61 protein-coding genes (2 of these 61 running past the window's edge) are annotated in these 54,947 nt (G+C 72.4%); 16 read left to right on the top strand and 45 right to left on the bottom strand.

The genetic code is table 11. From position 1 onward, the window contains the following. The 6 genes from D7I47_RS10430 to D7I47_RS10405 form a co-directional block, all read right to left on the bottom strand. Positions 1 to 119, bottom strand: partial view of a hypothetical protein gene (locus D7I47_RS10430; RefSeq protein WP_120762982.1) — the 5' end (the start) only. The gene continues 799 nt to the left of window position 1, outside the view; only the first 119 of its 918 coding nucleotides appear in the window; the start codon lies at positions 117 to 119; its stop codon lies off the left edge, out of view. A gap of 16 nt (positions 120 to 135) precedes the next feature. After that, complete coding sequence (locus D7I47_RS10425) at positions 136 to 762, bottom strand: signal peptidase I (RefSeq protein WP_157981701.1); 627 nt, start codon at positions 760 to 762, stop codon at positions 136 to 138. Continuing rightward, the gene (locus D7I47_RS14775) at positions 759 to 1,472 is read right to left on the bottom strand and encodes an LPXTG cell wall anchor domain-containing protein (protein WP_157981700.1); all 714 of its coding nucleotides are present in this window, start codon (positions 1,470 to 1,472) and stop codon (positions 759 to 761) included. Before D7I47_RS14775 ends, D7I47_RS10425 begins: the two co-directional genes overlap by 4 nt. Then, the gene (locus tag D7I47_RS10415; RefSeq protein WP_120762980.1) at positions 1,472 to 3,748 is read right to left on the bottom strand and encodes a DUF11 domain-containing protein; all 2,277 of its coding nucleotides are present in this window, start codon (positions 3,746 to 3,748) and stop codon (positions 1,472 to 1,474) included. Before D7I47_RS10415 ends, D7I47_RS14775 begins: the two co-directional genes overlap by 1 nt. Next, on the bottom strand, positions 3,745 to 4,323 hold the full coding sequence (locus D7I47_RS10410; RefSeq protein WP_120762979.1) for a TasA family protein: 579 nt from the start codon (positions 4,321 to 4,323) through the stop codon (positions 3,745 to 3,747). The genes D7I47_RS10415 and D7I47_RS10410 overlap by 4 nt, the downstream gene beginning before the upstream one ends. An 82-nt stretch (positions 4,324 to 4,405) precedes the next feature. Then, entirely contained in the window at positions 4,406 to 4,963 is a 558-nt protein-coding gene (locus tag D7I47_RS10405) for an alternate-type signal peptide domain-containing protein (RefSeq protein ID WP_157981699.1), read from the bottom strand. 463 nt (positions 4,964 to 5,426) lie between these two features. Between D7I47_RS10405 and D7I47_RS10400 the strand changes: the two genes are divergently transcribed. Both D7I47_RS10400 and glgB read left to right on the top strand, forming a co-directional pair. Then, positions 5,427 to 7,385: an alpha-1,4-glucan--maltose-1-phosphate maltosyltransferase gene (locus tag D7I47_RS10400; protein ID WP_405083452.1), complete on the top strand. Its 1,959-nt coding sequence runs from the start codon at positions 5,427 to 5,429 to the stop codon at positions 7,383 to 7,385. Between the two features lies 1 nt (position 7,386). Continuing rightward, positions 7,387 to 9,588, top strand: a complete 2,202-nt coding sequence (glgB, locus tag D7I47_RS10395; RefSeq protein ID WP_120762976.1) for a 1,4-alpha-glucan branching protein GlgB — start codon at positions 7,387 to 7,389, stop codon at positions 9,586 to 9,588. An 85-nt stretch (positions 9,589 to 9,673) separates the two neighbouring features. Here glgB and D7I47_RS10390 read toward each other — a convergent pair whose 3' ends face one another. Both D7I47_RS10390 and D7I47_RS10385 read right to left on the bottom strand, forming a co-directional pair. Beyond that, on the bottom strand, positions 9,674 to 10,594 hold the full coding sequence (locus D7I47_RS10390; RefSeq protein ID WP_120762975.1) for a tetratricopeptide repeat protein: 921 nt from the start codon (positions 10,592 to 10,594) through the stop codon (positions 9,674 to 9,676). A gap of 5 nt (positions 10,595 to 10,599) precedes the next feature. Continuing rightward, the gene (locus D7I47_RS10385; RefSeq protein ID WP_120762974.1) at positions 10,600 to 12,324 is read right to left on the bottom strand and encodes a hypothetical protein; all 1,725 of its coding nucleotides are present in this window, start codon (positions 12,322 to 12,324) and stop codon (positions 10,600 to 10,602) included. A 297-nt stretch (positions 12,325 to 12,621) separates the two neighbouring features. Here D7I47_RS10385 and D7I47_RS10380 point away from each other — a divergent pair, with 297 nt between their 5' ends. Further along, a complete protein-coding gene (locus D7I47_RS10380; RefSeq protein WP_120762973.1) occupies positions 12,622 to 15,015 on the top strand; it encodes a hypothetical protein in 2,394 nt (797 codons plus the stop codon). Positions 15,016 to 15,066: 51 nt separating this feature from the next. Continuing rightward, positions 15,067 to 16,128, top strand: coding sequence for an AI-2E family transporter (locus tag D7I47_RS10375; protein WP_120762972.1), 1,062 nt, complete (start codon positions 15,067 to 15,069; stop codon positions 16,126 to 16,128). A gap of 1 nt (position 16,129) precedes the next feature. Here the strand turns inward: D7I47_RS10375 and D7I47_RS10370 are convergent, their stop codons facing one another. The 11 genes from D7I47_RS10370 to rpsB form a co-directional block, all read right to left on the bottom strand. Continuing rightward, a complete protein-coding gene (locus D7I47_RS10370) occupies positions 16,130 to 16,852 on the bottom strand; it encodes an alpha/beta hydrolase (protein ID WP_405083433.1) in 723 nt (240 codons plus the stop codon). Then, positions 16,849 to 17,145 (bottom strand): hypothetical protein, encoded by a 297-nt coding sequence (locus D7I47_RS10365; RefSeq protein ID WP_120762971.1) that lies wholly within the window; start codon positions 17,143 to 17,145, stop codon positions 16,849 to 16,851. The genes D7I47_RS10370 and D7I47_RS10365 overlap by 4 nt, the downstream gene beginning before the upstream one ends. 16 nt (positions 17,146 to 17,161) lie before the next feature. Then, positions 17,162 to 18,919, bottom strand: a complete 1,758-nt coding sequence (locus D7I47_RS10360) for a cation:proton antiporter (RefSeq protein WP_120762970.1) — start codon at positions 18,917 to 18,919, stop codon at positions 17,162 to 17,164. Between the two features lie 41 nt (positions 18,920 to 18,960). Continuing rightward, a complete protein-coding gene (locus D7I47_RS15230) occupies positions 18,961 to 19,602 on the bottom strand; it encodes an aggregation-promoting factor C-terminal-like domain-containing protein (protein ID WP_319592661.1) in 642 nt (213 codons plus the stop codon). An 82-nt stretch (positions 19,603 to 19,684) separates the two neighbouring features. Beyond that, positions 19,685 to 20,230: a DivIVA domain-containing protein gene (locus tag D7I47_RS10350; protein WP_120763916.1), complete on the bottom strand. Its 546-nt coding sequence runs from the start codon at positions 20,228 to 20,230 to the stop codon at positions 19,685 to 19,687. Positions 20,231 to 20,336: 106 nt separating this feature from the next. Beyond that, complete coding sequence (locus D7I47_RS10345) at positions 20,337 to 21,359, bottom strand: phosphatidate cytidylyltransferase (protein ID WP_120762969.1); 1,023 nt, start codon at positions 21,357 to 21,359, stop codon at positions 20,337 to 20,339. Then, the gene (gene frr, locus D7I47_RS10340) at positions 21,359 to 21,910 is read right to left on the bottom strand and encodes a ribosome recycling factor (RefSeq protein ID WP_120762968.1); all 552 of its coding nucleotides are present in this window, start codon (positions 21,908 to 21,910) and stop codon (positions 21,359 to 21,361) included. The genes D7I47_RS10345 and frr overlap by 1 nt, the downstream gene beginning before the upstream one ends. A gap of 42 nt (positions 21,911 to 21,952) precedes the next feature. After that, positions 21,953 to 22,777 carry a DUF3097 domain-containing protein gene (locus D7I47_RS10335; protein WP_120762967.1) on the bottom strand — a complete coding sequence of 275 codons (825 nt, stop codon included), beginning with the start codon at positions 22,775 to 22,777 and terminating at the stop codon, positions 21,953 to 21,955. 8 nt (positions 22,778 to 22,785) lie between these two features. Then, positions 22,786 to 23,517 (bottom strand): UMP kinase, encoded by a 732-nt coding sequence (gene pyrH / locus D7I47_RS10330; RefSeq protein WP_120762966.1) that lies wholly within the window; start codon positions 23,515 to 23,517, stop codon positions 22,786 to 22,788. Between the two features lie 119 nt (positions 23,518 to 23,636). Then, on the bottom strand, positions 23,637 to 24,464 hold the full coding sequence (gene tsf, locus D7I47_RS10325; RefSeq protein WP_120762965.1) for a translation elongation factor Ts: 828 nt from the start codon (positions 24,462 to 24,464) through the stop codon (positions 23,637 to 23,639). Between the two features lie 29 nt (positions 24,465 to 24,493). Then, positions 24,494 to 25,540 (bottom strand): 30S ribosomal protein S2, encoded by a 1,047-nt coding sequence (gene rpsB / locus D7I47_RS10320; protein WP_120762964.1) that lies wholly within the window; start codon positions 25,538 to 25,540, stop codon positions 24,494 to 24,496. 318 nt (positions 25,541 to 25,858) lie between these two features. Here rpsB and D7I47_RS10315 point away from each other — a divergent pair, with 318 nt between their 5' ends. Next, the gene (locus D7I47_RS10315; RefSeq protein WP_120762963.1) at positions 25,859 to 26,308 is read left to right on the top strand and encodes a M23 family metallopeptidase; all 450 of its coding nucleotides are present in this window, start codon (positions 25,859 to 25,861) and stop codon (positions 26,306 to 26,308) included. A 190-nt stretch (positions 26,309 to 26,498) separates the two neighbouring features. Here D7I47_RS10315 and D7I47_RS10310 read toward each other — a convergent pair whose 3' ends face one another. From D7I47_RS10310 to D7I47_RS10290, 5 genes are all read right to left on the bottom strand, one after another. Continuing rightward, positions 26,499 to 27,404: a tyrosine recombinase XerC gene (locus tag D7I47_RS10310; protein ID WP_120762962.1), complete on the bottom strand. Its 906-nt coding sequence runs from the start codon at positions 27,402 to 27,404 to the stop codon at positions 26,499 to 26,501. 274 nt (positions 27,405 to 27,678) lie between these two features. Further along, positions 27,679 to 28,614 (bottom strand): phosphodiesterase, encoded by a 936-nt coding sequence (locus D7I47_RS10305; RefSeq protein ID WP_120762961.1) that lies wholly within the window; start codon positions 28,612 to 28,614, stop codon positions 27,679 to 27,681. A gap of 37 nt (positions 28,615 to 28,651) precedes the next feature. Then, a complete protein-coding gene (dprA, locus tag D7I47_RS10300; RefSeq protein ID WP_120762960.1) occupies positions 28,652 to 29,905 on the bottom strand; it encodes a DNA-processing protein DprA in 1,254 nt (417 codons plus the stop codon). Further along, positions 29,902 to 31,431 (bottom strand): YifB family Mg chelatase-like AAA ATPase, encoded by a 1,530-nt coding sequence (locus tag D7I47_RS10295; RefSeq protein ID WP_120762959.1) that lies wholly within the window; start codon positions 31,429 to 31,431, stop codon positions 29,902 to 29,904. Before D7I47_RS10295 ends, dprA begins: the two co-directional genes overlap by 4 nt. Further along, the gene (locus D7I47_RS10290) at positions 31,431 to 31,787 is read right to left on the bottom strand and encodes a YraN family protein (protein ID WP_120762958.1); all 357 of its coding nucleotides are present in this window, start codon (positions 31,785 to 31,787) and stop codon (positions 31,431 to 31,433) included. Before D7I47_RS10290 ends, D7I47_RS10295 begins: the two co-directional genes overlap by 1 nt. Positions 31,788 to 31,889: 102 nt before the next feature. Here D7I47_RS10290 and D7I47_RS10285 point away from each other — a divergent pair, with 102 nt between their 5' ends. Continuing rightward, on the top strand, positions 31,890 to 32,075 hold the full coding sequence (locus D7I47_RS10285) for a hypothetical protein (protein WP_120762957.1): 186 nt from the start codon (positions 31,890 to 31,892) through the stop codon (positions 32,073 to 32,075). A gap of 76 nt (positions 32,076 to 32,151) precedes the next feature. Next, the gene (locus D7I47_RS10280) at positions 32,152 to 32,640 is read left to right on the top strand and encodes a GNAT family N-acetyltransferase (protein ID WP_227000610.1); all 489 of its coding nucleotides are present in this window, start codon (positions 32,152 to 32,154) and stop codon (positions 32,638 to 32,640) included. 4 nt (positions 32,641 to 32,644) lie between these two features. Here the strand turns inward: D7I47_RS10280 and D7I47_RS10275 are convergent, their stop codons facing one another. Further along, positions 32,645 to 33,040, bottom strand: a complete 396-nt coding sequence (locus tag D7I47_RS10275) for a VOC family protein (RefSeq protein WP_120762955.1) — start codon at positions 33,038 to 33,040, stop codon at positions 32,645 to 32,647. Positions 33,041 to 33,085: 45 nt separating this feature from the next. Between D7I47_RS10275 and D7I47_RS10270 the strand changes: the two genes are divergently transcribed. Beyond that, positions 33,086 to 33,304, top strand: a complete 219-nt coding sequence (locus D7I47_RS10270) for an SCO4848 family membrane protein (RefSeq protein WP_120762954.1) — start codon at positions 33,086 to 33,088, stop codon at positions 33,302 to 33,304. A gap of 4 nt (positions 33,305 to 33,308) precedes the next feature. Here D7I47_RS10270 and D7I47_RS10265 read toward each other — a convergent pair whose 3' ends face one another. Further along, on the bottom strand, positions 33,309 to 33,677 hold the full coding sequence (locus D7I47_RS10265; RefSeq protein ID WP_120762953.1) for a VOC family protein: 369 nt from the start codon (positions 33,675 to 33,677) through the stop codon (positions 33,309 to 33,311). A gap of 49 nt (positions 33,678 to 33,726) precedes the next feature. On the opposite strand from D7I47_RS10265, the gene D7I47_RS10260 reads away from it, so the two are divergent. Continuing rightward, the gene (locus tag D7I47_RS10260; RefSeq protein WP_227000608.1) at positions 33,727 to 34,149 is read left to right on the top strand and encodes a MarR family winged helix-turn-helix transcriptional regulator; all 423 of its coding nucleotides are present in this window, start codon (positions 33,727 to 33,729) and stop codon (positions 34,147 to 34,149) included. 9 nt (positions 34,150 to 34,158) lie between these two features. Here the strand turns inward: D7I47_RS10260 and D7I47_RS10255 are convergent, their stop codons facing one another. The 10 genes from D7I47_RS10255 to D7I47_RS10210 all read right to left on the bottom strand — a co-directional run bounded on the left by D7I47_RS10255 (position 34,159) and on the right by D7I47_RS10210 (position 40,561). After that, the gene (locus tag D7I47_RS10255) at positions 34,159 to 34,533 is read right to left on the bottom strand and encodes a YchJ family protein (protein WP_120762952.1); all 375 of its coding nucleotides are present in this window, start codon (positions 34,531 to 34,533) and stop codon (positions 34,159 to 34,161) included. Further along, a complete protein-coding gene (locus D7I47_RS10250; RefSeq protein ID WP_120762951.1) occupies positions 34,530 to 34,853 on the bottom strand; it encodes a DUF2469 family protein in 324 nt (107 codons plus the stop codon). The genes D7I47_RS10255 and D7I47_RS10250 overlap by 4 nt, the downstream gene beginning before the upstream one ends. A gap of 114 nt (positions 34,854 to 34,967) precedes the next feature. Further along, positions 34,968 to 35,633 (bottom strand): ribonuclease HII, encoded by a 666-nt coding sequence (locus tag D7I47_RS10245; protein WP_120762950.1) that lies wholly within the window; start codon positions 35,631 to 35,633, stop codon positions 34,968 to 34,970. Next, positions 35,630 to 36,475, bottom strand: a complete 846-nt coding sequence (lepB, locus tag D7I47_RS10240; protein WP_120762949.1) for a signal peptidase I — start codon at positions 36,473 to 36,475, stop codon at positions 35,630 to 35,632. Before lepB ends, D7I47_RS10245 begins: the two co-directional genes overlap by 4 nt. A 147-nt stretch (positions 36,476 to 36,622) precedes the next feature. Beyond that, complete coding sequence (gene rplS / locus D7I47_RS10235) at positions 36,623 to 36,970, bottom strand: 50S ribosomal protein L19 (RefSeq protein ID WP_120762948.1); 348 nt, start codon at positions 36,968 to 36,970, stop codon at positions 36,623 to 36,625. Between the two features lie 157 nt (positions 36,971 to 37,127). Further along, positions 37,128 to 37,940 carry a nitroreductase family protein gene (locus D7I47_RS10230; protein ID WP_120762947.1) on the bottom strand — a complete coding sequence of 271 codons (813 nt, stop codon included), beginning with the start codon at positions 37,938 to 37,940 and terminating at the stop codon, positions 37,128 to 37,130. After that, positions 37,940 to 38,269 carry a hypothetical protein gene (locus tag D7I47_RS10225; RefSeq protein WP_193726429.1) on the bottom strand — a complete coding sequence of 110 codons (330 nt, stop codon included), beginning with the start codon at positions 38,267 to 38,269 and terminating at the stop codon, positions 37,940 to 37,942. The genes D7I47_RS10230 and D7I47_RS10225 overlap by 1 nt, the downstream gene beginning before the upstream one ends. 8 nt (positions 38,270 to 38,277) lie before the next feature. Further along, a complete protein-coding gene (locus tag D7I47_RS10220) occupies positions 38,278 to 38,973 on the bottom strand; it encodes a methyltransferase domain-containing protein (protein WP_227000606.1) in 696 nt (231 codons plus the stop codon). Beyond that, positions 38,970 to 40,049 (bottom strand): type III polyketide synthase, encoded by a 1,080-nt coding sequence (locus D7I47_RS10215; protein ID WP_120762946.1) that lies wholly within the window; start codon positions 40,047 to 40,049, stop codon positions 38,970 to 38,972. Before D7I47_RS10215 ends, D7I47_RS10220 begins: the two co-directional genes overlap by 4 nt. Further along, complete coding sequence (locus D7I47_RS10210) at positions 40,046 to 40,561, bottom strand: MFS transporter (RefSeq protein ID WP_120762945.1); 516 nt, start codon at positions 40,559 to 40,561, stop codon at positions 40,046 to 40,048. The genes D7I47_RS10215 and D7I47_RS10210 overlap by 4 nt, the downstream gene beginning before the upstream one ends. 22 nt (positions 40,562 to 40,583) lie before the next feature. On the opposite strand from D7I47_RS10210, the gene map reads away from it, so the two are divergent. Then, complete coding sequence (map, locus tag D7I47_RS10205; RefSeq protein WP_120762944.1) at positions 40,584 to 41,354, top strand: type I methionyl aminopeptidase; 771 nt, start codon at positions 40,584 to 40,586, stop codon at positions 41,352 to 41,354. Positions 41,355 to 41,448: 94 nt separating this feature from the next. Here map and D7I47_RS10200 read toward each other — a convergent pair whose 3' ends face one another. From D7I47_RS10200 to nirD, 4 genes are all read right to left on the bottom strand, one after another. Then, on the bottom strand, positions 41,449 to 42,345 hold the full coding sequence (locus D7I47_RS10200; protein WP_120762943.1) for a formate/nitrite transporter family protein: 897 nt from the start codon (positions 42,343 to 42,345) through the stop codon (positions 41,449 to 41,451). Between the two features lie 145 nt (positions 42,346 to 42,490). Further along, positions 42,491 to 43,186, bottom strand: a complete 696-nt coding sequence (trmD, locus tag D7I47_RS10195; protein WP_120762942.1) for a tRNA (guanosine(37)-N1)-methyltransferase TrmD — start codon at positions 43,184 to 43,186, stop codon at positions 42,491 to 42,493. Between the two features lie 95 nt (positions 43,187 to 43,281). Continuing rightward, entirely contained in the window at positions 43,282 to 44,001 is a 720-nt protein-coding gene (locus D7I47_RS10190; RefSeq protein WP_227000604.1) for a sirohydrochlorin chelatase, read from the bottom strand. Then, the gene (nirD, locus tag D7I47_RS10185) at positions 43,998 to 44,393 is read right to left on the bottom strand and encodes a nitrite reductase small subunit NirD (protein WP_120762941.1); all 396 of its coding nucleotides are present in this window, start codon (positions 44,391 to 44,393) and stop codon (positions 43,998 to 44,000) included. Before nirD ends, D7I47_RS10190 begins: the two co-directional genes overlap by 4 nt. A 177-nt stretch (positions 44,394 to 44,570) precedes the next feature. Between nirD and nirB the strand changes: the two genes are divergently transcribed. The 4 genes from nirB (at position 44,571) to D7I47_RS10165 (ending at position 50,118) form a co-directional block, all read left to right on the top strand. Then, positions 44,571 to 47,159, top strand: a complete 2,589-nt coding sequence (gene nirB, locus D7I47_RS10180; protein ID WP_120762940.1) for a nitrite reductase large subunit NirB — start codon at positions 44,571 to 44,573, stop codon at positions 47,157 to 47,159. Continuing rightward, positions 47,152 to 47,943: a uroporphyrinogen-III C-methyltransferase gene (gene cobA, locus D7I47_RS10175; RefSeq protein ID WP_120762939.1), complete on the top strand. Its 792-nt coding sequence runs from the start codon at positions 47,152 to 47,154 to the stop codon at positions 47,941 to 47,943. Before nirB ends, cobA begins: the two co-directional genes overlap by 8 nt. After that, entirely contained in the window at positions 47,940 to 49,076 is a 1,137-nt protein-coding gene (locus tag D7I47_RS10170) for a uroporphyrinogen-III synthase (RefSeq protein ID WP_120762938.1), read from the top strand. Before cobA ends, D7I47_RS10170 begins: the two co-directional genes overlap by 4 nt. Before the next feature lie 181 nt (positions 49,077 to 49,257). Continuing rightward, the gene (locus tag D7I47_RS10165) at positions 49,258 to 50,118 is read left to right on the top strand and encodes an endonuclease domain-containing protein (protein WP_120762937.1); all 861 of its coding nucleotides are present in this window, start codon (positions 49,258 to 49,260) and stop codon (positions 50,116 to 50,118) included. A gap of 22 nt (positions 50,119 to 50,140) precedes the next feature. On the opposite strand, the gene rimM is transcribed toward D7I47_RS10165, so the two are convergent. The 4 genes from rimM to D7I47_RS10145 all read right to left on the bottom strand — a co-directional run bounded on the left by rimM (position 50,141) and on the right by D7I47_RS10145 (position 52,557). Continuing rightward, positions 50,141 to 50,776, bottom strand: coding sequence for a ribosome maturation factor RimM (rimM, locus tag D7I47_RS10160; RefSeq protein WP_120762936.1), 636 nt, complete (start codon positions 50,774 to 50,776; stop codon positions 50,141 to 50,143). Beyond that, positions 50,773 to 51,012, bottom strand: a complete 240-nt coding sequence (locus D7I47_RS10155) for an RNA-binding protein (protein ID WP_120762935.1) — start codon at positions 51,010 to 51,012, stop codon at positions 50,773 to 50,775. Before D7I47_RS10155 ends, rimM begins: the two co-directional genes overlap by 4 nt. A gap of 3 nt (positions 51,013 to 51,015) precedes the next feature. Next, positions 51,016 to 51,501 (bottom strand): 30S ribosomal protein S16, encoded by a 486-nt coding sequence (gene rpsP, locus D7I47_RS10150; protein WP_120762934.1) that lies wholly within the window; start codon positions 51,499 to 51,501, stop codon positions 51,016 to 51,018. 129 nt (positions 51,502 to 51,630) lie between these two features. Beyond that, positions 51,631 to 52,557: a DMT family transporter gene (locus D7I47_RS10145; RefSeq protein WP_120762933.1), complete on the bottom strand. Its 927-nt coding sequence runs from the start codon at positions 52,555 to 52,557 to the stop codon at positions 51,631 to 51,633. Positions 52,558 to 52,656: 99 nt separating this feature from the next. Here D7I47_RS10145 and D7I47_RS10140 point away from each other — a divergent pair, with 99 nt between their 5' ends. Then, entirely contained in the window at positions 52,657 to 53,802 is a 1,146-nt protein-coding gene (locus D7I47_RS10140; protein ID WP_120762932.1) for a glutamate--cysteine ligase, read from the top strand. A gap of 89 nt (positions 53,803 to 53,891) precedes the next feature. Further along, a complete protein-coding gene (locus tag D7I47_RS10135) occupies positions 53,892 to 54,320 on the top strand; it encodes a hypothetical protein (protein ID WP_120762931.1) in 429 nt (142 codons plus the stop codon). Positions 54,321 to 54,407: 87 nt separating this feature from the next. Here the strand turns inward: D7I47_RS10135 and D7I47_RS10130 are convergent, their stop codons facing one another. Next, a protein-coding gene (locus tag D7I47_RS10130; protein ID WP_120762930.1) for an LLM class F420-dependent oxidoreductase crosses the window boundary here: on the bottom strand, positions 54,408 to 54,947 show its 3' portion. Its footprint extends 267 nt past the window's final position; the window shows 540 of its 807 coding nt (coding positions 268–807); its start codon lies beyond the right edge, outside the window; its stop codon occupies positions 54,408 to 54,410.

Below are 54,947 nucleotides of genomic sequence, written 5' to 3'. Positions count from 1 at the left end.
GTCGTGGCCGACCAGAACGCCTGAGCGGAGACGTTGCCGATGAGGGTGAGCGCGATGACGGCTCCGAGCAGCGCCGCGAGGCGATACCGGAGTCCGGACCGGGGGGATCGGGATCTCATGACACGGGCAGGCAGGTCAGACCGGCGTGCCGGCCCTCCGCCGCCCGGAGACCTTCTCGCCCGCCGCGACGGCCTTGCGCTTCTTGGCCTTGTCGATCATCCCGGAGATGAGCATCCAGATCGCGAAGGCGAAAAGCCCGCCCGCGATCACGGGAACGACATACGCCCGAGCCTCGCCGTTGATCCAAGTGTTCACCCAACCGATGTAGGGCACCGAGTACCAGAGCCGACCCTGGATCTGCACCTCGCGGATCTCATCGGGGTCGGGTTGCGAGTTGTTGTCGCCCTGGAAGGTGAAGCTGTACTCGCCACCGGCGGTCTTGCTCACCGCGATGACGCGGTGGGTGACGACCGTCGCCTCGCCGGAGTGCAACTGGTAGGTGACGACGTCGCCGATCCGGATGTCGGAGGGCTCGACGGGGCGCGTAACGATGAGGGTGCCCGGGGGGAGCGTGGGCTCCATCGAACTCGTGAGCACGGTGAGCGGGGTGGCCCCCGTCGCGGCGGGCACGACGATGACCGCGGCGGCGAGTGCGAGCAGTGCGATGAGCACGGTGACGCTCAGGGACACCCGAAGGTACGCCCAGAGGCCCGCCTCCTTCTTCTGAGGGGCGGCGGTTGCCGGGATCGTCTCATCGCTCACGATCGACGAGTCTCCTTGTCCTGACGCTTGCGCCGCAAGACCGCGAACAGGGTACCCAGGCCGACGAGCCCGATCGCGACGAACGTGGCCGAGAGCACCTCGGTTCCGGTGTACGGCAGCGACGGCGCCGTCCCGCCCGCGTTGCCGCCTCCCCCGCCGGTCGCGAGCGAGGTGCAGCCGTTGTCGTCCGGGAAGGGCCCGGCGGCCCAGTCGTGCGCGGTCACGATGAAGCCGAGGGATGCGGTCTCACCCTGGGCGTCGCTGCCGCTGGTAGCGCTGCTCATCAGCACATCGAAGTCGACGCGCGCCGTGTCGCCTGCGGCGATGGTCTGCGGTTCGACCACGACCTTGCAGTCGGAGAGGCTGCCCAGAGTCGACGCGTAGGTGAACCCGTTCATGGTGGACGAGAGCGTCACCGCAGCGCCGAACGCCGGGGAGGGCACGACGAGGTCGGTCACGGCGACGCGCACGAGCGCCGAGGTGCCGCTCTGGTTGCGCACCCACAGCTGTCCGCTCATGGAGTCACCCGGCACGATGAGCGCCAGGTCGTCGAAGAGCTCGACCGAGGTGGTGGGTGCGAAGTTGACCCCGTCCGTGCTGACGACGATCTCGGGGGTCGCCGCCTGTGCTGATGGAGCACCCGCAAGCGGCCCGAGGCATGCCGTCATGACGAGCAGCACGACGGCCGTCAGCCGAATGATCCAACCCATCAGTACTCCGACACCAAGAACCGCTGCGCGGTCGCGGTCGCGTCGCAGTTCACCTGCAGCAGGGACGTGCCGTCCGCGGCAAGGCAGCGACCGGAGTTCCGGCTCTCGAACGTCACATAGAGCGCCCCCGTGGTGGCGTCTTTCACGACACCGATGTCCCAGCGGTAGCGGTCGTCGTAGAGCCAGTAGGGACGAGCGCTGCTCCAGGACGCGTCCTCCAGCACCACGGAGGCGTTGGCGGTCGTCGAACCGTTCGTCGACCACCGACGGTCCGAATTGTTCACCGGAGACAGCTGGGCCGAGTTGTACGAACCGGAGGTGAAGGTGAACCGCTGGTTGGTCGACGTCGAGCAGTCCTGCACCCGGAGTGCTGCGCCATCGCTCCCGTTCGCGCCGCCGACGCAACGCGTCGGCGTGGATCCGGGATAGGTGATGCGGTACTCGGTGCCCGCTCGGTACATGAAGACGCCGACCTCGGAGGTATCGGAGACGTTCCCAGCGGCGTCGACGGCGACGACGGTGTACCAGTTGACCGAGCTGGCGGACACGGCGGTATCGGTGTAGTTGGTCGTGCTCTGGTTCAGACTCGCGATCGGCGTCGTCGCACCGTTGCGATAGAGGCGATAGCCCGTCACGGCGACGTTGTCGCTCGATGCACTCCATGTGAGGTACACCTTGGTGACGTCATCTCGTCGTGCCGAGAAGCTTCCCGGAGCAGTCGGCTTCTCGGTGTCGACCGAGGTGTTGGTCACGGTGTCGTTCGACGCCACCGGGTCGTAGCTCGTGCTGGTGACACTGGCTGTGACCGAGTAGCTGGCGGCCGGACTCGTCGGGATCGTGCCCGTGACGGTCACGGTCCGCCCCTCGCCGGATGCGAGGGCACCGATCGTGCACGTGCCGGTCGTGCCGGACCGGCTGCAACCCGTCGTCGTGGTGGTCGTCCCCGTGTCACTCGACGTGCGTCTGATCGCTCCGGTGCCGAACGTCACTCCACTGGGAAGCGCGAGCGAGACGCTGACCCCGGTGGCGTCCTGCGGCCCGTTGTTCGTGATGCGGAAGCTCCACGTCGCTGATCCGGCCGCGAGCGTCGGCGTCGCCAGTACGCTCACGGCGATGTCTGCTCCGTTGGCGACGGTGATCGAGAGCGGCGCCCCGGTCACGCTGAGCGTCCAGGTGGGGATCGCCTCGTCGACGAACTCGACCGTCGGAGATTGGGTGATCGTCTGCCCCAGTGCACTGACCGCGATCACGGCGTCGTAGGTGACGGTGACAGGAGTACCGGGTGCCACGCGTCCGCCGGCCGACGAGGTCGCACCGGCGCCGATCCGGGCGACGATCGTGCGGGTTCCCGACACGTACTCGGCGAGGTCGTCGCCGACCGCGTCGGTGGCCGCGGTCGTGCCGACCTTGAGCGAGCCGGGCACGAGGGTGAGCCCCGCCGGGAGGACGATCTTCGCGACCGAGGATGCGGCGGCGGCTCCCCCCGAGTTGGCGACGGTGGTGACGTATCGCACGGTCTCGCCGACCCGGTACGTCGTGGTGCTACCCGTCGTCACGTTGGTGACGGCCGAGGTCGCTGTCACGCACGGGCCGGTGCCGAGACTGACGTCGTCGATGAGGTTGCCCTGCGACGCGTTGCCACCGCCCGTGGAGATCGAGGTCAGGCTCAGACGCGTCGTGGTCTGGCCGGAGGGCACGGTGTAGGAGCCGCTGTAGTAGACCCACGCGGTGTTGGTGGTGGTGAAGATCTGGGTGAGGGGTGTGGTCGTGATCGTCGTCGAGGTGGTGGCGTTGGTGCCGCCCGGACCGATGGTCAGCTTGACCTGGTCGCCCGTCGTGGCGCTGTCGCGGCCGCGGTGCCAGAAGCCCCAGCGCAGCACCTGGCCGGGCGTGGTGGTGACCTGCTGGTAGATCGTGGTCGGGTCCGTGCTGTTCAGCTCGATGTTCTGCGCGCCCGACGCGGGGAGGATCGGGCTGACGACGCTGCCCCGCCAGACCTCGGCAGCGCGAGACGTGCTCGACCCCGGAACCGTGGACGTCCAACTGGACAGCGTCGAAGCCTGCGTCCAGTTGTTGTCGGTGAGCGTGGGCGACGCGGTCTCGAAGCTCCCGTTCTGGAGAGTCACGATGTTGCTGCAGTTGGTCAGGACGGGGTTGGCGACGGCCACCTGGGTGGTCATGCCCGCGGAGGCGGTCCAGTAGGCGTAGGAGAGACTCGTCCCCGCCGCGACGAGGAACACGACGACGCCGAGCACTGCGGCGATGCGGCGGATCACGGATGCACCTGCTCGCCGTCGAGCGGGATCGTGAACTGCGCCGGAGGCTGACCGGCGACGCTGCCGGGCGCGCTCGAGGAGAGGGTCACGGTGACGCACACCTTCATCTGCCCACCGGCCGCGAGGGTCACACCGGAACCGAGTGCCGTTCCGAGGCCGGCGGTGCAGCTCGTGACGCCGTTGCCCACCAGCCCGACCTTGATGACGAGGTAGTCCTTCAGGGTGCCGGTCGTCGAGAACGAGGCCGCCCCCTGGGTGACCTTGAGGCTCGCGTCACCGGTGTTCTTGACCGTGAGCGGCGTGCTCGTGAAGACGGAGGCGCCGGGGACGAGCGCGGTGGCGTCGAGGCCTGCGATCGGATAGCTCGCCACGTTCTGGATGGTGAGATCCGCGGTGCCGGCGGTGATGGTTCCGGCGTTCAGCTGAGCGGAGCTGCTGAAGTAGGCGTAGGTGCCGCCCGCCGCGCCGAGGGCGATGACGATCGCGGCGGCGAAGGCGGCCACGGCACCGAAGACCGCACGAGTCGCGCGGCGAAGACGGGAGATGGGAGCGGGTGCCGCAAGATGCGCGGGCATGTGTCGCTCCCTTCGGGTGGGTCTGGGGGGTGGGGTGGTGCAGGGGCGCGCCGCTTCGGGTCTGCGGCGCGCCCCCGGGTTGTTACGGAACCTGCGTCAGGGTGATCGCCAGCGCGCTGAGGTCGACGACCTCGCCCTGGGTATCGTTGTCCACCTCATTGGTGCTGGGCGAGCTCACGTCACCGTCGAAGGCGAAGTCGAGCACGACGCGCACGGTGATCAGACGCTCGTTGTACGCCGAGGTCACCGTCGAGATGACCGCCGGGGTCGGAGTCGTGTCGTCGAGAACCGTGACGGTCGTGACGAGCTGGTCACCCCACTCTCCCTTGAGGATCGACGCGGCGTTCGCCGACACGGTCGCCTCGAGGTTGTCGCCAGTGGCGCCGACCTCGAACGACTCGATGTAGGTGAGCGAGTCACCGGGGACGACCAGGAAGTCGTTGGGGTCAATCTCGTCGTCGAGGTTGGACGACTGGAACCAGGCGCCGTCGTCGTTCGAGTCGATGGTGAGGGTACCGGCCGTGATGGTGCCGGCATCCGTCGTCGCCGAGTCGTTCCAGTAGGCGAGGGTGCCGGCGCCGCCGAGGAGCAGGACGATGCCCGCACCGGTGGCGATCGAGGCCTTGGTGAACTTGTTCATTTCATTTCCTTTCGGGTGGTGCGGTGTGCGCATGACGCAGGGCGCGCCGGAAGGCACGTCGAAACGTCGGGTTTGTCTGCCGGTCGGCGCCCTGCGCAGGCCGTCTTCGGGGCGTGGGCCTGGTTATCCCCCGCCCCTCAAATCTAGAGTCCCCCATAACGCGGACAAAGGGGACGCGCGGGCCCCACTGCGGGGGCCAGCACCGCATCCCCACGTTCTTCGGACATACCACCACGATCAGGGATTTTTCTCAAATCAAGCCGCCGTATGGCCGTTCCATAGCTTTCCGTCCGGGGTACAGTCGCAGGGGTTCACCCCCAGAGGGGGGACACGAGGACAGACATCCCCGTCTACGGCATCGGTTGTACCCCGTTCGCGCGCGGAGGCGCCGCACCGGACGCGGTACGGTCGGAGCGTGCCCACCGTCACCACCCCCGCCGCCGCGACGGAGCGAGCGGCGCGGATCGGTCGCATCCCGATCCGCCACCTCTCGCCGCAGCAGCCGGAGAACCGCTGGCCCGCCACGAGCTACCTCGGCGAGGTGGTGCCCTTCGAGGCGACGGTGTTCCGCGAGGGCCACGGCATCATCGGGGCCGAGCTGCTGCTCACCCACCCCGACGGCGCCGAGACCGTGCATCCCATGCGTCTCATCGGCGCCGGCACCGACCGCTGGCGGGCCGAGCTCGTCTCCGAGCAGCTCGGCCGGCACCGCTGGCGGGTGCGCGCCTTCAGCGACGACTGGGCGAGCTGGCTGCACGCCGCCACCATCAAGATCGGCGCGGGCGACGACCCCGAGCTGATCTTCGCCGCGGGCGCCGAACTGCTCGAGCGCATCGCCGGCAAGACCGCCGCGGATGCGCGCGCCGCGTTCCGGGATGCCGACTCCCCCGCCGCCGCCCGGCTGAAGGTGGCCACGGACCGCCGGCTCACGGCGCTCATCGCCCGCCACCCCATCCGCTCGCTCGTCACCGAGTCGGAGACGCTCGAGCTGGAGGTGCAGACCGCCCGTGCGGCCGTCGGCGCCTGGTACGAGTTCTTCCCGCGTTCGGAGGGCGCCAAGCGCCTCGCCGACGGCAGCTGGAAGTCGGGCACCCTCCGCACCGCCGCCAAGCGCCTGCCCGCCGTCGCGGCGATGGGCTTCGACGTCGTCTACCTGCCACCCATCCACCCGATCGGCCGCACGCACCGCAAGGGCCCGAACAACTCGACCGTCGCGGGCCCGCTCGACCCCGGCAGCCCGTGGGCGATCGGCGCCGCGGAGGGCGGGCACGACGCCATCCACCCCGAGCTCGGCACGCTCACCGACTTCCGCTACTTCGTGAAGCAGGCCGAGGCGAACGGACTCGAGATCGCCCTCGACCTCGCCCTGCAGGCCTCCCCCGACCACCCGTGGGTCGCCGAGCACCCCGAGTGGTTCACCCAGCGCCCGGACGGCTCGATCGCCTACGCCGAGAACCCGCCCAAGAAGTACCAGGACATCTACCCGATCAACTTCGACCGCGACCCCGACGGCATCCGTGCCGAGGTGCTGCGGATCGTGGAGCTGTGGATCTCGCGCGGCATCCGCATCTTCCGGGTAGACAACCCGCACACCAAGCCGCTCGACTTCTGGGAGTGGCTGCTCGGCGACGTCGCCGACCGGCATCCGGAGGTCGTGTTCCTCGCCGAGGCGTTCACGCGGCCCGCGATGCTGTACTCGCTCGCCGGCGCCGGCTTCCACCAGTCGTACAGCTACTTCACCTGGCGCAACACCAAGGAGGAGCTCACCGAGTTCCTCACCGAGATCGCGGGCGAGTCGGCCGACTACCTGCGCCCCAACCTCTTCGTCAACACCCCCGACATCCTCACCGAGTACCTGCAGTTCGGCGGGCCCGCGGCCTACAAGGTGCGCGCGGCGATCGCGGCCACCGGCTCGCCCAGCTGGGGCGTCTACGCCGGCTACGAGCTCTTCGAGGACGTCGCGCGTCCCGGCTCCGAGGAGAACATCGACAACGAGAAGTACGAGTACAAGCAGCGCGACTGGGCGGGCGCGGAGGCGGCGGGGCGCTCCCTCGCGCCGTACCTCACGATGCTCAACCGGGTGCGCGCCGAGCACCCCGCGCTGCGCCAGCTGCGGAACCTGCGCACGCACTGGTCCGACGACGACGCCGTGCTCGTCTACACGAAGCACCTCGACGGCGCGTTCACCGCGAGCGGCCGACCCGACACGCTCATCGTGGTCGCGAACCTCGACCCGCACTCGGTGCGCGAGACGATGGTGCACCTCGACCTCGAGGCGATCGGCCTGCAGCCGGGCGACACCTTCGCCGTGCGCGAGCTCGTGACGGGGGCACGCTGGACGTGGGGCTCCTCGAACTACGTGCGGCTCGACGCCTTCGTCGAGCCCGTGCACATCCTCGCCATCGATCCGAAAGGACGCTGACATGCCCGCGCGCCGCCCCACCCGATCCGGCTCCACCGGGAACAGCGACGGCGCGCTCCCCCCGCTCGACGCGGGACTCATCGCGAGCCTCGTCGAGGGGCGCCACCCGCGGCCGCACGACTGGCTGGGCGCGCACCCCCTGGAGGACGGATGGGTGATCCGCGCGCTGCGGCCCCTCGCGAGCTCGGTCACGGCCGTGCGCGCCGACGGCAGCGAGGTGGAGCTCGCGCACCTCGCCGACGGACTGTGGCAGGGCACCGCGCCCGGCGCCGGGCAGTCCTACGAGCTGATCGCACGCTACGCGGGCGCCCCCGACTGGCGCAGCGACGACCCCTACCGCTTCGTGCCGTCGATCGGCGAGATCGACCTGTTCCTGTGGGGCGAGGGGCGCCACGAACAGCTCTGGCACGTCTTCGGCGCGCACGTGAAGGAGCACGAGGGGGTCGCGGGCACCGGGTTCGTCGTCTGGGCGCCGCACGCGCAGGCCGTGCGCGTGATCGGCGACTTCAACTCCTGGGACGGCACCCGTCACGCCATGCGCCGCCTCGACGACCACGGCGTCTGGGAGCTGTTCGTGCCGGGCGTCGGCGCGGGCGGCATCTACAAGTTCGAGCTGCTCACCCCCGCGGGCACCTGGGTCAAGCGGGCGGACCCGATGGCCCGGTACACCGAGGTGCCCCCGTCGACCGGGTCGGTGGTCGGGCAGAGCGCCTACACGTGGGGCGACGGCGACTGGCTCGCGCGGCGGGCGGCATCCGACCCCCACCAGGGCGCGATGAGCGTCTACGAGCTGCACCTGGGGTCGTGGCGGCCGGGCCTCTCGTACCGGCAGGCCGCCGACGAGCTCATCGACTACGTGACGGGGCTCGGCTTCACGCACGTCGAGTTCCTGCCGCTCGCCGAGCACCCCTTCGGCGGCTCCTGGGGCTACCAGGTCACCGGCTACTACGCCCCGACGAGCCGCTTCGGGCATCCGGACGACTTCCGCTACCTCGTCGACCGCCTGCACCAGGCGGGCATCGGCGTCATCATGGACTGGGTTCCCGCCCACTTCCCGAAGGACGAGTGGGCGCTCGCCCGCTTCGACGGCGAGCCGCTCTACGAGCACTCCGACCCGCGCATCGGCGAGCATCCCGACTGGGGCACCCTGGTGTTCGACTTCGGCCGCTCGCAGGTGCGCAACTTCCTCGTCGCGAACGCGTTGTACTGGCTCGAGGAGTTCCACATCGACGGCCTGCGGGTGGATGCCGTCGCGAGCATGCTGTACCGGGACTACTCCCGCAAGGCGGGCGAGTGGGTGCCCAACATCCACGGCGGCCGCGAGAACCTCGAGGCGATCAGCTTCCTGCAGGAGGTCAACGCGACCGCCTACAAGCGCAACCCCGGCATCGTCATGATCGCCGAGGAGTCCACCTCCTGGCCGGGCGTCACGCATCCGACGGATGCGGGCGGGCTCGGTTTCGGGCTCAAGTGGAACATGGGCTGGATGCACGACTCGCTGCAGTACATCCACGAGGACCCGATGTGGCGGGCGGACCACCACGGCGACATCACCTTCTCGTTCCTGTACGCGTTCAGCGAGGCGTTCCTGTTGCCGATCAGCCACGACGAGGTCGTGCACGGCAAGGGTTCGCTGCTGTCGAAGATGCCGGGCGACCAGTGGCAGAAGCTCGCCAACGTGCGCGCCTACCTGTCGTTCATGTGGGCGCACCCCGGCAAGCAGCTGCTGTTCATGGGCTCCGAGTTCGGGCAGCCCTCCGAGTGGTCGGAGCAGCGCGGCCTCGACTGGTGGATCCTCGAGCAGCCCGTGCACCAGGCGCTGTCGCGGCTCGTCACGCAGTTGAACCGCGTCTACCGCGAGACGTCGGCCCTGTGGGACCAGGACGCCGACCCGGCCGGATTCCGGTGGATCACGAGCGACCCCGGCAACAACGTCGTCGCCTTCCTGCGGCGCGGCCGCGACGGCTCCGAGGTCGCGTGCATCGTCAACTTCGGCGGCAACCCGGTCGGCCCGTACCGCGTGGGCCTGCCGTCGACCGGCGACTGGGTCGAGCTGCTCAACTCCGACGCCGCCGAGTTCGGCGGCTCGGGCGTCGGCAACTACGGCCGCGTGACGGCGACCGCGACGCCCTGGCACGACCTCCCGGCCTCCGTCGAGCTCACCCTCCCCCCGCTCGCCGCCCTCTACCTCGTGCGGGGTTGATGTCAAACGCTGCAGCGGTCGGCCACCCGCGGCTCGGATTGCTGCCGCGCGGGGTCAACCGCTGCAGCGTTTGACCAGAAGACCGTCAGTAGAGGAGGGTCGTCAGACGGCGGCGGGCGGCGGCGACGCGCGGGTCGTCGGGGCCGGCGATCTCGAAGTAGTCGAGCAGGCGCGTGCGGATGCGGGTGCGGTCGTCGGCGGACGCCCCGGGGAACAGCTCGAGCAGCCGGTCGAAGGCGTCGTCGAGGTGCCCGCCGCTGACGTCGAGGTCGGCGACCGCGAGCTGGGCGTCGACGTCGTCGCGGCGGGCGGCGGCGGCATCCCGCACCTCGGCGGCGGTGCTGCCCGAGAGCCGGTCGAGCAGCGACACCTGCGCGAGCCCGGCCACCGCCAGCTGGTCGCGGGGGTTCTCGGTGAGGGCGGCGCGGTAGGCGGCGATCGCCGCCGGGTAGTCGCCGCGGTCGATCGCGTCGTAGGCCTCCTGGTGGCGCGGGGGCAGCGGCGGCTCCTCCGGCGCGGCCTGCTCGCCCTGCTCGTCGCCCGACCCGGCCGGAACGCTGCCGGTCACGCCGTTGTCGGCCGCGAGCTGGAGCAGCTCGTCGAACACCTGCCGCACCTCGGCATCCGAGGGGATGCCGAGGAACAGGTTCACCGGGCGCCCCGCGATCACCGCGGCGACGGCGGGCACCTCGCGCACCTGGAACGCCTGCGCGAGCTGCGGGCTCGTCGAGGCGTCGACGACGGCGAGCACGAGCCGGCCGCCGTACGACTCGACGACGGGGCCGAGCGCCGCCGACAGGCCCGGCGCGATGAACTCCACGACGACCGGCACACGGCTCGAGAGCTCGAGCACGCTCTGGAACCCGGCATCCGAGGCTTCGATGACGAGCGAGGAGGCCGAGGTGGGGGCCGCACCCGGCGCAGGCGTCGCGGGCGCGTTGGCCCGTCTCACGAGGGACGACAGGTCGACGGCGCCGCGCAGGCTCGAGGGGGGCAGATCGCTCACGGGCTCTACGCTACTTCGGCGGCGGCCACGAGTCCCTGTGTGAAGCCGAGCACGCGCACGGTCTGGTCGTCGGCCGTCACGGGCGGCACGTAGAACAGCACCTGCATGCCGTACTGCGCGCTGATGCCCTTCGTGGACGTCGTCTTGCCGGAGAGCGCCTTGACGGCCCCCGAGGGGTTGATCGCGGCACCCGCCTCGGCGGGGCGCACCGTCTCGGTCTCGCGCAGGTCGACGGCGACGATCGCGCCCGTGTCGTTGGTCGCGAACGCGTACGGCTCCTCGTCGCCCACCTGGCTCGTGAAGTCGACCGTGGCGGTCGAGAGGTCGGCCCGGCGTTGCGTCTTGTAGTCGGCGCCGAACTTCTCGCGCAGGATGTCGTTCTCGGCGTCGAAGTGGTCGGCGAACTCGGAGGCGTCGCCGTTGATGAGGATGTCGCCGTACTCGGCCGCCAGCTGGTCGGGCGTGTACGCGAGGAGCTTGTTGTCGGGGGCGAGTCGCGCCGAGCCGAGCTCGACGGGCGCCACCTCGGGAACCGACTGGGTGAGCCGCACGAGGTAGTGCACCTTGTACTGCTCGCGCGGCGAATCCTGCACGAACATGCCCGCGTACTCGGCGTCCGCGTCGCCCGGGACGGTCGCGAACACGACGCGCGGCCACTCGTGCCGCTGCTGCGGCAGGATCAGCTCCACCGTGCCCGTGGGGAACGCGGCGACGGCGGGGATCGCCGCATCGGTGCCGCGGGCCGTGTAGTTGGCGGTGCGGAGGGCGAGGGCCGGTCCCGCGAGGCGGGTCGCCGCGGCGGTCGCGTCGCGGGCCTCGTCGGCCGCCGTGACGGCCTCGGAGATCTCGGAGACGATGCGCGTGAACTGGCGCTCGGTGACGACGGGCGGATCGACCTCGGCGACCGCGGCATCCGTCGCGGCGGGGGTGGCGCTCGGCCCGAGGCTGCCGTCCGCGCTGCAGGCGGTGAGCGTGACGACCCCGACGAGCACGAGCGGCAGCGCGGTGAAGGCACGACGACGACCGCGCGAGACGGGTGCACCCGCGGCGATCGCGGGACGACGCGGCGCGGGCTTCAGCTGCGCCGGGCGCGGCGGCTTCGGCATCTTGGGGGTCTTGCGGCGCGGTCCGTGGCGACGGCGCGCGTGCACGAGCGCCCACAGCAGGGCGATGAGGCCCAGCAGCAGCGCGCCGATGCCGGCGACGATGAGCGGGCTCGACCACGGGGTGGAGTTGTCGAGCGGCCAGGTGACCGAGATCTCGCCCGGGGCGGCCGCGGTGCCGTCAGAGGCGATCAGCACCGAGACGTCGGCGGGCACGTTGATGTTGCGCACGAGCTCGTCCTCGCCGGAGAACTCCTGGATCCACAGGTCGCTGCCGGCGGGCGAGGGCGAGGTGGCCTCGCTGCCCGCGATCGTGTCGGCGACGAGTTCCTGCGTGTCGGCGTCGTAGCTGACCGCGGTCGACGAGGCGTCGCCCACCCAGGCCTGCACGTCATCCGTGCGCCCGTAGGCCATGAACACCGTGCCGCTCCCCGAGATCGAGATCATCTGGCGGCCGTCGTGGCTGTTGAGGCTCGCGCCGTCGAGCACGGTGAAGGGCGCCTGGGCGTCGACGTCGACGGTTGCCGTCAGGTGGTCGGGCCCCAGGAAGATGGTGCGCTGGGCCACGCCGAGGCCGATGGCGACGAAGGCGACGACGAACAGCACGATCGCGAGTACGAATCGCACGGATGAACTCCTCTCGAGCTGCCACGCGGGGTTTCCACGCGGTCCGCCGGTGATCCGGGTGACGGAACCCGCAGCGTCGGGGTGCGGCGGGGCAGCAGGCAAAGACATCCCAGGTTAGCGGACGAGTCCCGCCCGACCCCGGACGGGGCCCGGGAGCGGCCTGGGAGTCCCCTGACCGGGCGGATGCGGGGGCCCGGCCCCGGGGAGGCGTGCCCCTCCCCCGCCGATTACACTCGGGAGGGTTCGGCAGCGCCAGGAACGGGCCGGACCCCAGGATTTCCCGGACGAGGAGCGCACGTGGCGGCAGACGACGCGGGTTTCAGCACAGAGCTTCGCGGGTACAAGAAGGACGAGGTCGACCAGACCCTCGCCACCCTGCGCCGCGACCTCATCAAGGCGACGAGCGATCGCGCCGAGTCGCTGAAGGAGGTCAAGCGCCTGCAGGCGCTGGCCGACGACCTGCAGGCGGAGCTCGACGAGGTGGGCAGCCCCACCTACGCGGGCCTCGGCACGAAGCTCGAGAGCACGCTGCGGATGGCCGAGGAGCAGTCGACGCGCCTCATCGCCCAGGCCGACATCGACGCCGAGCGGCTGCGCGGCTCGGTGCAGCAGGAGGTCGACGCGTTGCGGGCGGATGCCGCCGAGGCCGCCGAGCGGCTGCTGGGCGACGCGCAGGCGCAGGCCGACCGCATCCTGACGGGCGCCCGCGACGAGGCGGAGGCCATCGTCACGCGCGCCGCGACCGACTCGGAGGCCACGACGCACGAGGCCATGCGGGAGGCGGCCGCCATCCGCGGTGCCGTCGCCACCGAGGTCGCGGAGACGCGTGCCGCGGGCCGCCGCGAGGTCGCTGCGCTGCGCGCCGAGGCGGAGCGCGAGGTCGCCGAGCTGCGGATCGTCGCCCAGCGCGAGGTTGCGGAGGCCCGCGAGGCCGCCGCCGCGCTCGCCCGCGACACCGAGAAGACCCGCACCGAGTTCACCGCGGAGGACGCCCGGCTGCGCGCCGAGCTCGCCCACGACCTCGAGCAGGGCCGCACCGACCTGGAACGCGAGCTCACCGACGGCCGCGAAGCGCTGCGCATCGACACGGAGGCGGCGAACGCCTCCCTCGCCGCCGACACCGAGCGCGCGCGGGCCGAGCTCGCCGCCGCGACCGCCGCCGATCGCGCCGCCCTCGCCGCCGAGACCGCCGCCGCCCGCGCGGCCCTCGACACCGAGACCGCCACCCGCCGGGCAGCGCTCGAGACCGAGATCGCCGACCGACGCGCCGCGCTCGAGGCCGAGACGGCGGCGAAGCTCGCCGAGCTCGAGAACGAGCTCGTGACGACCCGCGGGGCGCTCGCCACCGAGGTGGAGACGACCACGGGCGCCCTCGCCGCCGAGGTCGAGGCGACCAAGGGCGCCCTCGCGAGCGAGCTCGCCACGGCGCGCGCCGAGCTCGAGGCCGAGCTCACGACCGCGCGCGCGGATCTCGCGGCGAAGCTCGCGGCCGCACGCGCCGCCCACGACGCGGAGCTGCAGTCCGAGCGCACCGCGCACGAGGCGGAGCTCGCCGCCGTGCGCGAGGCGCAGGAGACCGAGCTGGCGTCCGCACGCAGCGCGCAGGAGGCGGAGTTGAGCGCCGCCCGCGGGGCGCAGTCGAGCGAGCTCGCCGCCCTGCGCAGCGCGCAGGAGACCGAGCTCACCGGCGCCCGCACGGCGTTCGACACCGAGACCTCGACCGCCCGCACGGCGCTCGAGACCGAGCTGACCCAGTCCCGCGGCGCGCAGGAGACGGCCCTCGCCGCCGCCCGAGCCAACTGGGAGGCCGAGGAGACCGCCGGGCGCGAAGCCTGGGCCGCCGAGCTCCTGGGCGCCCGCGAGGCGCTCCAGGCAGAGCTCGCCGCGAACCGGGCCGAGGCGGAGCAGGAGGTCGGCCAACTGCGCCAGAGCGCCGCATCCGCCGCCGAGAAGCTGCGCACGGATGTGGCCCGCGAGGTCGCCCGCGTGCGCGCCGAGCTCGCCGCCGAGCAGGAGACCACGCGCGCCCGCATCGAGCACGAGAACGCGGAGCAGGCCTCCCGTCTGCTGGCCGAGGCCGAGCAGGCCCGCGCCGATCTCGACGTCGAGCTCGCGGCGCGCCGCGACGAGGCGGAGAAGGACTATCTCGCCATGCAGCAGGAGGCGGCGGCCACCACCCAGAAGTACCTCGACGAGGCGACCGCCCAGCTGCAGGAGGCCGGCACGCGTGCCGCCGAGAAGCGTGCCGAGGTCGACCGGCTCGAGACGACGGGCGTGGCCGAGGCGAAGAAGATCTCCGAGGACGCCCGCGTCGCCGCCGAGGCCACCCGGCGCGACGCCGAGAAGGCGGCCAAGAAGATCGTGAAGGACGCCGACGCCCAGGCCAAGGCGCTCGTCGCGGATGCCGAGGAGCGCCTCGCGCAGCTGCGCGTCGAACGCGAGGCGGTCGCCGGCTACTTCGAGGGCCTGCGCGGGCTCATCGCGGGCGCCGACAAGCTCATGGGTGCCCCCGCCGACTTCCCGGTGCCCGCCGACGAGCCCGTTCCCGCGGCGATCGAGGCGGCATCCGCCGAGATCGAGCCCGAGCTGGAGATCGAGCCGGACCTCGAGGCGGATCTCGCACCCGACGCGGACGCCGAGCACGAGACCGCGGACACTCGGGAGACGGCGCACGCCGCCACGGAGGCCTGACGCTACCCTGTCCCTACACCGCGCAGGGTGCGGGGTGCGGAGGGGTCGGCGATGAAGATCCAGAACGCGTTCCGGCTCGGCCTGTTCGGCGGGCTCGGCGTGCTCGTCGCGGTCGTGCTGGGGGCAGGGATCGGCAACCTCGCGACCATCCTCACCTACGTCGGCGCGGCGCTCTTCCTCGCCCTCGGCGTCGACCCGGCGGTGTCGTTCCTCGAACGGCACAAGGTGCCGAGGCCGCTCGCGATCGTCATCGTGCTCGTGCTGATCCTCGGAGTCTTCGCCGGATTCATCTTCGCGATCATCCCGGTCATCGCCGACCAGGTCGGCACCCTCATCCAGCAGGTGCCGAAGCTCGTCGAGACGATCGCCGACCAGCAGGCCGTGCAGGAGTGGTGGGAGGCGACCATCCCCTGGCTCAAGTACGACGACGTCGTCGCCAACGTGCAGACCTGGTTCACCGACAACCTGCAGAACATCACCTCGGGCGTGCTGAGCACCGTCATCACGGTCGCGAGCGGGCTGTTCGGCGGGCTCATCGTGCTCATCCTGATGCTGTACTTCGTCGCCTCGCTCGGCGGCATCAAGCGGGCCATGTACCAGCTGGTGCCCGCGAGCAAGCGTGCGAAGTTCATCGACATCTCCGAGCAGATCTCGACCTCGGTCGGCCGCTACGTGGTCGGCCAGGTGGCGCTCGGCGCCTGCAACGGCGTGCTGAGCTTCCTGTTCCTGACGGTGCTCGGCTGGGTCCTCGGCGACCCGATCGAGTACGCCGCCCTGCTGGCGTTCATCGCGTTCCTGTTCTCGCTCGTGCCGCTCGTCGGCACCATCACCGGATCGGTCATCATCACGGCGCTCGTGTGGCTGTTCGACGGATGGCCCGCCGTGCTGATCGTGGGCATCTGGTACATCGTCTACATGCAGGTCGAGGCCTACGTGCTGAGCCCCAACATCATGAACCGGGCGGTCAAGGTGCCCGGCGTCGTCGTCGTCATCGCGGCCCTCGCGGGCGGCACGCTGCTCGGCATCCTGGGGGCGCTCGTCGCGATCCCGGTGGCGGCGTCGATCCTCATCATCGTCAAGCAGGTCATCATCCCCCGCCAGAACGAGCTCTGAGTCAGGGAGCCGGCCACTCCGTCGGCAGCGGCAGGGCGTCGGGGTTCACGACGCGCACGATCTCGGTGAGCACGCGCGCGGTCTGCTTCTCCCCCACCCACAGGTGCTTGCCGCCCTCGACCGCCACGACCTCCGCCTCCGGCACCGCCGCGCCGAAACGGGCGATCGCCTCCGGGGGCTGCAGGTAGTCGTCGAGCTCGGGCACGATCGCGACGAGGCGCTTGCCGCTGCCCGCCCAGGCGGCGAGCTCGTCCTCGCTCGTGCGCCGCAGCGGCGGCGACAGCAGGATGGCACCCTCGACCGGGTGCTCGAGCCCCCACTTGAGCGCCACCTCGGTGCCGAACGACCAGCCGACGAGCCACGGCCGCGGCAGGCCGCGCTGGGCGACGAAGGCCATCGCCGCCGCGAGGTCGTGGCGCTCGTCGACCCCGTGGCCGAACGCGCCCTCGCTCGTGCCGCGCGGCGAGGTGACGCCGCGGAAGTTGAAGCGCAGCACGGCCAGCTCGGCGAGCGCCGGCAGCCGGGCGGCGGCCTTGCGGATGATGTGCGAGTCCATGAAGCCGCCGTGCGTCGGCAGCGGGTGCAGGCACACGAGCGTCGCGACGGGATCGGCCGTCTCGGGCAGGGAGAGCTCGCCGACGAGCGTCAGGGCGTCGGCCGTGCGCAGCTCGACGTCCTCGCGGAAGGCGGGCAGCTCGACGCCGCCCGTGATCTCGATGCTCACGTGCGGATCCTCCAGCAGTGGGTGTGCCAGTGCCGCCGCGCGGCCAGGTCGTCGGCCTCGCCGAACAGGCCGTCGGCGCGCCAGGCGACGACGTGGGCGGTGCCGACCGGGATGACGAGCCCGCATCCGGGGCAGGTGTACTCCTTGACGGCCGACGCCGCGCTCTGCGGCTGCACGTTCCAGGCGCCGTCGCGGCGCTGCTCGGTGTGCCGCGCACCGCCCAGGATGCGCTCGAGGTCGAGCGGTTCGGGCTCCGCATCGCGCGGGCGGTGCGGGCGACGCGAACGGGGCATGCCTCGATTCTACGAACTACTCCTCGACGCGCCCGCCGGTGTCGATCTGCTGCAGCCGGGCCTCCTCGAGGTCGAGCAGCGCCTGCGCCCGCCGCAGGATGCGCGAGGGGTAGGCGCCGCGCGAGGTCGCCTCGAGCAGCACGTCGCGCTCGGCGGCGAGCACCTCGCGCCGCAGCAGCCGGTACTGCTGGTGCGGCGAGTCGACGAGGCCGTCGACCTTGTCGGCCTGCTCCGCACGCTCCCACGCCGCCTGGCCGGCCAGCAGGGTGTCCTCCCGCACCCGCTCGACGATCGTGCGATCCACCGGGATCCCCACGATCGTCACCTCGTCGCGGTCGAGCACCTCGAGCGCCGCGCGCGACATCTCGTCGAGCAGCGTCGCGAGCTCGCGGCGGTCGGCCGCCCGGTCGGAACCGCGGATGCCGGTGATCCGGATGAGGTAGGGCAGGGTGCCGCCCTGCACGAGCAGGGTCGTGATGGCGACGGTGAACGCGATGAGCACGAGCTGCTCGTAGTACGGCGTGGACCGCGGCAGCGACTGGGCCGCCGCGAGCGTGACCACCCCGCGCATCCCCGCCCAGCCGAGCACGATGCCGCCGCGCCACCCGAGTCCCTCGGCCCGCAGCTGCGCGAGGTCGTTGCGCCGGCGGTCGATCCGCCGCTCGACGCCCGCCCGTCGTCGTTCGTAGCGGGCGCCCATCCCCGTCATCCCCTGCACCCGCTCGAGGGCGCGCTGCAGCATCGTCTGCTGCTCGTCGATGCGCTGCTCGCGCGCCCGCATGACGAACACGAGCGGCCAGACGAAGGCGTAGCGGATGACGATGAGCATGGCCGTCATGAGCAGGCCCAGCATGACCGCGTGGTCGACCGAGAGGTCGTCGGCGTGCACGTCGGCGATGATCGTGGAGATCTGGGCGCCCATGAGCAGGAAGACGCCGTTCTCGAGCACGAACTGCACGGTGCGCCAGTTGAAGCGTTCGGAGATGCGCGACTGCGCCGTGAACGCGCGCGCGCTCTGATGGCCGCTGTAGAGCCCCGCGACGACGACCGAGATGACGCCCGAGCCGTGCAGCTCCTCCGCGGGGATGAAGGCGATGAACGGCACCGCGAACGAGATCGCGGTGTCGAGCATGGGATTGTCGAGCCGGCGTCGCACGAACACGGCCATGACGCCCACGACGAGTCCGATCCCGATCGCCACGAGCACGGCGTAGAAGAACTGGCCGATCGCGTTCCAGGCCACCACATCAGCCCCGCTCGCGGTCGCCGCGGTCGCCGCGATCGCGGTGCGCAGCAGCACGAGCGCCGTCGCGTCGTTGACGAGCCCCTCCCCCTCGAGGATCGAGACGAGCCGGGCGGGCAGGCCCACGCGCTTCGCGATGGAGGTGGCCGCGACGACGTCGGTGGGCGAGATGACCGCGCCGAGCGCGATCGCCGCCGCGAGGTTGAGGTTCGGCAGGATCATGAACAGCACGAAACCGGTTGCGAGCGCGCTCGCGACCACCAGCACGACCGAGAGCACCGAGATCGCCGCGAAGTCGCGCCGGAAGTCGACGAACGGCACCGTGATGGCGGCCGCGTAGAGCAGCGGCGGCAGCACGCCCAGCAGGATGATGTCGGGCTCCACGTCGATCGGCGGCACCCCGGGGATGAGGCTGTAGCCCACACCGATGACCACGAGGATGAGCGGCGCGGCCACCCCGAGCCGCTGCCCCCACGCCGCGGCGGCGACGATCGCGATGATGCCCCCGATGGCCACCAGCGCGTATTCCATGCTCGATCGTATCGAGCCCGGCGCACCCGGTCAGGGGCGGATCAGTACCAGCCCTTGTTCTGCGAGTGCGTCCACGCGCCGCACGGCGTGCCGTAGCGGCCCGCGACGTAGCCGAGGCCCCAGGTGATCTGGGTGGTGGGGTTGTCGGCCCAGTCGGCGCCCGCGCTCGCCATCTTGCTGCCCGGCAGCGCCTGGGGGATGCCGTAGGCGCCCGACTTCGTGTTGTGCGCGTACACGTTCCAGTGGGATTCCTTGTTCCACAGCGCCACGAGGCAGTCGTACTCGGCCTGGTTCCAGCCGCGCGCCATCACCATGTCGTAGGCGATCGCCTTCGCGGTGCCCGGGTCCGGGGTGCCCGCCGCGGGCGCGACCGCGTGGACCGGCTTCGGCTTGACGACCGAGAAGCCGTCGCGGGCGTGCGTGTCGTCGCCGGCCGTCACCTCCAGGGTCTGACCCTCCTCGTCGGCGATCGCCGCGACATCCCCCGCGGCCGCGAGGGTCGCCGCGGAGGAGAGCCCGGTGGGCTCCACGAGCAGTGCGGCGACGAGCCCGATCGAGGCGAGATAGGCGAACACGCCGAGGATGAACCGCGAGCGGACGGGGGCGCGCGAGAAGGCGCGCACGACCGCGACCGCCTCCTGGGGCGGCTCAAGGGACGTCCCCCGGCGCCGATATCCGCTCACAGTCGCACCAGTGTAGTCACGCTTCCCGGGAGGACCATGGTCGCGGCGACGCCCGTCCGGGGGGTGCGGATGCCGGGGAGGCTCAGCGGACCGCCAGCATGACGCGCGTGACGGTGTCGAGGAGCAGGTCGACCTGGGCCTCCCGATAGCCGCCGCGCTGGGGCCGGAACGCCACCGTGCGCACATCCTCGGGGGTGAGCGCCTCGCCCGACTGGAAGTAGCCGGCGATGCGGTCGGCGAACGCGTCGACGTCGCGGACCGAGTACCCGACGGTGAGGATGCTGACCCGCTGGAACCTCTTGCCGGCGGGTCGCACGCTGCGGTCGAGGATCGCCTGCGCGGTCTCGCGCGCCTGCGCGTACCAGCCCTCCTCGCCCAGCTGGGCGATCTCGCGCTCGCGCTCACGGGCTGCGAAGGCGTCCTCCAGGCGCTCGAGTGCGGCATCCACGTGGGTCGTCGAGTAGCCGCTCTTGCGCATCGAGAAGGCGGTGGTGCGGATGCTGTCCGCGTTGACCAGGGTCGCGTCCGGGTGGTCGGCGGTGTACGCGCGGCGGGCGTCTTCGAGGAACTCCTCGACCTCGTCGATGTCGTATCCGAGACGGCCCTTGCGCGCGCGGGGGAAGGTCATGCTCACTCCGACATGTTACTTCGATCGATTCGGGACCGGTTTCGGGCGCGACCGCGCTCGTGCCCGAAACCGGCACGCGCCGCGGATTATCGCGGCGCCGGAGAACTCAGTGGAAGATGAGGAAGAAGGCGTACGCGACCGCCGCGGACGGCAGGATCGAGTCGAGCCGGTCGAGGAACCCGCCGTGACCCGGCAGCCAGCCCGAGATGTCCTTGATGCCGAGCTCGCGCTTGATGAGCGACTCGATGAGATCGCCCATCGTGCCCACGAGCATGAGGGTGAGGCCCATGATGGTGCCCTCCCACCACGGCTGGCCGAGCATGAGCCAGGCGAGCAGGCTGCCCGCGGTCATCGCCGCGATCGCCGCGCCCGCGAAGCCCTCCCAGGTCTTCCCGGGGCTGATCTTCGGCGCCATCTTGTGCTTGCCGAAGGTGAGCCCCGCCGCGTAGGCCCCCACATCCGTCGTGACGACGATGATGAGCGCCGCGAGCAGCCACCACTGGCCGCCGTTCTCCTTCTCGCCCGCGAGCACGACGTAGAAGCCCGCGAGGAAGGTGATGTAGAGCTGCACGAAGAGCCCCGCGCCGATGTCGAAGAACACGACCCGCGCCGGTCCGCGGTGGCTCGGGCGCACGAGCTCCCCGATGCGCCACAGGGTGATCACGAGCACCGCCCCGATGATCGCGAACCAGAGACCCGGCACGTGCCAGTAGAAGGCGACGGGGACGACGGCGAGGGCGACGACGACGGAGGCGACGCGCGGCACGTCGCGCCCCTGCCCGCGCAGCGCGGTCGAGAGCTCGAAAACCGTGAAGCCGATGAGCACCCCGGCGAACAGCATGAACAGCTCGGTGTAGAACAGCAGGCTCACGAGCAGGGCGCCGCCGAGCACGACGCCGATGCCGATCGCCGCGAGCAGGTTGCGGCCCGTGCGGGCGTTGATCTTCTCCTGGGTCGCGTCGAATTGCTCGCGCGCGAGCTTGACCTGCGCCTCGAACTCGTCCTTCGCATGCAGCGCCTGCGCCTCGATGTCGAGGCGCGTCTGATGGGCCCGCGCCTCGAACTCCTCGCGCGAGGAACGCCTCCGGGGCGCGGCGCCGGCGGGTTCGGAGTCGCGATCGTCGTCCATCAGACCTCGAGCAGCTCGGCTTCCTTGCGCTTGAGGGCCTCGTCGATCGCGTCGACGTGGGACTTCGTGAGGGAGTCGAGCTCCTTCTCGGCCCGGGCGATCTCGTCCTCGCCGACCTCCTTGGTGGCGTCGAGGTCGTCCTTCGCCTTGCGCCGGAGGTTGCGCAGCACGATCTTCGCGTCCTCGCCCTTCGACCGCACGAGCTTCACGTAGTCCTTGCGGCGCTCCTCGGTCAGCTCGGGCATGGTCACGCGGATGATGTTGCCGTCGTTGTTGGGCGTCGCGCCGAGGTGGGAGGCCGCGACGATGGCCTTCTCGATGTCCTTGAGCGCCGCCTTGTCGTACGGCGTGATGATGAGCACCCGGGCCTCGGGGTTCTGCAGGCCGGCGAGCTGCGCGAGCGGCGTCGGCGTGCCGTAGTACTCCACGAGGAGCTTCTGGAACAGCGCGGGGTTCGCCCGCCCGGTCCGCACCGTCGCGAAGTCGTCCTTGGCCACCTCGACGGCCCGGTTCATCTTCTCCTTGGCCTCGGCGAGAACGTCACTGATCACGGGGGTGGCTCCTTCGGTGCTCCGGTCGATACCGGCTCAAGCTTACTGATCGGATGCCGTGACGAAGTCGATGAGCTGCTCGACACGACCCAGCAGACTCGGCTCGAGATCCGTGTAGCCGCGCACCCGGCCGAGGATGCGCTGCCAGGCCGCCGCGATGTCCGCCTGGTCGGCGTGCGGCCAGCCGAGGGCCTCGCAGACCCCGTGCTTCCACTCGACGCCGCGCGGGATGACGGGCCACTCGAGGACACCGAGGCGCTCGGGGCGCACCGCCTGCCACACGTCGATGTAGGGGTGGCCCACGACGAGCACGTGCGGTCCCTGCACCTGCTGCGCGATGCGGGCCTCCTTGGAGCCGGGCACGAGATGGTCGACGAGCACCCCGATGCGGCGCGTGGCATCCGGGCCCACCTCGGCGAGGGCGGCGGGCAGGTGGTCGACGCCGGCGAGGAACTCGACCACGACGCCCTCTGCCCGCAGGTCCGCACCCCACACCTTCTCGACGAGCTCCGCGTCGTGGCGACCCTCGACGTAGATGCGGCTCGCGCGCGCCACCCGGGCGCGCTGGGCCGGGGCGGCGCGCGATCCGGATGCCGTGTAGGCCCGACCCGGGGCCGCAGCCTTCGGCACGGTCAGCACGGCGGCCTCGCCGTCGACGAGGAAGCCGCCGCCCAGCGGGAACCAGCGCACCCGTCCGCCGCGATCCTCGAGGCCCACGTTGCCCTTCTCGACGCCGACGACGGCGCCCACGAAGCCGTCCGGCAGTTCGACGACGAGCCCGCGCTCGGCGGCCAGCTGCGGCACGACCTTGCGGCCGCGGGCGCGCCAGTCGCCCGCGAGGACGTCCTCGCCGTAGCGGTCGTTCATCTCGCCGCTCAGGCAGTCACGAGGGTGCCGATGTGCTCGCCCTCGAGCGCCTTCGTGATGTTGCCCGCGGGCTCCATGCCGAACACGAGCATCGGCATGCCGTTGTCCATGCAGAGGCTGAACGCGGTCGAGTCGACCACCTTGAGGCCCTGCACGAGCGCCTGCTGGTAGCTGATCGTGTCGAGCTTCTTCGCGTTCGGGTTCTTGCGCGGGTCGTCGTCGTAGACGCCGTCGACGCCGTTCTTGGCGACCAGCACGGCATCCGCACCGATCTCGAGGGCGCGCTGGGCGGAGACGGTGTCGGTGGAGAAGTAGGGCAGGCCCGCGCCCGCGCCGAAGATGACGACGCGGCCCTTCTCGAGGTGCCGTTCGGCACGCAGCGGGATGTAGGGCTCGGCCACCTGGGTCATGGCGATCGCGGACTGCACGCGCACCTGGGCGCCCGCCTGCTCGAGGAAGTCCTGCAGGGCGAGCGCGTTCATGACGGTGCCGAGCATGCCCATGTAGTCGGCGCGGCCGCGGTCCATGCCGCGCTGGCTGAGCTCGGCGCCGCGGAAGAAGTTGCCGCCCCCGACGACCACCGCGACCTCGACGCCGTCCGGGTCGTCCTCGTCGCGCGGGGTCGCGGCCGCGATCTCCTTCGCGATGCCGGCGATGACATCCGGGTTGACGCCGAGGGAACCGGCGCCGAACGCCTCACCCGAGAGCTTGAGGAGGACGCGGCGGCGGCGGTTCGGCATGGGGGTCCTTCCGGGGGGATGCGGCGGGTGGGCCGTCAAGAATCGTACCCGGTCCCCACGCCCGACGAGGAGGGGCCCCGGATCGCTCGGATCCGGGGCCCCTCCTCGTGCGGTGCTGCTCAGGCGCCGACCTTGAAGCGGGCGAAGCCCGTCACGGTCAGACCCGCGTCGGCGAGAACCTTGCCGACGGTGAGCTTGTTGTCGCGCGCGTAGTCCTGCTCGAGCAGGGCGACCTGCTTGAAGAAGGCGCCCACGCGGCCCTCGACGATCTTCGGGAGGGCGGCCTCCGGCTTGCCCTCCTCGCGGCTGATCTGCTCGACGATGCGACGCTCGTTGGCGACCTCGGCCTCCGGCACGTCGTCGCGCGAGAGGTAGCTCGGGTCGGCGAACGAGATGTGCTGCGCGATCGAGCGGGCGGTCTCCGCGTCGTCCCCCGTGTAGGAGACCACGACGCCGATCTGCGGCGGGAGGTCCTTCGAGGTGCGGTGCAGGTAGACGGCGAACTTCTCGCCGGCGATGCGGGCCACGCGACGCAGCTCGACCTTCTCGCCGAGGGTCGCGGCCTGGTCCTCGATGAGCGAGCCCACGGTGCCGCCGTCGACGGCCACCGCGAGGGCGGCATCCACGGTCTCGGCGCCCGAGTCGGCGAGCGCGCCCACGATCTTCTCGGCGAGCGCGACGAACTTGTCGTTCTTCGCGACGAAGTCGGTCTCGCAGGCGAGCTCGATGAGCGTCACGGCGGTCGCCGACTCGACGACGGCGACGAGGCCCTCGCTCGTGGAACGGTCGGCACGCTTCGCGTTGCCCTTCGCACCCTTGAGCCGCAGGATCTCGACGGCCTTCTCGATGTCGCCATCCGCCTCGACGAGGGCGTTCTTGGTGTCGACCATGCCGGTGCCGAGGCGCTCGCGCAGGGCCTTCACGTCTTCCAGGCTGAAGTTGGCCATGGATTCGGTTCCTAACTCTTGGTTCGGGATTACTTGGCGGCGGTCTTCTTGGCCGCGGGCTTCTTGGCGGGGGCGGGCTTCTCCTCCGCGACCTCGGCCTTCGCCTCGGTCAGCTCGTCCGACTCGGGCGCGTGCTCGGGGACGAGCGTCGGGTCGGCGGCGGCCTCGTGCTCGGCGACCACGGCATCCGCGTCGTTCTCGGCGACGGGGGTCTCGGCCTCGACGACCTCGGCCACGGCGCCCGCCTCCACGTCACCCTCGACACGGTTGTCGACGGCCTCGATCTGCTCGGCGACCGACTCGGGGTTGCTCGAGGCCTCGAGCAGCTCGCGCTCCCACTCGGCCAGCGGCTCGACCGCGGAGACGTTGCCCGACTCCTCGGTCTTCTGGTGGCGCTGGATGAGGCCCTCGGCCGCGGCGTCGGCGATGATGCGGGTGAGCAGGCCCACCGAGCGGATCGCATCGTCGTTGCCCGGGATCGGGTACTGCAGCTCGTCGGGGTCGGCGTTGGTGTCGAGGATGCCGATCACCGGGATGCCGAGCTTGGTGGCCTCGTTGACCGCGAGGTGCTCGCGCTTCGAGTCGACGACCCAGATCGCGCTCGGGGTCTTGGTGAGGTTGCGGATACCGCCGAGGGTCTTGTGCAGCTTGTCGAGCTCGCGCTTCTTGATGAGGAGCTCCTTCTTGGTGAAGCCCTTCGTCGTGTCGTCGAAGTCGATCTCCTCGAGCTCCTTCATGCGCGCGAGACGCTTGGAGACCGTCTGGAAGTTGGTGAGGAGTCCGCCGAGCCAACGCTGGTTGACGTAGGGCTGGCCGACGCGGGTCGCCTGCTCGGCGATGGCCTCCTGGGCCTGCTTCTTGGTGCCGACGAAGAGGATGGTGCCGCCGTGGGCGACCGTCTCCTTGACGTAGTCGTAGGCGCTGTCGATGTAGGACAGCGACTTCTGCAGGTCGATGATGTGGATGCCGCTGCGCTCGGTGAGGATGAAGCGCTTGACCTTCGGGTTCCAGCGACGGGTCTGGTGTCCGAAGTGCACGCCGCTGTCGAGCAGCTGGCGGATGGTGACGACGGCCATGGCCGTTCTCCTTCTCTCGCGGGCACGGCGCTGCCGTCCCGCTGTTCTCAGTTGTCTGCCGCGGACCTGGTGGCCGCGATCCCTGGTGCCCCGGCGCAGCATCCGCCGCCTCGTGCGAGGCGGACCGAAGGATGTGGGCCGTTGTGCCGTTCTGACGAACGATGGGCACGCGAAGTCACCCGCCGAAACGGGTGCTGGTGCAACTGTACCATCCCCGCCCCCGCCGCTCCGCCCCTCCCCCGCTCGCGGACCGCGGGCTTCTCCCCGGGAGCGGGCCGATCGGCTCGGCGGGATCGCTCGCCGCGGAAGCATGGGCGGATGCGGGTTCCGGTGAGGCGGATGGTGGCGGCGGTCGTCGCCGCGTCGCTGTGGGCGTGGCCCGTCGCCGCACCCCACCCGGTCGTGCGGCCGTACCTCGCGCCGGCCACCCCGTACTCCTCCGGGCACCGCGGCATCGACATCCGCGCCCCCGAGGGCGCCGTCGTGCGCGCGCCCGCCGACGGCGTCGTGCACTTCGCGGGCTGGGTGGTCGATCGGCCGGTGCTGTCGATCGACCACGGGGGCGGCGTGCTCTCGAGCTACGAGCCCGTGAGCACCGAGCTGCGGGAGGGGGATGCCGTGCGCCGCGGGCAGGTGATCGGCACCCTGGTCGCGGGCCACTGCGCCACCGCGTGCCTGCACCTCGGGGCGCGGATCGACGGCGCCTACGTGTCGCCCCTGCTCTTCCTCGGCGGCCAGCCGCGGGCGGTGCTGCTCCCGCTGCCCTGACGGCATCCGCCACCGCCCGTCCCGCAGCTTTCGCAACTCAGGAGATCCGCCCTGTCTGGGGCCGCGACCACGGCCCACGAGGTGCATCTCCTGAGTTGCGGAAACGGGCGGTTTCGCAACTCAGGAGATGCACCGCTTTCGGCGGCGGAAGGCGCGCCGAGGCGGGGTTCTCCTGAGTTGCGGAGGTCGTTCAGGCGCGGGGGTGGGCGAGGCGGTAGCTCTCGCGCAGGCGCTCGGTGGAGACGTGGGTGTAGAGCTGCGTGGTGGCGAGGCTCGCGTGGCCGAGGAGCTCCTGCACGATGCGCAGGTCGGCGCCGCCGTCGAGCAGGTGGGTGGCGGCGGTGTGCCGCAGCGAGTGCGGACCGGACGGGCCGGTGCCGGGCAGCTCGTGCAGCTCGCGGGCGACCAGCTCGTACACGCTGCGGGTGCCGAGCCGGGCGCCGCGGGCACCGAGCAGCAGCGCCGGGCTGGATGCTGCGGTGCGCAGAGCGGGACGCGCGCGGGCGAGGTAGTCCTCGAGCGCCGCCGCCGCGGGGGCGCCGAACGGCACGACGCGCTCCTTGGCGCCCTTGCCGAGCACGCGCAGGGTGCGGGCGGTGCGGTCGACATCGTCGAGGTCGAGCCCGACGAGCTCGCTCACGCGCAACGCGGAGGCGTACAGCAGCTCGATGACGGCGACGTCGCGCACCGCGAGCGGGTCGCCGTCGGCGGCCCGGGCGTGCAGCGACTCGAGGATGCCGTCCATCTGGGCTCGGGTCAGCACACGCGGCAGGCGTCGGCCGGCACGCGGGGTGCGCAGACGCAGTCCGGGATCCGGCTCGACGAGCCCGCGGCGGGCGAGCCACGCCGTGAAGGTGCGGGCGGACGACACCCGGCGGCCGAGGGTGGAGGCGGCGAGGCCCGCCTGGGCGCCGCGCCAGAGCCAGTCGCGCAGCGTCTCGAGGTCGAGGGCCGCGGTGTCGCGCTCGCCGAGCCCCTCCGCGAAGCCGACCAGCTCGGCGAGGTCGTGGCCGTAGCCGCGCACGGTGTGCACCGAGTACCCGCGCTCGAGCCGCAGCTCGGCGAGGTACGCCTCGACGGCGGCGCGCAACTCCATGCGCCCATGCTCGCACGCACCCCCGCGGCGGCCGAGGAGGCGGGCGGGGCGGCCCCTCCGCCGCGGGTTGAGTAGCCCGCACAGCGTCCCACACCTCCGCTGGTTGAGTAGCCCGCGCAGCGGGCGTATCGAAACCCATGCAGACGTGGACCAGTGAGCCCTCACCGAGCGAAGGCGCCCCGTCGAGGGGCGCCTTCGCTGGTTTCGATACACCGCGCTTCGCGCGGCACTCAACCAGCGGGAGGGCCGCGGGCCGCTCCTCCGCGGGCGACGCTCAGCCGGCGGCGGAGCGGAGGTGGTCTTCGAGGTTGAAGGTGGAGCGCTTGTTGGAGAAGGCTTCGCGACGCTCCTCGGGGGTCATCGCGGCGAGGGCGTCGAGGAAGGCGCCCGAGAAACCGGCGATGCGCGGGGCGTCGCCGATGGGGACGATCGAGTGCACGACCTGGTCGTCGTACACGTGCACGAGGTTGAAGGTCTGGCCGCCGTCGAGGCCGGCGAGGCTGCCCGGCTCGGCGCTCGTGTCGATCGTGTAGCAGGTGGCCGCCGCGACCGACACGGGGACGCCCGCGAAGGTGCCGGTGGTCGAGTAGTGCAGGTGGCCGGCGAGGATCGCCCGCACGTCGCTGCCGCGCACGACCTCGGCGAGTTCGGTCTGGTGGTCGAGTTCGAGGATCGCCATGAGCTCGACGGGGGTCGGGATGGGCGGATGGTGCAGCGCCAGCAGCGTGCCGTGCGGCGCGGGGGTGGCGAGCTGCTCGCGCAGCCAGTCGAGCTGGGCGGGCTCGAGGTCGCCGTGGTGGTAGCCGGGAACGGTCGAGTCGAGGGCGATGATCCGCAGCCCGTTCACGTCGTAGACGCGGTCCTGGACGGCCGTCGTCGGCTCCTCCCCCATCAGCAGGGAGGAGAACGGCTCGCGCTCGTCGTGGTTGCCCATGACCCAGATGACGCGCGCCCCCATCCGCTCGGCCGGCGGCTCGACGAGCGCTTTGAGTCGCAGGTAGGCATCCGGCTCGCCGAGGTCGGCGAGGTCGCCCGTGATGACGATCGCCTCCGGGCGCATCCCCGATCGTTCGAGCTGGGCGAAGGCGCGGGCGACCGTGGCGTCGGTGTCGACGACCCCGTACAGGGGCCGCCCTCCCCCGAGCAGATGCGTGTCGCTCACGTGGGCGATCACGTGGATGGGCGGTGCGTGCTGCCCGAGCTGGACCATGCTGCGAGCGTAGCCCGCGCCCCCGTCGCCCGGGCCGCTACGACGCGACCCGCACCCAGCCGCCCGCGCGTTCGCGGACCGCGCCCTCGAGCGCGAGCAACCCCAGCTCGGCACGCACCCGGTCGACGGCGAGACCGGAGAGAGCCGCCACCTTCTCCGGGGTGCGCGGGCTGCGGGGCGCAAGGGCGTCGAGCAGGCGGATGCGGGTGCCGCTCGGATCCGCGGGCCGGCGCGATCCGGCGGCCTCCGCCTGCTCGACGGTCTCGGGCTCCGCATCCGCAACGGTCTCCGGCAGCGGGGCGAGTTCGGCCATCTCCTGGGCCGTCGTGACGCACACCGCGTCGTATTCGCGGAGCAGCCGGTGGCACCCGGCGGATGCCGGACTCGTGACGGGCCCGGGCACCGCTCCGAGGGGCCTGCCGAGGGCGGCGGCGTGGCCCGCCGTGTTGAGCGAGCCGGAGCGGGATCCGGCCTCGACGACGATCGTCGCGAGCGTCGCGGCCGCTATCAACCTGTTCCTCTGAAGAAACCTCCATCTTGTGGGCGCGACCCCGCACGGCACCTCGGAGACCACGGCGCCGTGGTCGACGATGCGGCCGATGAGCGCGTCGTGCCCCGAGGGGTAGAAGCGGTCGAGCCCGCCCGCGAGGAAGGCGATCGTGGTGGCACGGCTCGCGAGCGCGGCCCGGTGCGCGGCGCCGTCGATGCCGTAGGCGGCCCCGGAGACGATCGCGTAGCCGCGGTCGGCGAGGCCCGCGGCGGCCTCGATCGTGACGTGCTCGCCGTAGCCGGTCGCCGCGCGGGCGCCGACGATCGCGATCGCGCGGTGGAGGTGGCCGAGCGCCTGCCGGTGACCCCGCAGCCAGAGCCCGAGGGGCGCGTGCTCGCCGAGGTCGGCGAATCCCGCGGGCCAGTCCGGGTCGTCGGGCACGACGAAGCTCAGCCCGAACCGGGCGGCCTGCCGGAAGGCGAGCAGCGCGTCCTGCTTGGAGATGCGCGGGGTCCAGCGGGCGATGCCCTCGGTGAGCTCGGCCTCGTCGAGCTCGACCTCCGCCTCGGCGAGGGCGTGCCGCAGCCGTCTGCCCTCCCGGTCGTCGAGCAGCGCCGCGAGGGCCGCCTCCGCACCGAGGGCGGCGACGACGAGCCCGGCGACGCGATCCCCGGGCTCGGCGAGGCTCGTCCAGGTGGCCCGCGCGAAGCGTTCCGCGACCGCATCGCGGTCGTGGCCGGCACCCGTCACGGGACGCACGAGGGAGGCGACGGTGGCGTCGGCGATGCCGAGGATGGTCATGTGGCGGCCTTCCGGAGGTAGAGGGCGCGGCCGATCTGGTCGAGCCCGGGGCGGTCGACCCCGTCGAGATCGGCCAGGGTCCACGCGAGGCGCAGCACGCGGTCGTAGCCGCGCATCGTGAGGGCGCCGCGTTCGAGGGCCCTGTCGAGGCCGGCCGTGGCACCCGGCTCGGGGGCGCCCTCGCGACGCAGCCAGGTTCCGGGCGCGTGGGCGTTGAGCCGCCAGGGCTTTCCAGCGAGGCGACGCACGGCGCGGGCCCGCGCCTCGCGCACGCGGTCGCGGGCGGCGGTGCTCGTGGTGACCGGTCCGTCGTCCGCCAGCCGCAGCTGGGCGGCGGTCACGCGCGGCACGTCGAGTTGGATGTCGACGCGATCGAGCAGCGGACCGGAGAGCCTGCCGAGGTAGCGGCGACGTGCGAACGGCGTGCAGCTGCACTCGGCGTCGCGCACCCCCGAGTTGCCGCACGGGCAGGGATTGGCGGCCAGCACGAGCTGGAAGCGGGCCGGGAAGGTCGCCGTCGCGGCGGCGCGCGAGATCGTGATGACCCCCGATTCGAGCGGTTGCCGCAGGCAGTCGAGGGCGCTGGGCGCGAACTCCGGCGCTTCGTCGAGGAACAGGATGCCGTGCGCGGCGCGCGCCGCGGCCCCCGGGCGGATCACGCCGCTGCCCCCGCCCACGATCGCCGCGGGTGAGGAGGAGTGGTGCGGCGCCTCGAGCGGCGGCCGGGTGGCGAGCGAGGCGCCCACCGGCATCCCCGCGAGCGAGCGGATCGAGCTCACCTCGATCGCGGCACGCTCGTCGAGGTCGGGCAGGATACCGGGCAGTCGGGCCGCGATCATCGTCTTGCCGGCGCCGGGCGGCCCGAGCAGGAACATGTGGTGCCCGCCCGCGGCGGCCACCTGCACCGCCTCGACGGCATCCCGGTTGCCGACCACCTCGGCGAGGTCGCCCCCGTCGTCGGGCACCGCATCCACCGCCGCGGGCACGAGCGCCTCGACGTCGACCGGGTCGAGCACGGCGCCGTGCCAGATCGCCGCGTCGCGCAGGCTCGCCACCGGCACGACCCGCATGCCGGGTACGAGGGAGGCCTCATCGGCGTTGCCCGCCGGCACGAGCACGGTGTCGAAGCCCGCCCGCTCGGCCGCGAGCACCATCGGCAGGATGCCGCGGGTGGGGCGCAGGCGCCCGTCGAGCCCCAGCTCGCCGAGGTGCACGACGCCGGTGACGGAGGCCGGGTCGACGTGACCGTCGGCGGCGAGCAGGGCGAGACCGATCGCGAGGTCGAACGCCGGGCCGGCCTTCGGCAGCGAGGCGGGCGACAGGTTCACCGTCACCCGTCCGCTCGGGAAGTCGACCCCGGTGTTGCCGATCGCCGACCGGGTGCGCGCCTTCGCCTCGCCGAGCGAGGCATCCGGCAGCCCGACCAGCACGTAGGCGGGCAGCCCGCTCGCGGTGTCGGCCTCGATCTCGACGAGCGCGCCGTCGAGCCCCAGCAGCGCGATCGCATGCGCGCGGCCGACGCCCATCAGAACACCCCCGTGAGGTGCTCGATGCGCGGTTCGACGCCGCGCGGGGCGAGCACCGCCACCGCGTCGATGCGGATGCGACCCCGCTCCCGCGGGTGCGTCTCGCACCAGAGGCCGGCAAGCCGCCGCAGCCGCGCGAGCTTCACGGGTGTGATCGCCTCGAAGGGATGCCCGAAAGCGGTCGAGCTGCGGGTCTTCACCTCGACGAACACGATCGCGTCGCCGTCGCGCACCACGAGGTCGATCTCGCCGTGTCGGCAGCGCCAGTTGCGTTCGATCAGCCGGTAGCCGCGCGCGAGCAGGTGCCGCTCCGCGAGCCGTTCACCGCGCCTGCCGAGTTCGTCCTTCGCCGCCATGCCCGAGAGCCTGACGAACCGCCGGGCCGCCCGCGGACACGAAGCCCGCATCCGGGGATAACGCGCATCGGCTCAGCCCTGTGCAGGACCCATACTGGAGCCGTGAAGTGGCTCGACCTGATGATCGATCGGATCCACGGCAGCGACATGCTCCCGGCGTCGCGACTCACGCAGGCATTCGGGCCCTTCTCCGTCGTCGGTTCGCTCGTGAACGTGCTCGTGTGCGCTCTGTTCGTGCGCATCCATGTACGGGCCCGTCGCGGAGACTTCGACCCGCGCGCGGAGTGACGCGCGCGGTGGCCCGATTCTCGGGACTCGACCTCGACACCCTCCACGCGTCGGCCGGCACGGTTACCGTGGCACGGTGACCCTCCGCATCCGCCCCGCCACCCCCGCCGACGCCGAACGCGTCGTCGACATCTGGGCACCCGGATGGCGCGACGGGCACCTCGGGCATGTGCCGGAGGCGCTGCTCGCGCACCGCACGCGCGAGGCCTTCGTGCCGCGGGTGGCGGCGGCGATCCCGCGCACCCGCGTCGCCGAGGTCGACGGCGTGATCGCCGGCTTCACGATGACGGCGGGCGACGAGGTCGACCAGGTGTACGTCGACCCGGCCTTCCGCGGTACGGGCGTCGCCGCGGCGCTCCTCGCGGATGCGGCGGACGCGGTCCGCGCCGCCGGCCACCCGGTGCCGTGGCTCGCGGTGGCCTCCGGCAACGCCCGCGCCCGGCACTTCTACGAGCGCGAGGGCTGGACGGATGCCGGCGAGTTCGCCTACGCCGCCGAGATCGGCGCGGACGCCTCGGTGCCCGTGTCGTGCCACCGCATGGAGCTGCGGCCCGCAAGGGCGTGAGCCCTCAATCCTCGAAGCCGAGCAGCCAGTGCACCCCGAAGCGGTCGCGCACCTGCCCGTCGTTGCCCTCCCAGGGCCTGTGCTGCAGCGGGTCGAGCACCCGGCCGCCCTCGGAGAGCGCGGCGAACCAGGCGGTCGTCGTGTCGGCATCCGCGACACCGAGCAGCGCGAACATGAGCCCCGTCGTCGCGATCGCGTCATCGTCGGCGCCCGCATCGGAGGCGAAGAGCTCGACGACGCCGCGCAGCATGCCGTGGGCGATCGCGTCGGCGGGACCGTCGGTGCGCCCGAACTCGCCGTACTCGTGCAGCACGAGCTCGCCGCCGAACACCGCCTGATAGAACTCGAGCGCCTCGCGTGCGGTGCCCGGCAGCAGCAGGTAGGGGACGAGTCCGGCCATGAGCCCAGGGTACGACCGCGCGTCGGCGCCGCCTAGGCTCGACGGGTGACCGTCTTCGCCGGCATCCTGCTGCTCGCCAACGCCCTGTTCAACGTCGTCACCTGGCCGACCTTCCTGAAGCGCGTCGCCCGCGACGAGCGCGCGCGGGATGCCGCGGGCCGCCCCACGCGCTTCCTGCGCGTGCACCAGGTGCTCGTCGGGATCGCGATGGTGCTCGCCGCGGCCTCCGCGGTCGTGGGCGTGTGGGTGCTCGTCGCCCCGTGACGGCTCAGCCCTCGTGGAGGGTGAGCCGGTAGCCGGCCGGGTCGCGCACGACGATGGCGCGGCCGAAGGGGGTGTCGTGCGGCCCCCGGACGATGTCGACGCCGTCGGCGGCGAGCCGCTCGTGCAGCGCCTCGACCCCCTCCGCCCGCAGCCAGAGCGCGATGCCGAGCCCGGCGGGGCCCGCCTCGGGGTCGAGCCCCTCGTCGGGCAGTCGCACGGCGAACGGGATGCTCGCCGTCGGGAACACGACGGCTCCCGGGGGCGCCTGCGGCGCGCGGCGCATCCCGAGCTGCTGCTCGTAGAAGCGGGCGGATGCCTCGGGGTCGCGGGTCTGCAGGGCGAGGAAGCTGGGGGTGGCGCCGCTCGACATCATGGCTCACTTTCGTCAAGTTCTTGACAAGAGAGTATGTCAAGATATTGACGTGAGTCAACCCGCAGCCCAGGACAGCGTCGGCTATGCCCTCAAGCGCGCGCAGGCCGCCCTGCACACCGCGATGGATGCGGCCCTCCGCGACCTCGGCATCGGGGTGCCGCAGTACTCCTGCCTCACCGCACTCGCCGCCCAGCCCGAGATCACCAACGCCGAGCTCGCCCGTGCCGTGTTCGTCACCCGGCAGGCCACCCACCAACTGCTCGCGGGGCTGCGCGACGCCGGGCTCGTCGAGACCACCGGAAGCGGGCGTGCGAGCCGCCTCTCGCTCAGCGCCTCCGGGCGGCGGATGCTCGCGACGAGCGCGGAGCGGGTCGCCCAGGTGGAGCGCACGATGCTCGCCGGACTCACCGCCGAACGCGCGGCCGCCCTGCGGGACGAGCTCGCGCAGTGCGCCGAGGCACTCGAGGCCTGAGGCGGGCGGTCAGCCGACCTCGCCGTCGAGGTACACCCAGCGACCCTCGTGCCGCACGAACCGCGAGCGCTCGTGCAGCAGCCCCGCGCCATCCGGACCCCGGTACGAGGCGCGGAACTCCACGACGCCCTCCGCGTCGTCCGGGCCGCCCGCGACCGTGTCGACGAGCTGCAGACGGCGCCACACCGTGGCGTCGTCGAGCCCGAGCGACGCGGGCCGGGTCGAGGGATGCCACGAGCGCAGCAGGTGGGCCGCGTCACCCCGCGCGAACGCGGTGAAGCGGGACCGCATGAGCGCCTCGGCGGTCGGGGCGGGCTCCCCCGCGAGGATCGGCCCGCAGCACTCCGCGAACGCGCGGCCCGAGCCGCACGGGCACGCGCTCACTCGTCGAGCGCGAGCTCCTTCGGGAGCTCGAGATCCTTGTCGCCGCGCACCTCGACGTTGACGTCCTTGAAGGTGAGCACGCGCACGCTCTTCACGAAACGGTCGGAACGGTAGACGTCCCACACCCACACGTCGTTCATGGTGAGCTCGAAATAGAAGTCGTGCTCGGTGTCGTGCCGCTCGAGCGTCACGTCGTTGGCGAGGTAGAAGCGTCGCTCCGTCTCGATCACGTACTTGAACTGCCCCACCACGTCGCGGTACTCGCGGTACAGGGCCAACTCGACCTCGCGGTCGTAGTCGTCGAAATCGTCCTCGTCCATCGGGGGAAGTCTAGTTGGGTCGCGGATGCGGGGCCTCCGCCGGTCCCTCCCGCTGGTTGAGCAGCGCCCGGAGGGCGCGTATCGACACCCGTGCAGACGTGGATGGGTGGGGCTTCAGAACAGGGCGGGCTGCTTCAGCCAGCTCCAGCGGTGCAGGGCGCTCGAGCCGAGACGGTCGATCGCCGCGTAGTGGCCCGCCGAGGCGTAGCCCTTGTTGCCGACCCACTCGTACCCGGGGTGCACGGCATCCGCCTCGACCATGAGCCGGTCGCGGTGCACCTTGGCGAGCACGGATGCCGCGGCGACCGTCGCGCAGTCGCGGTCGGCCTTCACCCGGGTGACGACGCGCGGGCGCGAGCCCTCCGGCCAGCCGGCGAGCGCCGGGGTGAGCCAGTCGTGCGAGCCGTCGAGCACGACGACCGCCGCCTCCACGGGCACCCCGGCGAGCACGAGCGTCTCCAGGGCGCGCAGCGCCGCGAGGCCGAGGCTCGGCACGATGCCGTCGCGGTCCACCTCGACGTTGTCGGCGAGGCCGACCGCCCAGTGCGGCGCCCACGCCGCCACCAGCGGGTGCAGCGCCTCGCGCCGCTGCTCGGAGAGCAGCTTCGAATCCCGCAGCCCCTCCGGCATCCGGCGCACGTCGGGCAGGAACACGCCGAGCCCCACCGCCACCGGCCCGGCGATCGCGCCACGGCCCACCTCGTCGCAGCCGATCACGAGCGGGGCGCCCTCCCGGAAGAGCGTGCGCTCGAACCGCAGCGTCGGGTCGGCGACGGTCATCCGCCGGAGGTCTCCGTGGCCTCGGGCTCGGGTTCCGTCGACTGGCTGTCGTCGGTGGCGGGCGGCGTCGTGCGCGCCTCCTCGACCCCCTCGAAGGTGACCGGGTAGTTGTCGAGCCAGCTCCAGCGGTCGATCGGCCAGGTGATGAGCACGGCGCGGCCCACGACGTTGTCGATCGGGACGAAGCCGTTGCCGGGGTTGTCGCGGTTGTAGCGCGAGTCGCGCGAGTTCCAGCGGTTGTCGCCCATGACCCACAGCGAGCCCTCGGGCACCGTCACGTCGAAGTCGTCCTTGGAGACCTTCGTGACCCCGTCGGGCAGCTTCACGTAGGCCGACTCGTCGAGCGCGACGCCGTTGACCGACATGCGGCCGAAGTCGTCGCAGCACACCACGTGGTCGCCCGGCAGGCCGATGACGCGCTTGATGAGGTGGTCGTTCGAGTCGGGCGCCGTGAGCCCCACGATCGACAGCAGCCAGTCGAAGAAGCCCGCCACCGGGTTCTGCTCGGGCTGGAACGTCGGCTCGAGCCAGCCGCCCGGATCCTTGAAGACCACGACGTCGCCGTGCTGGATGGGCACGAGGTCGGGCTCGAGCTGGTTGACGATGATGCGGTCGTTCTTGAGGAGGGTGTCCTCCATCGACTCCGAGGGGATGTAGAACGAGCGGATCAGGAACGTCTTGATGAGGAAGGAGATGACGACCGCGGCGACGATGATGAGCGCCACATCCCGCAGGAACGCGCCCGCGCCGCGCTTGCGCTTGCTCGTCGCGGCGTCCTCCGGCGTCTCCGCCGCATCCGGTTCGGCTCGCTCGGACGTGCGGGCGTCGATCTCGTCGCTCATCTCTCCCCTGGAAGTCCCTGCAAGCATATGCGGCGCGTCCGGGGCGCAGGCCACCGCCACACGCCCCCGCCGCATCCGCCCCGGGAACGGACGACGAAGCCCGGCCCCGCGGGTGCGGAAGCCGGGCTCGAGTCGGGGATGCGGGACTTACGCGTCGCGCTTCTCCTTGATCTTCGCCTTCTTGCCGCGGAGCTCGCGCAGGTAGTAGAGCTTGGCGCGACGCACGTCGCCGCGGGTGACGACCTCGATGTGGTCGATCACCGGGGAGTGCACGGGGAAGGTGCGCTCGACGCCCACCTGGAAGCTGACCTTGCGGACCGTGAAGGTCTCGCGGACGCCCTCGTTCGAACGGCCGATGACGACACCCTGGAAGACCTGGATGCGGCTGCGCGAGCCTTCGATGATGTTGACGTGCACCTTGACGGTGTCGCCGGGGCGGAACTCGGGGATGTCGGAACGCAGGGACGCGGCGTCGACGTCGTCGAGGATGTGCATGGGATTCTTCGCTCTCTGCGCCCGCCACAGGTCGACCGCGGGTATACGTGAATTCAGGGATGTCGTGCGCTCAGTCGCGAAGACGGCCCCCCTGTGGCAGGGCCGCGCGGACGCACAAACAACCATTCTGCCACATGCCCGCGGGCTCCCGCGACGCTCACTCCCCCGGATGCTGCGGTTCGTCCCAGCGCGACTCGGGTTCGTCGCACGTCTCGCGGAACACGTACTGCGACGGCAGCCGCCGCTCGTGGCTCGTCCAGTCGATGGGCGGGCGCTTCGAGCCCTCCGGCAGGTAGCCGAGGCGGTAGACGGCCATGAGCTCGAGCTCGGCGGGCACCCGCAGCAGCTCCACGATCCGCTCCCACCGGCCCGGCACCTCCATGGGGAAGGAGATGAACTGGATGCCCATCCCGAGCGCCGTCGTGGTGAGCCAGACGTTCTCCATCGCCGCACCCATCGAGAACACCGAGTAGAACGACGACAGCTCGCCCGGCCGGTACTCGGCGCGGTCGAGCATGACGCCGAGCAGCAGCGGCGATCCGGCGACGAGCTTGCGGTTCTCCTCCCCGAGCAGCTGCGGCACGCGCATCGCGTTCATGAGCTTCTGCCCGCCCGGCGTGAACACCTGCCCCGTGAAGGGCCGCAGGGGCGCCGGCAGCTTGTCGAACAGCATCCCGCTGCGGGTGCGCTCCATCTCGGCCTGGCTGAAGCGGAAGTAGGGCTTGTAGCGCTCGAAGAAGGTGCCGTTCGACATCGCGGTCGTCATGGAGGAGCCGCTGATCGCCGCGATCCGCTCGATCGTGTCGCGGCTCTCGACGAGCACGAAGCGCCACGGCTGGGAGTTCAGCTGCGAGGGCGCGCGTGCCGCGACCTCCATGAGCAGCCGCTGGTGCTCCTCGCTCACCGGCCGCGGGTCGAGCGGACCGTTGGTGGTCTTGCGGCGGCGCAGCACGTCGAGGAAGTCAGGCATCAGCGGGCCTTTCGGGTCGGGCGCCAGACGGCGACGAGGGCGGCGACCACGAAGGGGCCGACGGATGCCGCGAGCGCCGGATGCCGCGCGCCGTGGGTGCCCGCGAACGGGATCGCGGCGAGCGGCACGAGCGCGGGGGCCAGGAGCGCCGCATCCGCGCCCCGTTCGGCCGCGAGCGCGGCGGTGGCGGCCGCGGTCGTGCCCGCCGTGGAGATGTAGAGCGCGTGGTGCACCCAGTGGGCGCGACCCGTGCGCAGGCGGCCGGTCGCGACCCCGATGCCGAGGGTGCAGCTCGCGAGGTAGCTGACCGCGGCCGCGGTGGTCAGCACGCGGGCGATCATGCCGTGCCCCCGTCCCAGCCGCGGCCGAGCAGCAGTCGGAACGGTGCCGCCCGCTCCACGCGCCAGCCCTCGGGCACCGCCGCCCGCAGCTCGGCGGGCGTGCGGCTGCGCCGGATCGAGAGCAGCCCGTCGTCGCGCAGGAACGAGCCGCGTGCGAACGGCAGGCTCACCACCCCGAAGAGGGCGGCGGCGAGCGCCGAACGCCGCAGGTCGTCGTGCAGCACGCGCGGTGCGAGGGCGGCGCTGTCGGCGAGGAACGCCCCGAGCGAGCGGTCGTCCAGGTGGTGCAGCACGTGGTTCGAGATCACGAGGTCGAAGCGGGCGCCCTCCGCGACGAGCTCGGCGGATCCCGCACACCGGAGCACGACATCCGGATGCGGGCGCCGGGCGGCGAAGGCGTACGCGCGCGGGTCGGGGTCGGCCGCCGTCACCCGCAGCCGCACCCCCTCGCGTCGCGCCCAGCCGGCGAGCAGTCGGGCCAGGTCGCCGCCGCCCGAGCCGAGGTCGAGCACCTCGAGCCGCCCCGCGCCGGCGAGCGGGCGGATGCGGTGCGCCCAGAGCCCGCGCCAGCCGGTCAGCAGGCGGTTGACGAGCCGGAAGTGCCGGTAGGTGGCCTCGAGGCGGATGAGGTCGCACGCCGGGTCGTCCATGAGCTCGAGCGCGCGGGTCTCGCGGACGCGGAACCCCGTCACGGCGCGTCCTCGGCGTGCAGCAGGGCCGCCTCGAGCGTGAGCCCGGGGCCGAACGCCATCGCGCACACGCTGCCCCGCGCGCCGCCCGCGAGCAGCCGCCGCAGCACGAAGAGCACCGTCGGGCTCGACATGTTGCCGAAGTCGGCGAGCACGGCGCGCGAGTCGCCGAGCGCGGCGGGCGGCAGCTCGAGCGCCTCCTCGAGCCGGTCGAGGATCGCCCGGCCGCCGGGGTGCACGGCCCACGCGTCGACCGCCGCCGCTCCGCCCGGCAGCAGCGGGGCGAGCGCGGGGCCCACCGTCGCGCCGAGCTCGGCGGGCACGCGACTCGACAGGCGCATGACGAAGCCCTGGTCGCCGATGCGCCACGTCATCTCCTCGAGCGTGTCGGGCAGCACCTCGGTGAGGAAGCCGTCGATCGCGAGCGAGGGCCCGCGGGCCGCGCGCGCCGAGACGACCACCGCCGCCGCGCCGTCGGCGAACAGCGACATCGCCACGATCTGCTCGGGGTCGTCCGAGGTCGCCAGGTGCACCGTGCAGAGCTCGACGCACACCACGAGCACGACCGCCTCCGGGTCGGCCCGGCACACCGCATCCGCCGCCCGCAGGGCCGGGAAGGCGCCGCAGCAGCCCATGAAGCCCACGTGCAGCCGCGCCGTGCGGGTCGGCAGGCCGAGGGCGCGCACGACGTCGAGGTCGGGCCCGGGCGCGACGAAGCCCGTGCACGAGACGGTCACGAGCTGCGTCACCTCGGCCGCCGCGAAGCCGGACGCGGCGAGCGCCCGCTCCCCCGCCTCCGCCGCGAGCCGCGGCGCGTGGGCGGCGTACACGCCGGTGCGCACCGAGGTGGCGGCGGGACGGATGAGGCCGTCCGCCACGAGCTCCGACTCGCCGCCCGTGACGAGCGCGTCGAGCACCGTGTGGCGTTCCCGGATGCCGGAGGCGTCGAACGCCGCCCGCGTGAGCCGCTCCCCCAACCGCGAGCGCCCCGGCTGGCCGGCGAACACGTCCCGCGCGCGATCCTGCGTCAGCACCGTCCCCGGCACCGCGGTCTCGATCGCGTGGATGCGGGCGGTCACCTCGCGGTATCACCCCGCGGCGGGCGGTCGGTGACGTCCTCCGAGGTCACCACGATGACCTCCCCGATGTCGACGGGCCGCTGCTGCGGCACCGAGGCCCGCGCCCCGCGCGTCGTCGCGTCGATGTCGTCCATGACCGCCCGCACGCGGCGGCGGCCCTCCGTGAGTAGCTCCCACAGGGCGAACCAGAACGCCCCCAGCACGAGCACCACCGAGAGCGCGACGAGCGCCGGGTGCGCCACGAAGCCGATCGCCACGAGGCAGGCCCACACCGCGATCAGCACCACGGCATCCCACGTCGAGACGGCCGTCGCCTCGCGCACGCCCGGCCGCCAGACGATGAGGCCGCCCACCACGAGCAGCGCCACGAACAGGGCGGGGCACGCGATGAGGTAGACGAGGAACGTCCAGCCGATCCCGTCGAGCAGGATGCCGCGGCCGATGAGCACCCACACGGGCAGCAGCACGGCCAGCGGGAACAGCAGACGGTAGACGACGCGGCGTACGACCATGTGGCAAGGCTACGCTCGTCGGGTGATTGAACTCCGGACGCCCGCAGAGATCGAGCAGATGAAAGCCGCCGGCCGTTTCGTGGCGAGCGTGCTCGAGGCCACCCGCGACGCCGCGGATGTGGGGGTCAACCTGCTCGAGCTCGACGCGCTCGCGCACCGGATGATCCGCGACGCGGGGGCCGAGTCGTGCTACATCGACTACCACCCCTCGTTCGGCGCCTCGCCCTTCGGCAAGGTCATCTGCACCTCCGTCAACGACGCCGTGCTGCACGGGCTGCCCCACGACTACCGCCTCCGCGATGGCGACCTGCTCTCGCTCGACTTCGCGGCATCCGTCGACGGGTGGGTGGCAGACTCGGCGCTGTCGATCGTGGTGGGCGACGCCGACCCCGCCGACCTGGAACTCATCGCCACCACCGAGCGCGCGCTCGACGCGGCGATCGCGGCCGCGACGGTCGGCAACCGGATGGGGGACGTCTCGGCCGCGATCGGCGACGTCGCGGATGCGGCGGGCCTCACCGTCAACCTCGACTTCGGCGGCCACGGCGTCGGCCGCACGATGCACGGCGACCCGCACGTGCCCAACGACGGCCGCCGCAAGCGCGGGCTGCCGCTGCGCGCGGGCCTCGTCGTCGCGATCGAGCCGTGGTTCATGCGCGGCACCGACGAGATCTACACCGACCGCGACGGCTGGACCTTGCGCTCGAAGGACGGCTCCCGCGGCGCCCACTCGGAGCACACCGTGGCCATCACCCCCGACGGCCCCCTCGTGCTCACCGCCCGCGCCAGCTGACCTCTCCCCTCGATCACGTTCGGGAGGACGACACGCCGCCCCCGCGCGGATGCGAGGGGTGCCTGCGGCGCGTCGTCCTCCCGAACGAATACGGTCAGGCCTCGGCGGCGACCGACGCGACGACCGGTGCGGCGGATGCCGCGGGCCGCCGGGTGCGCGACCGCGGCACCGTCGCACCCGACAGCGGCGTGCGCTTCTCCGAGCGGATGCGGTGGGTCGCGTACAGCGGCAGCGCCACGAAGGTGAGACCGCCGATGAGGTTGCCGACGATGGTCGGCAGCTCGTTCCAGAGCAGGTAGTCGCCGAGGGTGAAGTCGGCCCCGAGCAGCAGCCCCGACGGGAACAGGAACATGTTCACGATCGAGTGCTCGAAGCCCATGTAGAAGAACAGCATGATCGGCAGCCACATGCCGACGACCTTGCCGATGAGGGTGTCCGACATGAGCGCCGCGACGACGCCCGTCGACACCATCCAGTTGCACAGCACGCCGCGCACGAAGAGGGTCAGCATCCCGGCCGCCCCGTGGTCGGCGTAGCCGACGGTGCGCGAGTGGCCGATCTCGCCGATCGCATGCCCGACCGGGCTCGGATCCGCCGAGAAGCCGTAGGTGAAGTAGATCGCCATCAGGATGGCGACCGTGAACGCGCCGAGGAAGTTGCCGAGGAACACGAGGCCCCAGTTGCGCAGCAGGCCGCGGAACCGCAGCCCCGGACGCCTGTCGTAGAGCGCCACCGGGCCGAGCGTGAAGACGCCCGTGAGCAGGTCGTAGCCGAGCAGATACAGCAGCACGAAGCCGACCGGGAAGAGCACGGCCCCGAGCAGCGGTTGCCCGGTCTGCACCGACACGGTCACGGCGAACGCGGCGCCGAGGGTCAGCAGCGCGGCCCCCATGTACGCGCGGATGAGGGTGTCGCGTGCCGAGAGCTTGAGCTTGTACTCGCCGGCGTCGGCCATTCTCGTGACGAGCTCGGCGGGCTTGATGTAGGACATTGCGGACCTCCGGATGACGGATGGTGGACACGAGGGTGGGTTCGTCGCCCAGCATGCGGGAGGCATGTTTCGGGAGGCCGCGCCGTCTGTTGCGCGCGTCGAAAGAAGCGGTCACATGGCGCGAGGGGCCAGGTGAGGTCGCGCGTCAGCCCTCGAGCAGCTCGGGGCGGATGCGGCGGGTGCGCTCGAGCTGCTGCTCGCGGCGCCAGGCGGCGATCGCCGCATGGTTGCCCGACAGCAGCACGGGCGGGGTCTCGAGTCCGCGCCAGACGGCGGGCTTCGTGTAGCTCGGGTACTCGAGCAGGCCGTCCTCGTGGCTCTCCTCGACGAGCGAATCGGGGTTGCCGACCATGCCCGGCACGAGGCGTCCCGCCGCCTCGATCATCGCCATCACGGCGACCTCGCCGCCGTTCAGCACGTAGTCGCCGAGGCTCAGCTCCCGCACGGCCGCGACCTCGGGGCGGGTCGCGGTGTGCTCGACGACGCGCTGGTCGATGCCCTCGTAGCGCCCGCAGCAGAACACCAAGTGCGGCGTCTCGGCGAGCTCGCGCGCGATCGGCTGGCGGAAGAGCTCACCCGCGGGGCTCGGGAAGACGACCACGGCATCCGCGGTGCCCTCGAGCACGGCGTCGAGCGCCTCGCCCCACGGCTCGGGCTTCATGACCATGCCGGCGCCGCCGCCCGTCGGGGTGTCGTCGACGGTGCGGTGCCGAACGTGCGTGAAGTCGCGCAGGTCGTGCACGCGGATGTCGATGAGGCCGGCCGCGCGGGCCTTGCCGACGAGCGACACGTCGAGCACCGAGAAGAACTCGGGGAAGATCGTCACGACGTCGATGCGCACGCGTCGAGCGTAGCCGGGCTCCGTTCGGGAGGACGACACGCCGCATCCGCCCCGCACGGGAGCCCGGCTGCGGCGTGTCGTCCTCCCGAACGGAATCAGCGGGCGGCGGTGTAGCGGTCGCGCACCACCGCGACGAGCTCGGGCGCAACGGGGGTGCCCGCGGCGAGCAGCGGAGCGGATGCGATGTCGGCGCCCGCGTCGGCGGCGAGATCGGCGAAGTAGCCGGGGGCGAGCAGGTAGCTCGCCACCACGACGCGGCGGCCGGGATGCGTCGCGCGGGCGGCCGCGATCGCGTCGGAGAGCCGGGGCCGGGCGGCGGAGATGTAGCCGACCGCGACCTCGCGCCCGAGCAGCGCGCCGAGGCGGAGGGCGGTCTCGGCGCAGTCGGCCACGGCGCGCGCATCGGTCGAGCCGGCGGCGGCGAGCACCACGGCATCCGAGGCGTCGAGCCCCGCCTCGTCGAGCCGGCGGGCGAGCAGCGCCACGAGGCGGTCGTCTGGTCCGAGCGCGCGGGCGACGACCGCGCCGTCGACGGCGGCCGCATCCTCGGCGAGGTCGACGTGCACGTGGAAGCCGGCCGAGAGCAGCAGCGGCACGATGACCGCCCCGGAACCCTCGGGCAGCGCGCCCAGCACCGTCGGCACGTCGGGCTGCTGCACGTCCACGAAACCGCCGCGCACCCGCAGTTCGGGAGCCGCCTCCGCGACCGCGTCGACGAGCGCCGCGACGGCCGCGGCCCCCGACTCGGAGGAGGTTCCGTGCGAGATCGCGAGCAGGGCCGGCGGCGCGAGCACGCCGGTCGCGGCAGCGCTCACGCGGCGACCTCCACCTCGACCATCCCGCCGACCACGCGCGTGCGGTAGGTGGCGAGGGCGAGGGCGGGGTCGTCGAGGCAGGCGCCCGTCTGCAGGTCGTACACCTGCTTCAGCAGCGGGGACGCGATCGTGGCGCGGTCGCCGCGCGAGCCGACGATGCCGCGCGCCATGACGTAGGAGGAGGTGACCGGATCGCGGTGGTCGACCGCGTACAGCTCGCCGGGTGCCGCCAGCACGAGGGCGATCTGGCGGCCCTCGACGAAGACGGCCTCGCCCCACGCGGGCTCGAGGGCGTCCGCCTCGCAGACCGGGAACCAGCCGACCGCGGCCGGCTCGGTGCGCTCGTCGTCGGCTGCGGCGGATGCGGTGGGTCCGGGGATCGTGATCGACATGCCCCGACGCTAGGCCGCGCGTGTTTCCTGCGACGTGCCGCGCGGTTTCGCGTTCGTGACGCTGTGCTCACACCCGCGCGGCCGCCACGTGCGACGGATGTGAGGTGTCTGTTACATGGGCGAAACAGCAGGGCAACCGCGTCTTCCTACTGTCGATCCATCGACGGGAGGCACAGCATGACGGAACGGACCCCACCCCGCCGGGTCGTCGTGATCGGCGCCGGGCCTGCGGCGCACCGTCTCGCCGACGCGATCCGCACGCGCGACGCGCATGGCCGCATCCGCCTCTGGGTGATCGGCGAGGAGGAGCACCTCCCCTACGACCGCGTCGCCCTCAGCCGCCGCTTCCTCGGCGGCGACGACCTGACCCTCGACGCGAGCGTGTGGGAGCACGAGGCGATCACCCTGCTGCGCGGCGAACGCGCCGTCGCGGTCGACCGCGTCGCGCGCACCGTCACCACGGATGCCGGTCGCAGGCTGCCCTACGACGACGTCGTCTTCGCGACGGGATCGCGCGCCCCGGTTCCCGACATCCCCGGCGCCGAGCACGCCCACGTCTACCGCACGATCGCCGACGTGGAGGACCTCGCCGCCGAGGTGCGGCTGCTCGCGGCGGTGCTCGGCCGCCCGCCCCGGACGGTCGTCGCGGGCGGCGGGCTGCTCGGGCTCGAGGCGGCCGGCGGACTCGCCGAGCTCGGCGCCGACTCGGCGATCGTGCACTCGGGCGGCTGGCTCATGTCGGCGCAGCTCGACGAGGGTGCGGGGCAGGCCCTCGGGCGGCTCATCTCCGCACGCGGCATCACGATGCACCTCGGCACCCGACCCCGCGAGATCCGCACCACCGAGGGCGCCGTCTCGGCCGTCAAGCTCACGAACGGCCAGACGGTGCCCGCCGACCTCATCGTCTTCGCGATCGGCATCGCCGCCCGCGACGAGCTGGCATCCGCCGCCGCGATCGAGACCGCCCCGCGCGGCGGCATCGTCGTCGACGAGGAGTGCCGGGCCTCCGACCCGCGAGTGTGGGCGATCGGCGAGGTCGCGAGCGTCGGCGGACGCTGCGTCGGGCTCGTCGCGCCCGCCAACGCGATGGCGGAGGTGGTGGCCGACCGCCTGCTCGGCGGTGCCGCCGTCTTCACGACCGTCGACGACGCCACCAAGCTCAAGCTCGCGGGCGTCGAAGTGGCGAGCTTCGGGGATGCCATGGGCACCTCGGAGGGCGCGCTCGAGGTGGTCTACGCCGACCCCGCGCGCGGCATGTACCAGAAGATCGTCGTGTCGGACGACGCCCGCACGCTGCTCGGCGGCGTGTTCGTGGGCGACGCGGCGCCATACCTGACGCTCCGGCCGATGCTCGGGCGCGAGCTCGGCTCGGAGCCGGCCGCCTACCTTTCGGCGTCCGGGGCCGAGCCCGCGGGCGCCGACGAGCTGCCCGACGACGCGCTGCTCTGCTCGTGCAACAACGTCACCGTCGGCGCCGTGCGGAAGGCGGTGCACGGGCACGACGGCCAGGAGGCCTGCCACACGGTCCCCGAGCTCAAGGCCTGCACCCGCGCGGGCCTGCAGTGCGGATCGTGCGTGCCGCTTGTCAAGAAGACCCTCGAGCAGGAGCTCGCGAAGGCGGGCCTCACCGTCTCGCACGCCCTCTGCGAGCACTTCGCGCACAGCCGGCAGGAGCTCTTCGAACTCATCCGCATCCTCGGGATCTCCTCGTGGGACGACACCCTCGCCCGCTTCGGCACGGGCCGAGGCTGCGACATCTGCAAGCCGGCCGTCGCCTCGATCCTCGCGAGCCAGCACGACGGCTACGTGCTCGACGACGGACGCGGGGCGCTGCAGGACACCAACGACCGCGCCCTCGCCAACATGCAACGCGACGGCAGCTACTCGGTCGTGCCGCGCATCCCGGGCGGGGAGATCACCCCCGAGAAGCTCGGCGTGATCGCCCGGGTGGCCACCGAGTTCGGGCTCTACACGAAGATCACGGGCGGCCAGCGCATCGACATGTTCGGCGCCCGCCTCGACCAGTTGCCCGACATCTGGGCACAGCTCGTCGAGGCGGGCTTCGAGTCGGGGCAGGCCTACGGCAAGTCGCTGCGCAACGTGAAGAGCTGCGTGGGCTCCACCTGGTGCCGCTTCGGCGTGCAGGACTCGGTCGGGATGGCGATCCGGCTCGAGCTGCGCTACCGGGGACTGCGGGCGCCGCACAAGTTCAAGGTGGGGGTCTCCGGATGCGCGCGCGAGTGCGCGGAGGCACGCGGGAAGGACGTCGGCGTGATCGCGACCGACGCGGGCTGGAACCTCTACGTCGGCGGCAACGGCGGATTCCAGCCGACGCACGCACAGCTGCTCGCGAGCGACCTCGACGACGACACCCTCATCCGCTTCATCGACCGCTACCTCATGTACTACATCCGCACCGCCGATCGGCTGCAGCGCACGGCGCGCTGGATGGAGGAGCTCGACGGCGGGCTGGACCACGTGCGCGCGGTCGTCGTCGACGACTCGCTCGGCCTCGGCGCGGAGCTCGAGTCGGCGATGGCGCGCCACGTCGAGCACTACGAGGACGAGTGGGCGGCGACCCTGCGCGACCCGGAGCGGCTCAAGCGCTTCCGCAGCTTCCTCAACGCCCCCGGCGACGCGGCGCCCGGCATCCCCCGGGTGAGCGAGCGGGGACAGCAGCGGCCCGCGACGGCGGCCGAGCTGCGCGAGGGCAAGGTGATGCTCGCGGGGGCGCGCATCCCGGTGAGAGGGGACGGCGATGACTGACCAGGCGTACCGCACCGGGAGGGTGACGCTCGTCGGAGCCGGGCCCGGATCCCGCGAACTGCTCACCCTGGGCGCCGTCGAGGCGCTGCGGGGCGCCGACGTGGTGCTCTACGACCGGCTCGCGCCCGTCGAGGTCCTCGCCGAGTTCTGCCCCGGCGCGACCCTCGTCGACGTGGGCAAGCGCCCCGGTCACCACGCCGTGCCGCAGGAGGACATCGAGCGGCTGCTCGTCGAGCACGCGCTCGCGGGGGCGGATGTGGTGCGCTTCAAGGGCGGTGACCCGTACGTCTTCGGGCGCGGCGGCGAGGAGGTGCTCGCCTGCCGACGCGCGGGCGTGCCCGTGGAGGTCATCCCGGGGGTCACGAGCTCGATCGCGGTGCCCGCAGCGGCCGGCATCCCGCTCACCCACCGCGGGATCGCCCACGCCTTCACGGTCATCTCGGGCCACGCACCGCTCACCGCCGAGGAGTACACGCACCTCGCGGGTCTCGGCGGCACGGTCGTCGTGCTCATGGGGGTGAGCGCGCTCCCCGCCCTCGCGCCGGGGCTCGTGCGCGCCGGGCTCGACCCCGACACGCCGGCCGCCGTCGTCGAGCGCGGCCACCGCAGCGGTCAGCGCACGACGGTCGCGCCGATCGCCGCGCTCCCCGCCGCCGCGGCGCTCGCGGGTGTGCGCTCCCCCGCCGTGATCGTCATCGGCGAGGTCGTGCGGCTCGCGAGCGAGGGCGACGCCGAGGCGGATGCGCTGCTCCGCCGGGCGGGAGAGGCCGTGGCTGCGCCATGACGGGCGGTGCGCTCGACGACGCCATCCCCGGCTTCCGCCCCGACCAGCTCGAGGGCTTCCGGATCGGCGTCACGAGCGAGCGCCGGGCGGCCGACCTCATCGACGCGCTCGAACGGCGGGGCGCGCACGTCATGCACGCGCCCACCCTGCGCATGGAGCACGCCCGCGACGACGAGCAGGTCATCGCCGACACGCGCGACATCATCGGGGCCCGCCCCGACGTCGTGCTCGCGACGACCGCGTTCGGCATCCGCCGGTGGCTCGAGGTGGCCGACGCGGCGGGGCTCGGCGAGGAGCTGCTCGACACGATGGCGGCCTCCCGCATCCTGGTGCGCGGGCCGAAGGCGCGGGGCAGCATCCGCGCCGCCGGGCTCGACGACGCCGGCATGAGCGAGGAGGAGACCACGATCTCCCTCGTCGCCAAGGTGCTCGCGGAGCATCCGACCGAACTCACGGTCGCGGTGCAGGCGCACGGCTACCTCGACGACCGGCAGCTCGACCCCCTGCGGGCGGCGGGCCACCGCGTGCTGCTCGTGGCGCCCTACCGCTGGAAGGCGCTCGACGACAGCGACGAGCGCATCCCGCGGCTGGTGGAGGCCATCTGCCAGGGCCAGCTCGACTGCGTCACCTTCACGAGCGCGCCCGCCGTCGACGCGCTGTACGCGGCAGCCGACGGGCTCGGCGCCTACGACGCCCTCCTCGCGGCGTTCCGGCGCGGCGTCGTGGCGGCGGCGGTCGGGCCCGTGACGGCGGCCCCGCTCGCCTCGGCGGGCATCGAGCCGATCCAGCCCGAGCGCTACCGCATGGGTGCGCTCATCCGACTCGTCTGCGAGCGGCTGCCCGAGCTGCGGATCGCCCGCGCACGCACGGCACACGGCGACGTCGTGATGCGCGGGTCGATCGTCGAACTCGACGGGCGGCGCATCCCGCTCACCCCCACGCCGCTCGCGCTGCTGCGCACCCTCCTCGACGCGGACGGTGCGGTCGTCTCCCGCGAGCAGCTGCTGCGGGCGGTCGGCACCGCCGACGAGCACGCGCTCGAGATGGCCCTCAGCCGCCTCCGCCGCAGCCTCGGCGCCCCCATCATCCGCACCGTCGTCAAGCGCGGCTACCGGCTCGACGTCGCCGCCTGACGCGGATTTCCGTTCGGGAGGATGACACGCCGCGGGAACCCCGGATGCGGGTGTGGATGCGGCGTGTCATCCTCCCGAACGAAGAGTCGAGAGGTCCTGCACAGCTTCGGGATGGGGCCGGTGTCCACGAGACCGGGCCGGGGCGGGGCCGGGGTCGACCGAGGCGGGGCACCCTGTCCGGATGATGCTGCTGGATGCCCTGGCGCGCTGCGACGGTGTGGCGCACGTCGAGACCCTCCGGGAGCTCGGCGTGCCGCCGTGGGTGGCGGGAGCGGCGGTGCGGACCGGCCTCGTGCGACGACCCCGGCGAGGATGGGTCGCCACCGCCTCCGCCGATCTCGCACTCTTCGCGGCGGCATCCGCGGGCGGCCGGGTGGGCTGCGCGACGGCGGCCCGACGGCACGGGCTCTGGGTGCTCGACGAGCCGGGGCTGCACCTGTCGATCCCGCACCACTCGGGGCACGCGCGGCCCCCCGCCGACGCGATCGTGCACTGGCGCGGCCGCGAGTGGCGACAGGGGCACGCCCTCGTCGACCCGGTGGCGACGGTGCTCCGGGACCTGGCGGACTGCCTGAGTGTCGAGGCCGCGCTCTGCGTGGTCGACTCCGCGCTCAACTCGGGCGCGATCACCCTCGGCGAGCTCGAACGTCTCCTCTCCGACACGCGCCGCGGCGCACGGCTGCTGCCGCTGGTCGACCCGCTCGCCGAATCCGGGTTCGAGACGCTCGTGCGCTACCGTCTGCTCGTCGCCGGCATCCTGGCCCGGAGTCAGGTGCACGTCGACGGCATCGGTCGACTCGACCTCCTCGTGGGCGACCGTCTCGTCATCGAGTGCGATGGCCGCGCCCACCACGACGACCCGCTCGCGCGGGCACGCGACCGCGAGCGCGACCTGCTGCTGACCGCGCGAGGCTACCTCGTCATCCGTCTCGACATCCGGCAGATCCTCCGGGACTGGCCGCTCACGCTCGCCGTCATCCGAGACCTCGTGGCGCGCGGACAGCACCTCTGGCGTGCGGCCGGTCTTCGTTCGGGAGGATGACACGCCGCAGGCGGTGCGGAGATCACGCCTCGGTCGGCGCGTCGTCCTCCCGAACGGAATCGGATGCGGATGCGGATGCGGCAGCGGCATCGGCATCGGGGTCGGCGTCGTCGGGGAGGTCCTCGAAGAGGCCGGCCGGCGGGGTGAGGGTCACGGTGCCGGCGGCGATGTCGACGCTCGGCACGATCGCGGCGACGAACGGCACGAGCACCTCGCGCTCGGCCGCCTTGACGACGAGCAGATCCTGGGCGGGCAGGTGCTCGACGCGCGCGATCCGCCCCACCTCGACGCCGTCGCGCAGCGCGCGCAGGCCCACCAGCTGGTGGTCGTACCAGGCGTCGGGCTCCTCCTCGCCGGTCACGTCGGCGTCGATCCACAGGATCGCCTTGACGAGCGTCTCGGCGACGGTGCGGTCGGCGACGCCCTCGAAGAACGCGACCGGATGCGAGTTGTACCAGCGCAGCTCGACGAGTTCGAGGGTCTTGCCGTGCCAGGGCGAGGAGGTGGGCACCTGCAGCGAGAAGGTGGCTCCGGGCACGAAGCGCTTGGCGGGGTCGTCGGTGTAGAGCTCGAGCTTCAGCGCGCCCTTCAGACCGTGCGCCTTGACGAGCCGCCCGACGCGCAGCTGGGTGGTGCCGGGGCGCTTGGCCCCGCTCACGCCGCGTCGGTGTCGACGACGTCGACGCGCACGCGACGGCCGTCGGCGAGCGCGGTCACGAGCGCACGCAGCGCCTTCGCGGTGCGCCCCGAGCGGCCGATGACGCGGCCGAGGTCCTCGGGGTGCACACGCACCTCGAGGACCTCGCCGCGCGAAGTGCTCGACGAATCCACCTGCACGTCGTCGGGGTGATCGACGATCCCCTTGACGAGGTGCTCGAGGGCGGATGCGAGCACGACTTACTCCTTGTCGGCGTCGGCCTGGGCGTCCGCCTCGGCCTCGACGGCCTCGACGGCGAGCTCCTCGGCGTCGGCGGTCGCGGCATCCGCGTCCTCGACGACCTCGGCCACGGCCTCCTCGACGGGGGCCTTCTTCTCGGCCTTGGGCTTCAGCACCGGCTTCTTCTTCTCGTCGGCGACGAAGGCGACCGGAGCCTCCTTGGTCTTGACGGTGCTCTTGGCGCCCTTCTCACCCTTGAAGGTTCCCCAGTCGCCGGTGAGCTTGAGCAGCGCGAGCACCTGCTCGGTCGGCTGCGCGCCGACGCCGAGCCAGTACTGGGCGCGCTCCGAGTCGACCTCGATGAGCGAGGGCTCCTCGGTGGGGTGGTACTTGCCGATCTCCTCGATCACGCGACCATCGCGCTTGGTGCGCGAGTCGGCGACGACGATGCGGTAGTACGGGGCACGGATCTTGCCGAGCCGCTTGAGGCGGATCTTGACAGCCACAATTCTCCTGAAAACGTGTGTGTAGGGGTTCGAACTGCTCCCGTGCGCGTGGGGGCACACTCCGGCAGAAAGCTCTGGATGGGGATCCGTCGCGCCTGATAGAGGGTCGGGCTGCGCGGCTCCAACACACTATTCTGGCACGACCTGAGGGGTGGTGCCACTCACCCGCGGCGCGGGGCGCCGCCGGGACAGCGCGACCCCCGTCAGGCACAGCACGCCGCCGACCACCGCGAGCACCGTCGGCACCTCCTGGAACACCGCCCAGCCCGCGAGGATCGCGATCGGCGGCACGAGGTAGGTCGAGATGCCGAGCTGCCCCGCGGGCACCCGGGCGAGCGCGTACCCCCACGTCGTGAAGGCCAGGGCGGTGGGCACGACGCCGAGGTAGACGACGCCCCACAGCGCCCCCGCGGACGCGTGCGTGGCCTCCGCGACGAGCTGGCCCGCGAACGGCAGGCACGCGAGCAGGCCGATCGCGCATCCGAGGAAGGTGACCTGCACGGCGGGCAGCCGCCGCACGAGCGGCTTCTGCGCGAGCACCCCGGTGGCGTAGGTGACGGCCGAGGCGAGCGCCCAGAGCACTCCCGCGACATCCACGTGGCCGCCGGCGCCGAACACGCTCGTGGCGAGGCCGATGAGCACGACACCCGAGAACGCGACGCCCGCGCCGATCGCGAGCCAGCGCGGCACGCCCTCGCCGAGCAGCACCCCCGCCCCGAGCGCGATGAGGATCGGCCCGATGCCGACGATCATCGCCGTGGTGCCCGCGTCGAGCGTGTGCTCGGCGAGGTTGAGGGTCACGTTGTAGGCGCCGAACCAGGCGACGCCGTAGAGCAGCAGCAGCGCCCACTCGCGCCGTGTGGGGCGCAGCCAGCCGCGGGTGACGAGCGCGAGCACGCCGAGGGCCGCCGTACCGATCGCGAGTCGCCCGAGCGCCAGCGCACCGCCCCCGATCTCGGGGGCGACGCCCCGGATCACGATGAAGGCGCTCGCCCAGGCGAGGATCGTGAAGGAGATCGCGGCGATCACGAGCGGGGAGAGGCGGATGCGGGGCATCCGGTCACGCTACGCGCGGCATCCGACACCCGATACGCCTCATTCCGCCAGATGACAAGCCATTCCCGCCACGGCCCCCCGGATGCCAGACTCACCCGCATGGAGCTCGCCTTCGCGCCGTCCCGGCGCAGCACGGTCGGGGTCGAGTGGGAGCTGATGCTCGTCGACCCGGCCACCGGCGAGCTCGTGGGCCGAGGGCCGGAGATCATCGAGCAGGTCACGGCATCCGCATCCCCCGACGCCCGGCACACCGCCACGGCCGAGCTGCTCACCAACACCGTCGAGATCACGAGCGGCGTGGGGCGCGACGTGCCGGAGGCGATCGGCGACATCGCCGCCGCGATCGCGGCGCTGCGGGTGCAGACCGACCCGCGCGGCATCGAGCTCATGTGCGCCGGCAGCCACCCCTTCGCGAGGTGGTTCGACCAGGCGGTGACCGACAAGACGAGGTACCACACGCTCGTCGAGCGCACCCAGTGGTGGGGTCGCAACATGATGATCTGGGGCGTGCACGTGCACGTCGGCGTCGAGGACGTGCGCAAGGTGATGCCGCTCATCGGGGCGCTCGGCTGCTACCTGCCGCACCTGCAGGCGCTCAGCGCCTCGAGCCCGTTCTGGGCGGGCGAGCGCACCGGCTACGCGTCCAACCGCGCCCTCGTCTTCCAGCAGCTGCCGACGGCGGGCCTGCCGTGGCCGCTGCCCGACTGGGCGGCGTACGAGGGCTACCTCGACGACATGGTGCGCACGGGCGTCATGGAGGATGCGACGGAGGTGCGCTGGGACATCCGCCCGGCTCCGCGCTGGGGCACGATCGAGGTGCGCGCGTGCGACGGCGTGTCGACGATCGCCGAGCTCGCCGCGATCGCCGCGCTCACCCAGAGCCTCGTCGAGCACCTCTCACGGGAGCTCGACGCGGGGCGAGAGCTGCCCGTCCTGCAGCCCTGGTACCACCGCGAGAACAAGTGGCGGGCGGCGCGCTACGGACTCGACGCGGAGCTCATCGTCGACCGCGCGGGCGTCGAGCGCCCCGTGGTCGCCCACCTCGAGGAGCTGCTGGATGTGCTGCTCCCGGTCGCCGCGGAGCTCGGATGCCGCGACGAGCTCGAGGGCGTGCGCACGACGCTCGCGACGGGCGCGAGCTACCAGCGGCAGCTGCGCGTGGCGGACGACGCGGGCGGCGACCTGCGCGCGGTCGCCGCCCACCTCATCCGCGAGTTCCGCGGAGCCCCCGGCTCCGCGGGGTGAGCGGCGCGCCCCGAGGTATCACCGTCCGCCGCATCCGCTCCTCTTCTGCGACGGCCCCGTGCGGGGCCGGCGAAAGAAGGAGAGTCATCATGTGGGATCCCGAACACTTCCCCGGCGCCGACAACGTGCCGTGGCAGCTGCTCATCCGGGCGCGTTTCACGCACCAGCTCGACGCGGTGATCGCGTCGCAGGTGGTGCGGGTGCTCGCGACCGTACTTCCGGCGAAGAGCGCCGTCGCGCTCTCGCACGCGGCGACCGCGGCCGTGGCCTCGGTGCCGCGGGAGAAGGCCGGAGCGGAGGGCACCGTGCGCGCCCTGTCGGCGTACGACGACTTCTGGGACTGGTGCGGCACGAAGTGGCCCCGCCCCTTCCCGCCCCGTCGCTTCGAGGACTTCTCCGACCCGTTCGTGGTGCTCGCGATCGAGAAGGCACGTGAGTTCGTCGGCGCCGGCTCGCCCGAGCTCCAGAAGGGCCTCGGCGCGGCGCTCGACGAGGTGGCGGGCGGCTTCGCCCGCTGATCCTCTGTCAAACGCTGCAGCGTCAGCCCTCGCGCGCCGGCGATCACCGCCGCCGGGAGCCCGGCGCTGCAGCGTTTGACACCCCTCTCAGGCGCCGAAGGAGGCTCGCCAGGCGAGCAGCTGCTCGAGCGGGGCGAGGTCGTAGTCGGGGCCGGATGCGGACGCCTCGAACAGGCGCACGCCGAGCGCGTACTGACGCTCGAGCACGTGCGGGTCGAGCGACCCCATCCCGCGCACCGAGACGCCCGTCGAGATCTCGATCTCGCCCCGGTCGCGGCCCACCGCGGCGCAGTGCTCGTCGAGGATGGCGAGCTTGCGCTCGAGGGTCTCCGGGTCGGAGAACGAGTGCCAGATGTCGGCGTGCTCGGCCACGAGCCGCAGGGTCTTCTTCTCTCCACCGCCCCCGATGAGGATCGGGATGCGCCGGGTCGGCGCCGGGTTCAGCATCTCCCAGCGGGCCCGGATGCGCGGCAGGTCCTCCGCGAGCGCGTCGAGGCGCGAGCCGACCGTGCCGAAGTCGTAGCCGTACTCCTCATAGTCGCGCTCGAACCATCCGGAGCCGGTGCCGAAGATGAACCGGCCCACCCCGCCCTTCGCCGAGATGTGGTCGACGGTGCGGGCCATGTC

The sequence above is a fragment of the Protaetiibacter intestinalis genome, assembly GCF_003627075.1.
Taxonomy (GTDB): Bacteria; Actinomycetota; Actinomycetes; order Actinomycetales; family Microbacteriaceae; genus Homoserinibacter; species Homoserinibacter intestinalis.
This window is presented reverse-complemented; position numbering and strand designations above follow the sequence as displayed.

Bases quoted from the DNA above. Each gene is read 5' to 3' on its own strand.
- D7I47_RS14775 (WP_157981700.1), bottom strand. From the start codon at position 1,472: ATGGGTTGGATCATTCGGCTGACGGCCGTCGTGCTGCTCGTCATGACG.
- D7I47_RS10410 (WP_120762979.1), bottom strand. From the start codon at position 4,323: ATGCCCGCGCATCTTGCGGCACCCGCTCCCATCTCCCGTCTTCGCCGC.
- D7I47_RS10405 (WP_157981699.1), bottom strand. From the start codon at position 4,963: ATGAACAAGTTCACCAAGGCCTCGATCGCCACCGGTGCGGGCATCGTC.
- glgB (WP_120762976.1), top strand. From the start codon at position 7,387: ATGCCCGCGCGCCGCCCCACCCGATCCGGCTCCACCGGGAACAGCGAC.
- D7I47_RS10375 (WP_120762972.1), top strand. From the start codon at position 15,067: ATGAAGATCCAGAACGCGTTCCGGCTCGGCCTGTTCGGCGGGCTCGGC.
- D7I47_RS10365 (WP_120762971.1), bottom strand. From the start codon at position 17,145: ATGCCCCGTTCGCGTCGCCCGCACCGCCCGCGCGATGCGGAGCCCGAA.
- D7I47_RS10360 (WP_120762970.1), bottom strand. From the start codon at position 18,919: ATGGAATACGCGCTGGTGGCCATCGGGGGCATCATCGCGATCGTCGCC.
- D7I47_RS10350 (WP_120763916.1), bottom strand. From the start codon at position 20,230: ATGACCTTCCCCCGCGCGCGCAAGGGCCGTCTCGGATACGACATCGAC.
- D7I47_RS10345 (WP_120762969.1), bottom strand. From the start codon at position 21,359: ATGGACGACGATCGCGACTCCGAACCCGCCGGCGCCGCGCCCCGGAGG.
- D7I47_RS10335 (WP_120762967.1), bottom strand. From the start codon at position 22,777: ATGAACGACCGCTACGGCGAGGACGTCCTCGCGGGCGACTGGCGCGCC.
- pyrH (WP_120762966.1), bottom strand. From the start codon at position 23,517: ATGCCGAACCGCCGCCGCCGCGTCCTCCTCAAGCTCTCGGGTGAGGCG.
- tsf (WP_120762965.1), bottom strand. From the start codon at position 24,464: ATGGCCAACTTCAGCCTGGAAGACGTGAAGGCCCTGCGCGAGCGCCTC.
- rpsB (WP_120762964.1), bottom strand. From the start codon at position 25,540: ATGGCCGTCGTCACCATCCGCCAGCTGCTCGACAGCGGCGTGCACTTC.
- D7I47_RS10315 (WP_120762963.1), top strand. From the start codon at position 25,859: ATGCGGGTTCCGGTGAGGCGGATGGTGGCGGCGGTCGTCGCCGCGTCG.
- D7I47_RS10310 (WP_120762962.1), bottom strand. From the start codon at position 27,404: ATGGAGTTGCGCGCCGCCGTCGAGGCGTACCTCGCCGAGCTGCGGCTC.
- D7I47_RS10305 (WP_120762961.1), bottom strand. From the start codon at position 28,614: ATGGTCCAGCTCGGGCAGCACGCACCGCCCATCCACGTGATCGCCCAC.
- dprA (WP_120762960.1), bottom strand. From the start codon at position 29,905: ATGACCATCCTCGGCATCGCCGACGCCACCGTCGCCTCCCTCGTGCGT.
- D7I47_RS10295 (WP_120762959.1), bottom strand. From the start codon at position 31,431: ATGGGCGTCGGCCGCGCGCATGCGATCGCGCTGCTGGGGCTCGACGGC.
- D7I47_RS10290 (WP_120762958.1), bottom strand. From the start codon at position 31,787: ATGGCGGCGAAGGACGAACTCGGCAGGCGCGGTGAACGGCTCGCGGAG.
- D7I47_RS10275 (WP_120762955.1), bottom strand. From the start codon at position 33,040: ATGGCCGGACTCGTCCCCTACCTGCTGCTGCCGGGCACCGCACGCGAG.
- D7I47_RS10265 (WP_120762953.1), bottom strand. From the start codon at position 33,677: ATGATGTCGAGCGGCGCCACCCCCAGCTTCCTCGCCCTGCAGACCCGC.
- D7I47_RS10250 (WP_120762951.1), bottom strand. From the start codon at position 34,853: ATGGACGAGGACGATTTCGACGACTACGACCGCGAGGTCGAGTTGGCC.
- D7I47_RS10245 (WP_120762950.1), bottom strand. From the start codon at position 35,633: ATGACCGTCGCCGACCCGACGCTGCGGTTCGAGCGCACGCTCTTCCGG.
- lepB (WP_120762949.1), bottom strand. From the start codon at position 36,475: ATGAGCGACGAGATCGACGCCCGCACGTCCGAGCGAGCCGAACCGGAT.
- rplS (WP_120762948.1), bottom strand. From the start codon at position 36,970: ATGCACATCCTCGACGACGTCGACGCCGCGTCCCTGCGTTCCGACATC.
- D7I47_RS10230 (WP_120762947.1), bottom strand. From the start codon at position 37,940: ATGCCTGACTTCCTCGACGTGCTGCGCCGCCGCAAGACCACCAACGGT.
- D7I47_RS10210 (WP_120762945.1), bottom strand. From the start codon at position 40,561: ATGGTCGTACGCCGCGTCGTCTACCGTCTGCTGTTCCCGCTGGCCGTG.
- D7I47_RS10200 (WP_120762943.1), bottom strand. From the start codon at position 42,345: ATGTCCTACATCAAGCCCGCCGAGCTCGTCACGAGAATGGCCGACGCC.
- nirD (WP_120762941.1), bottom strand. From the start codon at position 44,393: ATGTCGATCACGATCCCCGGACCCACCGCATCCGCCGCAGCCGACGAC.
- nirB (WP_120762940.1), top strand. From the start codon at position 44,571: ATGACGGAACGGACCCCACCCCGCCGGGTCGTCGTGATCGGCGCCGGG.
- cobA (WP_120762939.1), top strand. From the start codon at position 47,152: ATGACTGACCAGGCGTACCGCACCGGGAGGGTGACGCTCGTCGGAGCC.
- D7I47_RS10170 (WP_120762938.1), top strand. From the start codon at position 47,940: ATGACGGGCGGTGCGCTCGACGACGCCATCCCCGGCTTCCGCCCCGAC.
- D7I47_RS10165 (WP_120762937.1), top strand. From the start codon at position 49,258: ATGATGCTGCTGGATGCCCTGGCGCGCTGCGACGGTGTGGCGCACGTC.
- D7I47_RS10145 (WP_120762933.1), bottom strand. From the start codon at position 52,557: ATGCCCCGCATCCGCCTCTCCCCGCTCGTGATCGCCGCGATCTCCTTC.
- D7I47_RS10140 (WP_120762932.1), top strand. From the start codon at position 52,657: ATGGAGCTCGCCTTCGCGCCGTCCCGGCGCAGCACGGTCGGGGTCGAG.
- D7I47_RS10135 (WP_120762931.1), top strand. From the start codon at position 53,892: ATGTGGGATCCCGAACACTTCCCCGGCGCCGACAACGTGCCGTGGCAG.